The 50223-nt window shown below is 63.0% G+C and carries 43 protein-coding genes and 1 tRNA gene (1 of these 44 cut by a window edge); 22 read left to right on the forward strand and 22 right to left on the reverse strand.

Features of this window, described 5'->3' with window-relative positions:
- The 3 genes from aceA to NKG99_RS16825 all read left to right on the forward strand — a co-directional run.
- On the forward strand, positions 1-185 hold the end of the coding sequence (gene aceA / locus NKG99_RS16815) for an isocitrate lyase (protein WP_352869636.1). The gene continues 1105 nt to the left of window position 1, outside the view; 185 of the gene's 1290 nt are visible here — the last part of the coding sequence; its start codon lies beyond the left edge, outside the window; the stop codon is at positions 183-185.
- A gap of 58 nt (positions 186-243) precedes the next feature.
- Positions 244-486, forward strand: coding sequence for an SMc00767 family acetate metabolism repressor (locus NKG99_RS16820; protein ID WP_352629639.1), 243 nt, complete (start codon positions 244-246; stop codon positions 484-486).
- A gap of 277 nt (positions 487-763) precedes the next feature.
- A complete protein-coding gene (locus NKG99_RS16825; RefSeq protein ID WP_502913077.1) occupies positions 764-1168 on the forward strand; it encodes a response regulator in 405 nt (134 codons plus the stop codon).
- A gap of 21 nt (positions 1169-1189) precedes the next feature.
- On the opposite strand, the gene NKG99_RS16830 is transcribed toward NKG99_RS16825, so the two are convergent.
- Positions 1190-1906, reverse strand: coding sequence for an HAD family hydrolase (locus NKG99_RS16830; RefSeq protein ID WP_352869638.1), 717 nt, complete (start codon positions 1904-1906; stop codon positions 1190-1192).
- A gap of 143 nt (positions 1907-2049) precedes the next feature.
- Between NKG99_RS16830 and NKG99_RS16835 the strand changes: the two genes are divergently transcribed.
- The 3 genes from NKG99_RS16835 to NKG99_RS16845 all read left to right on the forward strand — a co-directional run bounded on the left by NKG99_RS16835 (position 2050) and on the right by NKG99_RS16845 (position 6180).
- Positions 2050-3486: a glutamine synthetase family protein gene (locus tag NKG99_RS16835; protein ID WP_352869640.1), complete on the forward strand. Its 1437-nt coding sequence runs from the start codon at positions 2050-2052 to the stop codon at positions 3484-3486.
- A 187-nt stretch (positions 3487-3673) separates the two neighbouring features.
- On the forward strand, positions 3674-4960 hold the full coding sequence (locus tag NKG99_RS16840; protein ID WP_352869642.1) for an NAD(P)/FAD-dependent oxidoreductase: 1287 nt from the start codon (positions 3674-3676) through the stop codon (positions 4958-4960).
- 356 nt (positions 4961-5316) lie between these two features.
- Positions 5317-6180, forward strand: coding sequence for an SH3 domain-containing protein (locus NKG99_RS16845; protein WP_352869644.1), 864 nt, complete (start codon positions 5317-5319; stop codon positions 6178-6180).
- Positions 6181-6273: 93 nt separating this feature from the next.
- Here NKG99_RS16845 and NKG99_RS16850 read toward each other — a convergent pair whose 3' ends face one another.
- Positions 6274-7020, reverse strand: coding sequence for an SDR family oxidoreductase (locus tag NKG99_RS16850; RefSeq protein ID WP_352869710.1), 747 nt, complete (start codon positions 7018-7020; stop codon positions 6274-6276).
- A 315-nt stretch (positions 7021-7335) separates the two neighbouring features.
- On the opposite strand from NKG99_RS16850, the gene zwf reads away from it, so the two are divergent.
- From zwf to edd, 3 genes are all read left to right on the forward strand, one after another.
- On the forward strand, positions 7336-8805 hold the full coding sequence (zwf, locus tag NKG99_RS16855) for a glucose-6-phosphate dehydrogenase (RefSeq protein WP_352869646.1): 1470 nt from the start codon (positions 7336-7338) through the stop codon (positions 8803-8805).
- Positions 8787-9503 carry a 6-phosphogluconolactonase gene (gene pgl, locus NKG99_RS16860; protein WP_352869647.1) on the forward strand — a complete coding sequence of 239 codons (717 nt, stop codon included), beginning with the start codon at positions 8787-8789 and terminating at the stop codon, positions 9501-9503. The genes zwf and pgl overlap by 19 nt, the downstream gene beginning before the upstream one ends.
- Before the next feature lie 71 nt (positions 9504-9574).
- The gene (edd, locus tag NKG99_RS16865) at positions 9575-11398 is read left to right on the forward strand and encodes a phosphogluconate dehydratase (protein ID WP_352869649.1); all 1824 of its coding nucleotides are present in this window, start codon (positions 9575-9577) and stop codon (positions 11396-11398) included.
- A gap of 84 nt (positions 11399-11482) precedes the next feature.
- Here edd and NKG99_RS16870 read toward each other — a convergent pair whose 3' ends face one another.
- The 8 genes from NKG99_RS16870 to NKG99_RS16905 all read right to left on the reverse strand — a co-directional run bounded on the left by NKG99_RS16870 (position 11483) and on the right by NKG99_RS16905 (position 23083).
- Complete coding sequence (locus NKG99_RS16870; protein WP_352869651.1) at positions 11483-13147, reverse strand: vWA domain-containing protein; 1665 nt, start codon at positions 13145-13147, stop codon at positions 11483-11485.
- 376 nt (positions 13148-13523) lie between these two features.
- A complete protein-coding gene (locus tag NKG99_RS16875; protein ID WP_013530232.1) occupies positions 13524-14486 on the reverse strand; it encodes a GlxA family transcriptional regulator in 963 nt (320 codons plus the stop codon).
- Between the two features lie 56 nt (positions 14487-14542).
- The gene (gene folD / locus NKG99_RS16880; RefSeq protein ID WP_352869653.1) at positions 14543-15442 is read right to left on the reverse strand and encodes a bifunctional methylenetetrahydrofolate dehydrogenase/methenyltetrahydrofolate cyclohydrolase FolD; all 900 of its coding nucleotides are present in this window, start codon (positions 15440-15442) and stop codon (positions 14543-14545) included.
- A gap of 180 nt (positions 15443-15622) precedes the next feature.
- On the reverse strand, positions 15623-18178 hold the full coding sequence (locus tag NKG99_RS16885; RefSeq protein WP_352869712.1) for a GumC family protein: 2556 nt from the start codon (positions 18176-18178) through the stop codon (positions 15623-15625).
- 318 nt (positions 18179-18496) lie between these two features.
- Positions 18497-19438 carry a Csu type fimbrial protein gene (locus NKG99_RS16890; protein WP_352869655.1) on the reverse strand — a complete coding sequence of 314 codons (942 nt, stop codon included), beginning with the start codon at positions 19436-19438 and terminating at the stop codon, positions 18497-18499.
- A 14-nt stretch (positions 19439-19452) separates the two neighbouring features.
- On the reverse strand, positions 19453-21873 hold the full coding sequence (locus NKG99_RS16895; RefSeq protein ID WP_352869657.1) for a fimbria/pilus outer membrane usher protein: 2421 nt from the start codon (positions 21871-21873) through the stop codon (positions 19453-19455).
- The gene (locus NKG99_RS16900) at positions 21845-22564 is read right to left on the reverse strand and encodes a fimbrial biogenesis chaperone (RefSeq protein WP_352869659.1); all 720 of its coding nucleotides are present in this window, start codon (positions 22562-22564) and stop codon (positions 21845-21847) included. The genes NKG99_RS16895 and NKG99_RS16900 overlap by 29 nt, the downstream gene beginning before the upstream one ends.
- 21 nt (positions 22565-22585) lie before the next feature.
- A complete protein-coding gene (locus tag NKG99_RS16905) occupies positions 22586-23083 on the reverse strand; it encodes a Csu type fimbrial protein (RefSeq protein WP_352869661.1) in 498 nt (165 codons plus the stop codon).
- 548 nt (positions 23084-23631) lie between these two features.
- Between NKG99_RS16905 and NKG99_RS16910 the strand changes: the two genes are divergently transcribed.
- A complete protein-coding gene (locus NKG99_RS16910; protein WP_352869663.1) occupies positions 23632-24927 on the forward strand; it encodes a lipopolysaccharide biosynthesis protein in 1296 nt (431 codons plus the stop codon).
- Between the two features lie 25 nt (positions 24928-24952).
- Here NKG99_RS16910 and NKG99_RS16915 read toward each other — a convergent pair whose 3' ends face one another.
- From NKG99_RS16915 to NKG99_RS16925, 3 genes are read right to left on the reverse strand one after another with little or no spacing between them, the layout of a single operon-like run.
- Positions 24953-25882 (reverse strand): DUF6492 family protein, encoded by a 930-nt coding sequence (locus NKG99_RS16915; protein WP_352869665.1) that lies wholly within the window; start codon positions 25880-25882, stop codon positions 24953-24955.
- On the reverse strand, positions 25879-26673 hold the full coding sequence (locus tag NKG99_RS16920; protein ID WP_352869667.1) for a WecB/TagA/CpsF family glycosyltransferase: 795 nt from the start codon (positions 26671-26673) through the stop codon (positions 25879-25881). The genes NKG99_RS16915 and NKG99_RS16920 overlap by 4 nt, the downstream gene beginning before the upstream one ends.
- Positions 26670-27842, reverse strand: a complete 1173-nt coding sequence (locus tag NKG99_RS16925) for a glycosyltransferase family 4 protein (protein ID WP_352869669.1) — start codon at positions 27840-27842, stop codon at positions 26670-26672. The genes NKG99_RS16920 and NKG99_RS16925 overlap by 4 nt, the downstream gene beginning before the upstream one ends.
- Positions 27843-28014: 172 nt before the next feature.
- Between NKG99_RS16925 and NKG99_RS16930 the strand changes: the two genes are divergently transcribed.
- The 3 genes from NKG99_RS16930 to proC are packed head-to-tail and all read left to right on the forward strand — an operon-like array spanning position 28015 to position 31192.
- Positions 28015-29013, forward strand: a complete 999-nt coding sequence (locus NKG99_RS16930) for a glycosyltransferase family 2 protein (RefSeq protein WP_352869671.1) — start codon at positions 28015-28017, stop codon at positions 29011-29013.
- On the forward strand, positions 28982-30316 hold the full coding sequence (locus NKG99_RS16935; RefSeq protein ID WP_352869673.1) for an O-antigen ligase family protein: 1335 nt from the start codon (positions 28982-28984) through the stop codon (positions 30314-30316). The genes NKG99_RS16930 and NKG99_RS16935 overlap by 32 nt, the downstream gene beginning before the upstream one ends.
- Before the next feature lie 60 nt (positions 30317-30376).
- Complete coding sequence (proC, locus tag NKG99_RS16940; protein ID WP_352869675.1) at positions 30377-31192, forward strand: pyrroline-5-carboxylate reductase; 816 nt, start codon at positions 30377-30379, stop codon at positions 31190-31192.
- A gap of 343 nt (positions 31193-31535) precedes the next feature.
- Here proC and NKG99_RS16945 read toward each other — a convergent pair whose 3' ends face one another.
- From NKG99_RS16945 to NKG99_RS16965, 5 genes are all read right to left on the reverse strand, one after another.
- Entirely contained in the window at positions 31536-31790 is a 255-nt protein-coding gene (locus NKG99_RS16945; protein ID WP_352869677.1) for a type II toxin-antitoxin system VapB family antitoxin, read from the reverse strand.
- Positions 31791-31858: 68 nt separating this feature from the next.
- Positions 31859-33172, reverse strand: coding sequence for an NAD(P)H-dependent oxidoreductase (locus tag NKG99_RS16950; RefSeq protein WP_352869679.1), 1314 nt, complete (start codon positions 33170-33172; stop codon positions 31859-31861).
- A gap of 85 nt (positions 33173-33257) precedes the next feature.
- Positions 33258-34652, reverse strand: a complete 1395-nt coding sequence (locus NKG99_RS16955; protein ID WP_352869681.1) for a multicopper oxidase family protein — start codon at positions 34650-34652, stop codon at positions 33258-33260.
- Positions 34653-34812: 160 nt separating this feature from the next.
- The gene (metH, locus tag NKG99_RS16960) at positions 34813-38622 is read right to left on the reverse strand and encodes a methionine synthase (RefSeq protein ID WP_352869683.1); all 3810 of its coding nucleotides are present in this window, start codon (positions 38620-38622) and stop codon (positions 34813-34815) included.
- 330 nt (positions 38623-38952) lie between these two features.
- Positions 38953-39027, reverse strand: a tRNA-Thr gene (locus tag NKG99_RS16965).
- Positions 39028-39188: 161 nt separating this feature from the next.
- On the opposite strand from NKG99_RS16965, the gene NKG99_RS16970 reads away from it, so the two are divergent.
- From NKG99_RS16970 to yacG, 9 genes are all read left to right on the forward strand, one after another.
- Complete coding sequence (locus tag NKG99_RS16970; RefSeq protein ID WP_352869684.1) at positions 39189-39383, forward strand: hypothetical protein; 195 nt, start codon at positions 39189-39191, stop codon at positions 39381-39383.
- A 147-nt stretch (positions 39384-39530) separates the two neighbouring features.
- Positions 39531-40823: a UDP-N-acetylglucosamine 1-carboxyvinyltransferase gene (murA, locus tag NKG99_RS16975; protein ID WP_352869686.1), complete on the forward strand. Its 1293-nt coding sequence runs from the start codon at positions 39531-39533 to the stop codon at positions 40821-40823.
- Between the two features lie 91 nt (positions 40824-40914).
- Positions 40915-41349 (forward strand): DUF2948 family protein, encoded by a 435-nt coding sequence (locus NKG99_RS16980; RefSeq protein WP_352869688.1) that lies wholly within the window; start codon positions 40915-40917, stop codon positions 41347-41349.
- 7 nt (positions 41350-41356) lie between these two features.
- A complete protein-coding gene (gene hisD / locus NKG99_RS16985; RefSeq protein WP_352869690.1) occupies positions 41357-42649 on the forward strand; it encodes a histidinol dehydrogenase in 1293 nt (430 codons plus the stop codon).
- A gap of 6 nt (positions 42650-42655) precedes the next feature.
- On the forward strand, positions 42656-43141 hold the full coding sequence (locus NKG99_RS16990) for a UPF0262 family protein (RefSeq protein ID WP_352869692.1): 486 nt from the start codon (positions 42656-42658) through the stop codon (positions 43139-43141).
- Positions 43129-43599 (forward strand): arsenate-mycothiol transferase ArsC, encoded by a 471-nt coding sequence (locus NKG99_RS16995; RefSeq protein ID WP_352869713.1) that lies wholly within the window; start codon positions 43129-43131, stop codon positions 43597-43599. The genes NKG99_RS16990 and NKG99_RS16995 overlap by 13 nt, the downstream gene beginning before the upstream one ends.
- Positions 43600-43797: 198 nt before the next feature.
- Positions 43798-44016 carry a translation initiation factor IF-1 gene (gene infA / locus NKG99_RS17000; protein ID WP_006200926.1) on the forward strand — a complete coding sequence of 73 codons (219 nt, stop codon included), beginning with the start codon at positions 43798-43800 and terminating at the stop codon, positions 44014-44016.
- Positions 44017-44037: 21 nt separating this feature from the next.
- The gene (locus tag NKG99_RS17005; RefSeq protein ID WP_127296630.1) at positions 44038-44667 is read left to right on the forward strand and encodes a Maf-like protein; all 630 of its coding nucleotides are present in this window, start codon (positions 44038-44040) and stop codon (positions 44665-44667) included.
- Positions 44664-44861, forward strand: a complete 198-nt coding sequence (yacG, locus tag NKG99_RS17010) for a DNA gyrase inhibitor YacG (protein ID WP_352628423.1) — start codon at positions 44664-44666, stop codon at positions 44859-44861. Before NKG99_RS17005 ends, yacG begins: the two co-directional genes overlap by 4 nt.
- Positions 44862-44865: 4 nt before the next feature.
- Here yacG and NKG99_RS17015 read toward each other — a convergent pair whose 3' ends face one another.
- From NKG99_RS17015 to NKG99_RS17030, 4 genes are read right to left on the reverse strand one after another with little or no spacing between them, the layout of a single operon-like run.
- A complete protein-coding gene (locus NKG99_RS17015) occupies positions 44866-46236 on the reverse strand; it encodes an alpha-glucosidase/alpha-galactosidase (RefSeq protein WP_352869695.1) in 1371 nt (456 codons plus the stop codon).
- A 19-nt stretch (positions 46237-46255) separates the two neighbouring features.
- Entirely contained in the window at positions 46256-47923 is a 1668-nt protein-coding gene (locus NKG99_RS17020) for an ABC transporter ATP-binding protein (RefSeq protein WP_352869697.1), read from the reverse strand.
- Positions 47924-47933: 10 nt separating this feature from the next.
- Entirely contained in the window at positions 47934-49070 is a 1137-nt protein-coding gene (locus NKG99_RS17025; RefSeq protein WP_352869699.1) for an ABC transporter permease, read from the reverse strand.
- Positions 49071-50078 (reverse strand): ABC transporter permease, encoded by a 1008-nt coding sequence (locus tag NKG99_RS17030; protein ID WP_352869701.1) that lies wholly within the window; start codon positions 50076-50078, stop codon positions 49071-49073.
- Positions 50079-50223: the final 145 nt, after the last annotated feature.

Here is a 50223-nt window from a genome sequence, read left to right on the forward strand (position 1 = left end):
ATTCCGAGTTGCAGGAAGCGGAGTTCGCGGCCGAGGCCAACGGCTACACCGCGACCAAGCACCAGCGCGAGGTCGGCACCGGCTATTTCGACGCCGTGTCGATGGCGATCACCGGCGGCCAGTCGTCGACCACCGCCATGCATGAATCGACCGAGCACGCGCAGTTCAAGCCGGCCGCCGAATAGCGAACAGAAGAACGCAGAGGAAACGCCCGACAGGGCTTGGGACACAAGGAGAAGAGCAATGGCATCGATAAGCCGTGTCAAGGAACGCGCCGAGGAACAGTCCACGACGATGAGCGTCGACCAGCAAGCGACGATCCGCATGCTGGCCAACGATCTGCACCGCCTCAACCAGTCGGTGATGAAGGCGGTCGAGGCAGGCGTCTCGGTGGAGCTCGTGCGCTCGGCACGCCATCACGGCGGCGACGGCAACTGGGGCGATCTGCTGATCCCGGTGATCGTCACGCAGCAGGGCCACGGCTGATCGCAATCCGTGCAACCGTCCTCTTCACCTGCGCGTTTCTGCGCAGGTGAATTTTCTTTTTATGAAACGCACTATGGACAGTTCAGTACAGTAGCGTTGCTTGAAATTCACTGCTCCAAGCATGATTTTGGGGTCTTTTATTTCAACTTGACATGGACCACGATCTCACGCCAATTGCTCGCCAGATTCAACTCTGCATTGAAATAGGGGCGAGCTTCTTGGTCGACTTGTGTGCCCAGTGAATCGTGAAGACGAGACTCCAAGACATCTGAATTGGGTGGCCCGCGACGCAAGCACCGAGGCGATCCGTGATCCGTCGCAGGTGCTTGTCGTCGGCAAGTCGTCAATCAATCGCGTGGTGATTTCGAAGATCGTCGAGCGATCCGGGCTCAAGCCAATCTCAGAATCTCCCGACACCGCGGCAAGGATCTTGCGGTCCCTCATTCCCGGCGCGGTTGTCCTTGACGGCGGCGCCGACAACAAGGACTGCGACAATCTGATGTCCAGCATCGGCGCGTTGCGGCGCGCCTCGGGCAAATCGCTGCCACCAGTGATCCTGCTTTCGACCAAGAATGGCACTACGGAAAGCCTGGGCCTGTCTGACATCATCGACGTGGTGGTCGCCAAGCCGATCACGCCCGAACGGCTGCAACCGGTGATTGATCGCTTGGTCGGCCGCTAGAGCGTAGGCGGTTTCCTGGGATCAGCCTGCGTTCACGATGCTTTCTACCAGTTCCGGCAGTTGTCCGAGATCGGATATCTGGCGGAATCTCGATTCGGCCACCGGGGCCTCGACATGCTCGAGCACCCAGGTCAGTTCATGCGGCACATGGACACCCCAACCGCCGGCCTCGATGGCCGGCACCACATCCGACTTCAGCGAATTGCCGACCATCATGCTTTTTGCCGGACCATCGCCATGCCGGCTGAAGATCCTGCCATAGGTGGCGGCATTCTTGTCGCTGACGATCTCGATCGCGTCGAACAATTCGCCCAGGCCCGACCCGGCCAGCTTGCGCTCCTGGTCGAAGAGGTCGCCCTTGGTGATCAGCACAAGGCGGAATGCGCCGGCAAGCTTCTCGACCGTCTCGCGCGCATGCGGCAAGACCTCGATCGGATGGCTCAGCATCTCGCGGCCGGCATCGAGGATCTCCGATATGACCGCCGCAGGCACGCGACCTTGCGTGACCTCGATTGCCGTTTCGATCATCGACAGGGTAAATCCCTTGATGCCGAAGCCATAGACGGCAAGGTTGCGCCTTTCGGCTTCCAGCAATCGTGCCGAGATGTGCTCCGCTTCGGCATGATCGGCAAGCATGGCGGCAAAGCGCTTCTCCGTCAGGCGGAAGAACTGCTCGTTCTGCCAGAGTGTGTCGTCGGCGTCGAAGCCGATCGTCGTCAGTTTGCCGTCGTACCTCATGCAATTTCTCGATTGGGATTGAAGGCCGAAACTAAGCCGATCGGCGTGATTTTCAACCGTGTCAGCCAAAGCCCGACGCGGCTCCCCTTCCCTTCCATGGGAGGGCACGGCTATACTCCACAATCCGCAACCCAATCTGGTGAATGATGCCGCCTGCAAAAAAGGAAGTCCGTCCGTCGAGCCGCGGAGGACGTGCCCGCACGCCTGCCTTCGTGAAAAACCAACGGGGCGTCAAGAACTGGAAGGAAGTCAGCGCCTGGCTGGAATGGCGCGGCATCGAGGACATCGAGTGCATCACGCCTGATCAGGCTGGCGTCGCGCGCGGCAAGATGATGCCATCGAAGAAATTCACCTCCAACACCTCGCTGGCACTGCCGTCGGCTGTGTTCATGACGACGATTTCCGGCGGCTACCCCGAGGATGGCAACGGCTTCCATTACCCGGAAGACGACGGCGACCTCAAACTGATGCCGGATCTGTCGACACTGACGGTAGTGCCCTGGGAAGAAGACCCGACGGCCGCGGTCATCTGCGACCTCGTCCACCAGGATGGCCGCTCGGTCGAGTTCACGCCGCGCAACGTGCTGAAGCGCGTGGTTGCCGCCTATGACAAGCTCGGCCTGAAGCCGGTGGTGGCGCCCGAGATCGAATTCTATCTCGTGCGCAAGAACCCCGATCCGGACTATCCGCTGACCCCGCCGGTCGGCCGGTCCGGACGCGCGATCGGCGGCGGCGCCGGTTATTCGATCGCCGGCGTCAACGAATTCGACGAACTGATCGACGACATCTACCATTTCTCCGAAAGCCAGGGCCTGGAGATCGATACGCTGATCCATGAGGAGGGTGCCGGCCAGTTGGAGATCAATCTGCGCCATGGCGACCCGATCGAACTGGCTGACCAAGTGTTCATGTTCAAGCGCACCATTCGCGAGGCGGCGCTGAAGCACGAGATCTATGCCACCTTCATGGCCAAGCCCATCCAGGGGCAGCCTGGCTCCGCCATGCATATCCATCAGTCGATCATCGACAAGAAGACCGGACAGAACATCTTTTCGGCCGCCGACGGTTCGGAAACCGACGATTTTTTCCACTTCATCGGCGGCATGCAGAAGCATGTGCCGAACGCGCTGGTGATGTTCGCGCCCTATGTCAATTCCTACCGCCGGCTGACACAGGCGGCGTCGGCGCCGGTCAACAACAAATGGGGCTACGACAACCGCACCACGGCGTTTCGTGTGCCACGTTCGGATCCGGCGGCACGGCGCGTCGAAAACCGCATCCCCTCCTCTGACGCCAACCCCTATCTGGCGCTGGCGGCATCGCTTGCCTGCGGGCTGATCGGCATAACCAACAAGGTCAAGGCCGAGCCTCCCGTCCTGACCACCGCCAACGCGGACGAGATCGACCTGCCACGCGGCCTGCTCGAAGCCGTCGACCTGTTCGAGGGCGACGAGGAACTCTGCGCGCATCTGGGCAAGTCCTTCGCCGCGACCTATGCGGCCATTAAGCGCGCGGAATTCGAGACGTTCATGGAAGTGATCAGCCCGTGGGAGCGGGAGTATCTGCTGCTGAATGTTTAGAGGAATAGCGAATAGCGAATAGCGAATAGCGAATAGCGAATAGCGAATAGCGAATAGCGAATAGAAATGATGAGACAGGCGACACAAGTCTCGATCAACCCTCACTCCTCAATTCTCCCTATTCGCTACTCCCTACTCGCTATTCGCTTTCTCACTCCCTTCCAAATCTCCGAGTCTTCACCGCATCATGGCCTACCAATCCCCAATTTCTCCCGGCCGCTCCTGGTATGAGGACAGCGCCGGACCAAGACCCGAATACCCAAGCCTCGATGGCGACCGGACTTGCGACGTCGTTATCATCGGCGGCGGCTTTACCGGTTTGTCGGCGGCAGCGCATCTGGCCAAGGCTGGCACCAATGTCGTGCTGATCGAGGCGCATCGCTTCGGTGATGGCGCTTCCGGGCGCAATGGTGGCCAACTTGGCACCGGCCAGCGTTCGTGGCTGGAGGATCTGGAGGCCGAGTACGGTTTTTCCCGGGCCAAGGCGCTGTTCGATCTCGCCGAAGAGGCGAAGGCCCATCTCCTCGAATTCGCTGCTGCCAACCAGATCGACATCGACTATATGCCGGGCCAGCTCTCGGTGGCGCACAAGCCGCGCTATGTCGACGGTTACAAGGCGCATGCCGAGATCATGGCGAGCCGTTTTTCCTACCCGCATATCTCGTTCATGGATGCCAGGGAGACGGCGGAGCGGCTGGGATCGACCGCCTATTTTGGCGGGACGCGCGACACCGGCACTGGCCACATCCACCCGATGAAGCTGGTGATCGGTACGGCGCGGGTGGCGGCGCTTGCCGGCGCCCAGTTGTTCGAGGGGACGCCATCGACCGGCATCATTTCCAGTGGCGGCAAGGTCAAGGTTTCGACGCCGAGAGGCACGGTGACAGCGCAGAAGTGCCTGATCGCGGTCAACGCCCATGGCGGCACACTCGAGCCGGTGAGTGCGGCGCACATCATGCCGATCGGGTCGTTCATCGGCGCAACCGTTCCTCTGGGAGCGGACTCGAACGTGTTGCCAGGCGGCGAGGCGGTCGACGATTCCCGCTTCGTCGTGCGCTATTTCCGCAGATCGAAAGACGGGCGGCTGCTGTTTGGCGGGCGCGAGATCTATGGCGTCAACGATCCGAAGGATATCCACATCCATATCCGCCGCCAGATCGCGGAACTCTACCCAACGCTCAGGGATGTCGAGATCACGCATGGCTGGGGCGGCTATGTCGGCATCACGGTTCCGAGAAAGCCGTTCGTGCGCGAAGTGATGCCCAATGTCATCTCCGCCGGCGGCTATTCCGGCCACGGCGTCATGCTGTCGAACTTCTTTGGCAAGCTCTATGCCGAAACCGTTGGCGGCAACCGCGACCGGCTAAAGCTGATCGAGGACCTGAAAATCCCGCCGTTCCCCGGCGGCCGGCGCTTCCGCACGCCGCTGCTGTTCCTGGCGCTCAACTGGTTTGCTCTGCGCGACAGGATCTAGCGCCTTCTCCGTTCCAATGGAATCGGGACCGGTTCCATCTGTCGGCTGAAGCGTGATCTCTGACGAAGCTGAATGCCATTGCGCTCCGGGCTGGATAGGATCGCTCTGAATTCATGTAATATTCCTGTAATATTTGTTGCCGTGGCGGCACATTGCGGAATCCCCGGCAAAGGTGCAGAATCGGGTGGGAAGGCGTAGTGATGCCACAATCGCCGGCAAAAGATGCCGGTTGTGGGCGACTGACGGGGAATTCCGCGGGCTTTCCCGCTTTGGTTTCTTGGGACCGATGCAGATCTGGCGCCAGATTCTTGGCATTCGATCGAAAGAACATCGGCCCGCTTATGGAGGTGGCAAGAGTGAGAGAGCCCTTCAGTTTCGGTACGCCGGAACGTCGGCGCTTTGCCATGCAGTTCGGATACGACATGCGGCCGTCCTTCTGGCAGGAGGTCCGTTCGAACTCGCATCTGGTGATCGCCGCGATCGGCACCGCCGCACTGCTTGGCGTCGCCGCCGTGGCGTTATGGCTGACATTGCCGGCCAGCGACAGGCAAGCGGCAGCGAGCTCCGAGCAGACCATTCCAACCATTCCGGTGAAGACGACGAAAATAGCCCCGGTGGGGGCCGCGGTCGCCGCGGCAGCCGTGCCCCAGGCGCGCAAGTCCGACACGGTTTCACCGACCGTCACGGCCGCGGAAGCCAACGTACAAGCGCTCGCGGCCAATGATCCGCGCTGGACCGGTTCGCAGCCGAAGGCTGCATCCGCTTCCGACTCGACTGCTCCGAGCCAGGTTGCGAACCAGGCTGAACAGGCACCGGACAAGCCGGCGGCGGCATTCGCGCAGCCGGCAGCCGATACCGATGCCACCGCTGAACTTGCCAAGGTTGCCGCGCCCTCCGCGGCGGCGGGCAGCCATCCCGATGGCGCACAAACCGCCGCCATCCCCGCGGTGAAGCCGCCAGTGCCGGCTCAGCAGCCAGCGGCAACAGAAGGCGACGGCAGCCAGGCCAAGGCGAAGCCTGGGAAGGTCGCAGCCGCCGGAACGGGGCGCATCCTGAGGGCCGTGACCATGCGGAGCGGCCCGAAGAAGAATGCCGCCGCCATCGGCACGGTGCCCGCCAGAACCTCGGTGCAGGTGATGAACTGCACGCAATGGTGCCAGATCACCTACAACGGCAAGACCGGCTGGGTCTACAAGAGCTACATCAAGACCGGCGCCTGACGCCCCACCGCTCCGCGCGGGGCATGTCCGTTGTTCTGGTGCATGTCATTCTCCCAAAACCGGGGCCACTTTCGGGCCACATACACCAGGCTTTCAGATGCAACGGCCGCCGTCGACCTCCAGCGCCACACCGGTGATGAAGGCGGCTTCGTCAGAGGCCAGCCAGAGTGCGGCGTTGGCGATGTCGAGTGGCGTCGAAAGCCGCCCGAGCGGGATCGATGCCCGGAACTTCTCACGGATTTCGGGTGTGTCGGCGCCCATGAATTTCTCCAGCATGCCGGTCTCGCCGGCAACGGGGCAGAGGCAGTTGACGCGGATGTTCTTCGGCGCCAGTTCCACCGCCATCGACTTAGTGGCGGTGATCGCCCAGCCCTTCGACGCATTGTACCAAGTGAGGCCGGGCCGCGGCCGCAGACCCGCGGTGGAGGCCGTGGTCAGGATGACGCCGCCGCCTTGCCGCTCCATGATCGGCACCACGGCAAGCGCCGCGTGATAGATCGCCTTCATGTTGACTGATGTGATCAGGTCGAAGGTTTCCTCGTCGACATCGAGCATGTCGCCGTTACGGTGGGTGTAGCCGGCATTGTTGACCATGATGTCAATGCGGCCGAAGGCGCTTTTGGCGGCATAGACCATCTCGTCGAATTCGGAGCGCAGCGAAACATCTGTCTGGGTCCAGATCGCCGCTTCACCGATCTCGCCGGCGACGCGCTCCGCCCCCTTGGCATTGAGATCGGCGACGACGACCCTGGCGCCCTCCTCGGCAAAGCGCCTGGCGATGCCCTCGCCAAACCCCGACGCAGCACCGGTGATGACAGCAACCTTGTTTTCCAGACGCATGTTTTTCCCGCTCATGATTGGTGACGATCGACCGGCACGCCAATAATGCACATCCACGCAATGCCGCGGCTACTGAACAGCATGGCTGAAAGATGTGCGGCCATCGCCGATTTCTCCTTTGGCTTTCGCCTCGATCCCGCTCTATGCTGCAACTGCGAAGGCTTCCGGAGCCGCGCCTGTCGACAAGCCTCCAGGTCATCGGACTGTCAAGGGGCAGGCGCATACACCCAGATGTGACACCATGGCACTGGAAAATTTAAATCGATTAGATTATATCAGCCGCGTCACAGCGACCGGCGTCAGAGCGGACAGACCATGACCAGCCAGATCATCCCCGTCGACCCTTTCGACTTCATCATTTTCGGCGGCACCGGCGATCTGTCCGAGCGCAAGCTTCTGCCGTCGCTCTACTATCGCCAGCGCGACCATCAGTTCTCCGAGCCGACGCGCATCATCGGCACGTCGCGCTCGAAAATGAGCGACGAGGAATTCCAGGCCTTCGCCAGCCAAGCGATCTCCGAGCACGTCAAACCGGCCGATATCGACGCCAAGGAACTGAAGACCTTCCTGGCGAGGCTATCCTACGTCTCGGCCGATGCAACGACCGGCGCCGGATTCGACAAACTGAAGAAGGCGATAGGCGACAGCGACCGTATCCGTGCCTTCTACCTGGCGGTGGCGCCGGCGCTGTTCGGGGATATCTCGCACAAGCTGAAAGAGTACAATCTGGTCACGCCGAACTCCCGCATCGTGCTGGAAAAGCCGATCGGCCGCGACCTTGCCTCGGCGCGAGCGCTAAACGATCTGGTCGGCGACGATTTCCACGAAAGCCAGATCTTCCGCATCGATCACTATCTCGGCAAGGAGACGGTGCAGAACCTGATGGCGCTGCGCTTTGCCAACGCGCTCTACGAGCCGCTGTGGAACTCCGCCCATATCGACCACGTGCAGATCACCGTGGCCGAGACCGTGGGACTGGAAGACCGCGTCACCTATTACGACAAGGCCGGTGCGCTGCGCGACATGGTGCAGAACCATATGCTGCAGCTGTTGTGCCTCGTCGCCATGGAAGCGCCGTCGTCGATGGATGCCGACGCGGTGCGCGACGAGAAGCTGAAGGTGCTGCGGGCGCTGAAGCGCATCAACGGCAACGAGGCGCCGAAGCAGACCGTGCGTGGGCAGTACCGCGCCGGTGCCTCGTCCGGCGGAGCTGTAAAGGGCTATGTCGAGGAGCTTTCCCACGACAGCAACACCGAGACCTTCGTCGCCATCAAGGCCGAGATCGGCACCTGGCGCTGGGCGGGCGTTCCGTTCTACCTCAGGACCGGCAAGCGGCTGGCAACCCGGGTTTCGGAAATCGTCATCGAATTCAAGCCGATCCCGCATTCGATCTTCGGCGACAGCGCCGGTCCGATCTTCGCCAACCAGCTGGTCATCCGGCTGCAGCCGGACGAAGGCGTCAAGCAGTTCATCATGATCAAGGATCCGGGTCCGGGCGGCATGCGGCTGCGCCAGATCTCGCTCGACATGAGTTTCGCACAATCCTTCGATGGCCGCGCGCCGGACGCCTATGAGCGGCTGATCATGGATGTCATCCGTGGCAACCAGACGCTGTTCATGCGCCGCGACGAAGTCGAGGCGGCGTGGAAATGGATCGACCCGATCCAGAACGCCTGGGAAAGCGCCAGACAAGAGGCGCAGGGCTATACGGCAGGCACCTGGGGACCCTCGGCCTCCATCGCACTGATCGAACGTGACGGGCGGACATGGCACGAGAGCAATTGAACAGCGCCGCTTACAGCTGGAACGGCTTCGCCGGGCGCCAGGAATTGGCGGCTGCCCTTGCCGGACATGTCGCCGGCCGCCTGACCAAGGCAATCGCCGAGCGCGGCACGGGGCTGCTCGCCGTCTCCGGCGGCACCACGCCGGCAAAATTCTTCTCCGCCCTTTCGGCGATACCGATTGCCTGGGATAAGGTGATCGTGACGCTGGTCGACGAGCGCTTCGTGCCGGCCTCCTCGCCACGTTCCAACGCCGGGCTGGTGGCCGCCAATCTCTTGCAGAACGCGGCCAAGGCGGCGCGTTTCGTGCCGCTCTATCACGAGGCCACCAGCATCGAGGATGCGGCTTCCTCCGACAACGCGGCGCTCCAGTCACTGCCCTGGCCGCTCGACGTCGTCGTGCTCGGCATGGGGCCGGACGGCCACACCGCCTCGTTCTTTCCCGATGCCGACGACCTGGAAAAATTGCTCGATCCGTCCTGCGACAGGATCGTGCTGCCGGTTCATGCGTTGAGTGCGGGAGAGCCGCGGCTGACCCTGTCGCTGGCGCGCATCGTCGATGCCGGCTTCATCGCGGTGCACATTGAAGGCGAGGACAAGCGCACCGCCTTCGACGGCGCGATGGCATCCGGACCGCGGAAACCAATCCGCGCCGTGCTCGACGCCGCGCAGAAGCCCGTAGAGGTTTTCTGGGCTCCCTGATTTGAACTTGCTGAGGGTCCCGGCGGACAGCCGGATTGTGTTCCGGGACCTCGCCTGAAAGGACCGACACCATGACCGCCAGACGCGACATCGAAGCCATCACCGAGCGCATCCGCGAGCGTTCAAAGCCAGGCCGGGAGCGGTATCTTAGCCGCATAGCCGAGGCGTCGAACCGCACCGCCAACCGGGCCGTGCTGTCGTGCGGCAATCTCGCCCACGGCTTTGCGGTGTGCAGCCCCTCGGAAAAGCTGGCGCTGGGTGCGGATAAGGTCCCAAACCTCGGCATCATCACCTCCTATAACGACATGCTGTCGGCGCATCAGCCCTTCGAGACTTTTCCGGCGCTGATCAAGGACGCGGCGCGCGAAGCCGGCGGCATCGCGCAGGTGGCCGGCGGCGTGCCGGCGATGTGCGATGGCGTGACGCAAGGCCAGCCCGGCATGGAGCTGTCGCTGTTTTCGCGCGACGTCATCGCCATGGCCGCGGCGATCGGCCTGTCGCACAACATGTTCGACGCCGCCGTCTATCTCGGCGTCTGCGACAAGATCGTGCCGGGGCTGGTGATCGCCGCCCTCACCTTCGGCCATCTGCCGGCGGTGTTCATTCCGGCCGGACCGATGACCACCGGCCTGCCGAACGACGAAAAGGCCAAGGTCCGCCAGCTCTATGCTGAGGGCAAGGCCGGACGCGCCGAACTGCTGGAGGCCGAGTCCAAGTCCTACCATGGGCCGGGTACCTGCACCTTCTACGGCACGGCGAATTCCAACCAGATGCTGATGGAGATCATGGGCCTGCACACGCCGGGCGCTTCCTTCGTCAATCCAGGCACGCCGCTGCGCGAGGCCTTGACGCGCGAGGCGACGAAGCGGGCGCTGGCGATCACCGCGCTCGGCAATGCCTATACGCCGGTCGGCCGGATGATCGACGAGCGCTCGATCGTCAACGGTGTCGTCGGCCTGCATGCCACCGGCGGCTCGACCAATCACACCATCCACCTGATCGCCATGGCGGCGGCGGCCGGCATCGCCATCACCTGGCAGGATATTTCCGACCTTTCGGAAGCGGTGCCGCTGCTGGCGCGGGTCTATCCCAACGGTCTCGCCGACGTGAACCATTTCCACGCCGCAGGCGGGCTCGGCTTCCTGATCCGCGAACTGCTCGACGAAGGCATCCTGCATGAGGATGTGCAGACGGTCTGGGGCGAAGGCCTGCGGCCCTATGCGGTCGAAGCAAAGCTCGGTGCCGACGGCAGCGTCGTGCGCGAAGCCTCGCCACGCCAAAGCGGCGACGAGAAAGTGCTGGCGCCGTTCAGCAAGGCGTTCCAGGCGACCGGCGGTCTTAAAGTGCTGTCGGGCAATCTCGGCCACGCCGTCATCAAGACTTCCGCGGTGAAGCCGGAGCGGCGCATCATCGAGGCGCCGGCCAAGGTTTTCGACAGCCAGCAAGGGCTGAACGAGGCGTTTAAGACCGGCACGCTGACCGGCGATTTCATCGCCGTCATCCGCTTCCAGGGGCCGAAGGCCAACGGCATGCCGGAACTGCACAAGCTGACTACCGTGCTCGGCATCCTGCAGGATCGCGGCCAGCGCGTGGCGCTGGTCACCGACGGGCGCATGTCTGGAGCCTCCGGCAAGGTGCCGGCGGCGATCCATGTGACGCCGGAAGCAGTCGAGGACGGGCCGATCGCCAGGATCCACGAAGGCGACATCATCCGGCTCGACGCCGAGGCCGGGACACTCGAGGTGCTGGTGCCGGCCGGGGACTTTGCACTGCGCCGGACGGCCGATGCCGACCTGATCGGCAATGAATTCGGTTTCGGCCGTGAGCTGTTTGCCGGCTTCCGGCAATTGGTCGGCCGCGCCGACCATGGCGCCAGCGCCTTCGGCACGGCTTGACGGAATCACCATCCTGTCCATGAAAAAGGGCGGCTCATGGCCTCGGCTCATGGCCGCCCTTTTTTGCTGCCGGTCAAATGGCGGTCACGGCGTAACGGTGATTTCGCTCCGTTCGCCGGCCTTGACCGTCACCGGCATTTCCTTCTCATGCCCCGCATCGGACATGTGTCGGACAACCACATAGTCGCCGGCCGGAACGGTCTGCTGCCAGGTATCGCCATAGTTCAGGCCAAGCGCCTTGCGCTTGCCCTCAATGTCCTTTTTCGGCGACAGGATCTCGATCGAGTAGGCACCGGGGGCCGACATGGCCAGAACGCCGGCATCGAGCGGCACCTTGATATCCATGACATCACCGACCTTGATGCTGAACGGCTGCTCGACGACCGCCAGGTCAAGCGTGGTCAGCGCGACATAATCGTCCGGCGGCAGCCAGAACTTGCTGTCCGGTCCATAGGAATGCTCGACGCTGTCACGCGTGCCATCGATTTTCTTCTTCGCCTTGACGATCTCGAAACCGAGGCCGGGACTGTCGGCCTTGTCACCGCCGGCGATATAGACGGCGTTGAGCATGACATGGCCGACACCAACGATGACGTCCTTCTCGATCTTCTGCCCGGCGGCGAGCTGGATGGTTTCGGTGACGCTGCCGGCGCCAATCTGGACCGTGACCTTCTGTTCGCCCGCCGGCACGATGATTTTGGTGTCGCCATAGTGGGTGGTGCTGCCGCCCGGATAAGCGAAATTGAGGCTGGCCGCGTCACTGATGTCGGCGCCCTGGCTCGGCCGCGGATGAATGAGCATGGTGCCCGCGTTCAAGGTGAACAGCGGCTTGTAGACCTGACCGGCCTCGATCTTGACCTTCTGCTCCACCTTGGCCTCGTCGTCGCGTGCGACGACGATGTAGTCGCCCGGTTCGAGATTGCCATTGTAGGTGCCATATTCGGTGGTGACGGAACCGCCACGCGAGCCATCGGCGTCCGCCTTGTAGATCTCCCAGGCGTTGCCGTCGGTGATAGGCTCGCCACCTTCGGCCATCACCACCGTCGGCTGGAAATTGAATTCAGGCTTGGCCGGTTCCGGTGCGGGCGCAGGAGCGGGAGCCGGTTCTGGAGCGGGTGCCGGCGCTGGTGCCGCCACGGTCTCGACAAGCGCCTCCTGCAACGCCTTCTCGTCGGAGGCCTGGATGTATTTGCCGCCGGTGTTGTCGGCGAGGCAGGCGATCTGCTTGCCTTCGTCGGCGGTGAGGCCGAAGCCGACGACATCGGCGGTGAAGTCGACGCCGGATGCCTCAAGCTCCTTGCCAAGCGCGCAGGGGTCGCCACCGCATGTTTCGAGACCATCGGTGATCAGCACGACGGTGGCCTTGTCCTCGGTGTATTTCAACGCCTCGGCTGCTTGCTTGACGGCAGAGGTCAGTGGCGTCTTGCCGAGGAATTTCAGGCTGTCGGCGGCGGCCGAAATGGCACTTGCCGAACCTGCCTGTGGCGGCACGATCAACTGGATATCGTCGCAGCTGCCCTTTTCGCGATGGCCATAGGCCATGAAGCCGATTTCGTCGTCGGTGGGGACCGATTGAAGCACGGTTCGCAGCGACTCGCGGGCGATTTCGAGCTTGGGCTTGCCGTCGATCTGGGCCCACATCGAGCCGGAGGCATCGAGAATGACGATGACCTTGTTCGCGGCAAAGCCGAATGTCGTCATCGACAAAAGGAGGATCGCCGCAGCGACGCTCCGTGCAAGTCCCGCCATCGATATCTCCTCAAATCCGCCCTGATCCGGGCGGCAAAGCTATTTGACGCCGCGCCGGGACACAAGCCCGCGCACCTATGCGTAGGGCTCCGAACTCAGGTTGACAAAGGACCTGACGACAGCCAGTTCGGCGGTGTTGGCAGCTTTTGTGCCGGATAGGAATTTTTTCTTGATTCCGTGACCTCAGCTGTGGTACATGTTCGTCCATGGTGCTGATTTGCGCCAGCGACCCGCCGCACAGGCGGGTTTTTCGTTTGATGCTCCGTCAGCCAATGCGCCGGCGAAGGCTGGGAGGGAACCCGTTAACCCGGGTTCGTTGCCCTGGCCCGGTGCGCCGGGGCCGAATGCCAAACTTTTCAACGGAGCGAAAACCCGCTCAGTAGGTCGTGCGGCGCTCTTCCGAGGGCGGCCTGCCGAATTGCAGCCGGTAGCTCTGGGCAAAGTAAGAATGCGAGGTGAAGCCGGTCGCGATCGCCACGTCGAGGATCGGCATGTTGGTCTGGCGCAGCAGTTCGCGCGCCCGTTCCAGCCGCAGCCGCATATAATAACGGCCGGGCGTGACGCTGAGATGGCGCAGGAACAGGCGCTCCACCTGGCGCACCGACAGGCCGGCGGATTTTGCCAGCTGCACCGCCGACAGCGGCTCGTCGAGGTGGTCGGCCATCAGTTCGACAATGCGCCTGAGCTTCTCCGACTTGCCGGTCAGGTCGCGTTCCGGGCCGACACGCTGGCGGTCTCCGGCCGAGCGGATGCGTTCGTGCTGAAACTGGTTGGCGACGCCATTGGCGAGGTTCGAGCCGAAATCGCCGCGCACGATCTCCAGCATCAGGTCGATCGAGGTGGTGCCGCCGGCGCAGGTGTAGCGCTTGCGATCGATCTCGAAGACATTGCCCGTGCAGTTGATGTCGGGGAAGCGCTCGACGAAGCCGGCGCGGTTTTCCCAATGGATGGTGCAGCGATAGCCTTCGAGCTGGCCGGCCTCGGCAAGCAGGTAGGAGCCGACCGACAAGGCACCCAGCGCATTGCCGCGCCGGCCCCAGCTGCGCAGCGCCGCCAGCACCTTGCTCTTGCCGGGAAATTCCGTCGTCAGCCCGACGGAAACGAAGAGGATATCGACCGGCGGCAGGTCGGCGACGGCGTAGTCGATCTTGAGCGGCAGGCCATTGGAGGCCATCACCGGATCGCCGTCGGCCGACACCGTGGTCCAGCCGTAGAAGTCGCGGCCGAGCAACCGGTTCGCCGACCGGAACGTATCGATCGCCGCGGCCAGCGAGAACATGGAGAACTTGTCGACCAGCAGGAAAGCGAACTGCCTGCCGCCTTGAACGGGATCAGTCATGACCGGCCGTTCTGAGGGAACACTGGGGTTCGGCAAAGTTGCGGCTTTCTGGCGGGTCAGAAGGACGGCCGTTTCAATCCGGCCGCAAGGTAGGCCGAGGCTAACGTATTGGCCATCAGCATGGCAATGGTCATCGGCCCGACGCCGCCGGGCACCGGCGTGATGGCGCCGGCGGCCTTGGCCGCTTCGGCATAGGCGACGTCGCCGACGAGGCGCGACTTGCCCTCGCCCTTTTCGGGTGCGGGAATGCGATTGATGCCGACATCGATGACGGTGGCGCCGGGCTTCACCCAATCGCCCCTGATCATCTCCGGCCGGCCGACGGCGGCGACAAGAATGTCTGCGGTGCGGGCAAGTGCCGGCAGGTCTTTGGTGCGGCTGTGGGCGACTGTGACGGTGCAGTTGGCGGCAAGCAAGAGGTTGGCCATCGGCTTGCCGACGATGTTGGAGCGGCCGACGACGACGGCATTGAGGCCGGACAAATCCTTGCCGCGCACCCGCTCGATCAGAAGCATCGAGCCGGCCGGCGTGCAGGGCACGAAGGCAGTCTCGAGTTCACCGGTGCCGAGCTTGCCGACATTGATGAAATGGAAGCCGTCGACATCCTTTTCCGGCGCGATGGTCTGGATGATCTTGCCGGCGTCGATATGGGCCGGCAGCGGAAGCTGCACCAGGATGCCGTTGATGGCCGGATCGGCGTTGAGGTCGCCGATGATGTTCAGCAATGCCGGTTCGGAGGTTTCGGCCGGCAGCGTGTGCTGCACGGAATGAAAGCCGCATTCCTTGGCGGTGCGCGATTTGGAGGCGACATAGACTTGGCTCGCCGGATCCTCGCCGACGATGACCACGGCAAGACCGGGTTTGGCCTTGCCTTTGGCGACAAGTTCGGCCGTCAGGGTCTTGACCGTCCGCACAACGTCTTCGGCAACGCTCTTACCATCAATCACTTCGGCCATGGACCACCCTCAACACCAAAATGCCCAAGCGCGCCGCTTCCGGAAGCGACGCGCTTTTTGATCTTTCACAGCGTGGCATCTTCACGAAAATTCCAACACGCAATCCCGCCAAAGCGCCGTCCCATGCCGTTTACGCGAAACCGGCATGTTTTTGTACGACAGCGCGAAGAATTTTGTGGCTCAGAAGTACCGGCGGCGCGCTCGGCTCTCGGTGAGTTCGCGGACCGCTTCGCGGAATTCGCGCAGGCTGGCGCGGATTTCCTCGATTGGCGCTTGCGGTTCGACGTCCTGCTCGGCCTGCCGCGCCTCCACAGATGGCTCGCGAGGCTGGGTCTCCTGCTGCGGCGAGGTGGGATGTTGCGGATAGAGCGCGGAAGCAGGCTGAGGCGGATAGGGCAGCTGCCCGGCATTGGGGGCCGACATGGACTGCGGGTAGCCCGGCTGCTGCGTGTAGGCCAAAGGCTGCGCGTAGGGATAGAGTTGCGGGCCCGAATACGCTCGCGGCGGCACCATGTGCGCAGGCTGAGGCGGCTGCGCCATCTGCTGGGCATAGGGAACAGGATTACCGGACCGGACGGGCGGCGGCGGCGGGTAGGCCGCCGCGACCTGCTGCCGAGGCGTAAAGGCCGGCGCCGACTGGGGATAGGGGGAGTACGCCGGATCTTGCGTTGGCTTCCCGTTTTCAGCGGAGACCCACTCGGTATCGAAGGGCTCTTCCGGGGACGGCTTGCGGGACACGGCCTTGCGCAGCCTCGACAGCAGCGCGCTGACTCTGCCGGGGCCTTCGTCCGGCGTGATCTCGGTCTGCTGGACAGGCGGTGGTGTTACGGGCGGTGGCGGCGCAGGTGGTGGTGTCGATGGTTGCGGAGCAGGTGGTTGCGGCGCCGGCGGGGGTGCTGCCCGATATGGCTTGTCCTCGTAGGGCGTCCGGCGCTGGTCCGCGCCGCGGTCGCGGCGCGAGCGCGAATTGGCGGTGTCACGCAGGCTCTCATAGGCGCCACGCATGGCGCCGAGGCCAATGCCGGAGGCAAAGCCCAGCAACAGGCCGGCAAGCGCCACCACGACCCGCGACGGCCCGTTCGCCTCGAGCGGCGCGAAGGCCTTCGAGATCACGTTGATGTTGGCGGTGTTGATGTCCTTCTGCTCGCCGGTCTCCTTGGCGCGCAGCAGGTACTGTTCGTAGACGGAACGCTTGGCGGTAGCCTCGCGCTCCAGTTCGCGCATCGACACCAGATCGCCGTTGACGTCGCCGCTGCGAACCTTGAGCTGCGCCAGACGAGAGGCGAGATCCTGTTCGAGCTGGACCGCGCGCTTGAGGTCGACCTGCAGCGACGAGCCGATGCGGCGCAGCTCGGCTGCGATGCGGTCGCGTGCACCGGCAAGCTGGGCATTGAGCGCCTGGAGTTCGGGGTGGCGCGGGCCGAACCGGATGGCGGCGCGATCAGCCTCCTGCTTGAGCGACGCATATTGCGAACGCAGATCGCTCATCGTGTTGGAGTTGATCTCCTCCGGCAAGGTGCCGGTGAGAACAGAGTTGACGTCGACCGAACGCGCCGAAGCGGCCCGGGCATTCAGTTCCAGCGTGCGGGCGCGGGCAACCGATAGCTGCTCGTTGAGCTTCAGCATCTCGTCGTCGCTGATGAGGTGGCCCTGCGCGTCGACAAGGTCGTGCGAGGCCCTGAAATCCTCGACCTTGCGCTCGGCCGCCTCGACGCCCTTGCGCAGTTCGTCCAGCCTGGCCGTCAGTTCGTCGGTGGCGCGGCCTGCGGTATCCGACTGGATCTGGCCGAAAGTCTGCAGGAAGACATCCGTCATCGTGTTGGCGATCAGTGCCGATTTCTCGCCATTCTGCGTGGTGGCGCTGACGGTGATGACGAAGGTCTTGCCGCCGCGTTCCACCGAAAGGCTCTCGGCCAGATTGCCGACGGCAAGCGCCCGGCGACGGGTGTCGTCGACACCACCTGGCCCGTCATTGCGTGACAGGACGGAGCGGATGAGCGACATGACGCCGAGGCCGCCGCTGCCCTGCCCATTGAATTCCGGGTCGTTGACGAGATTGAGCTTGTCGACGACCTTGTTGAGAACAGTGCCTGATGTCAGCACCCGGACCTGGTTTTCGACGATGGCCAGCGTCGCGTCGGAAGCGACGACCGACTGGGTGAGGTCGCGATCGGTGAGCTTCAGGTCGCGCGGATCGACGATCAGTTCGGTGGTGGCTTCGTATTTCTTCGGCGTCGACAGAGCGATGGCAATGCCGAGGGCGGCACCCAGTATCGTCGTCGTCACGATCAGCGCCTTCGACTTGCCAACACCACGGACGACCTGCATCGGATCGATCAGCGGCTTCCACTGCTGGCTGTCGGCGCCGTCGTTGTGGGATGCCGGCGCATTGCCTGAACGATAAGGTTCGGATGCAGGATCGGGGCTATAGGCGCCCGCGGTTTCCGCCGATTGTGTCCGTGGCGTGGTTTGCGCAGGGGTCACCGACGAGGCCGTCTCATAGCCAGCCTGATACCCGTCCGTTGCGGCCGGATCCGACAGCTTCAGGTTCGTCCGCGTTTCGCGTTGTGAACGGGCGAGACGATGACGCGTGGCGGCATCCTCGCGCCATGACGGGTCTGCCCGGTCCCCGATCGAGACCAGGGACGCGTCGGGTTCGTCGCCGCGCACAGCCTGGCCTAGCGCCAGCAACGAGCGCTCGCGCTTCCAGTCTTCGCGGTTTTCCCTGTCGACCATCGTCCGGAACTTTCCCTTGGCGACCTGCGAACGGCGATTGGCCATTCGTTAGCCCACGCTAAACTTACAAGCCCAGAATTCCGCGAAGTGGGAACTTCTTTTGGCGTCAAATGGGCAGAAATAGGCGAACTGGGCAGTTCGTTTGGCCATGGACTCGTTGGTTTGGAACTTGGCACTGGTATGGTTAAGGGGCCGTTAAGCCAGGCCACCCAGAATGCTGTCCCGCTGCGAAGTCAGAGGTCGGCTGGCGTATTCTCTTCCCAGAAGGCGGGCGTGAGTAAAATTGGATATCTTGGCGTGCCGTCATGCAACCAACGATCAGTATGTGATCGTCACGACCACCGTATCCGTATAGACGCCGGCCGAGGGCGTCGTCTGCGGCGGCACCCGGCCATACACCGTCAATGCTTGGACGAGACCGTTTCCGGTACCGGGCACCGTGCTTCCGGGCGTCGCCGCATCGCCCCATGGTTGCGAGCGTGCCGTGTCCTTGTAGAGGCCATAGGTAACGGTCTCGGCACCCTTCGACATTTTGCGCGCCGTCGGGGCCGAATTTGTGGTGCCACCATTGAGGGATACGGTGTAGGCCGTGCCCGAGGTACAGGTGACGGAAACCCCGCCGGTGGCGTCGACATTGGCGCTTAGCACCCCTTTGGCGCCGAAGTCGATGTTCTGGACCGTGACGAGACAGTTCGCTGCCACGGACGCGTTCACCGTAAAATTGGTGGTGGTTGCGGTGCCCGCCGACGTCGTACAGTCACTGCCGAGACTATAGCGATAACGAAACGGTGTGTTCGCACCGGAAAACGTCGAAAGATAGCTTCCGGGAACAGCCGTCGACTGTCCGCCCAGAACAGCGCCGTAGATGGTAATTGCCCCCGATCCTGATCCCAGAGCGTTCAGCGTCAGGGCATAGGCCGGCGAACGGGCGGCATAGGGCCAGCTGTACGAACCCCAGATAACGCTGCGCGTCGAATCCGAATAGATCTGATAGTTGAGTGGATTGGCTCCGCTCAGCATCTGACGCGCCGCAGCGGACGTTGCTCCGCCGCTGCCCTCAGCGAGATTGGGACAGATCAGGATGCGCTGCAGGCCAATCCCGGTGCAGTCTACGCTGATCGAAGCTGTTGAGTTAGTCTGGCTGCCAGATAGGGTGTCGACGCTTCCGAAATTCAGGTTGGAACTGCTGAAACTGCAACTTTGCGCAAAAGACAGCGAGGGCAACACCAAGAAGAGGACAAAACCGACGGCACGAAGCATGGTTGATCCTTGTCTCACAAGCATTTCAGATCGTTGATCACGACCTGTTTTCCCGGCACTGGCTTGTAAGGAAACTCGGCGCGACAGGTCTTTCCGTCACTCAGATCGATGACGATTGCGTTGTGCGCCCTCAGCCCGCGAATGTAGGCTTGGCCGTCATAACCGACGAAGAAGTCTTCAGAGCTGCCCTCAAGCTTGCCGGAAAGGCCGGCTTGCAATGGCGCCCCGCCCTTGTCCGCAATGGTAACCAGCGCGGCCCGCGGCGTTTCCGAGACTCCGAATTTCACAACCACGCCGCTACGGTCGGCGGGCACGACCGTTTCCCTAGTGGCCGGAACATCGGCGTCGACCGGCAGATTCTTCGGATCGATCGAAATCGTGTTCAGTTCGTAGGAATTGAGATCAGGCACAAGAATACGGCCACGACGGTCGGTCTTGCCGACAGGTCTGTTCTGACGTTCAACCTCCACTCCCGGCGTGCCAACATCCACGACGGCAAAGGCGTCGTCGATCCGGTTGGCTGCGAATACGCTGCCGCCGGCCACCGCGATTGCGCCATCCATCCGCGCCGTCGCCCGAACATCGTGATCATACTGCTGGACGCCGGCCTCGAAGCGCGCGAACGGAGCGCGATAGCTGACCGCCGCCGAGCGGTTGGGAACGTCTCCTTCCGATGTCCGCGCACGCCAGCCGATGCTTCCGTTCTCAAGCCGCTCTGCCTTGGCGACGTCGGCCACGACGTTCACACCATTGGGGCCTTGCTCTACTCCCGTGGAGGCGGTGATACCTTCGCCGAAGGGGATCGAAACGCCGGCAAAAACACCAAAACTTTTGCGATCCTCAAGATCAGTGAACGCCGTAGCGTAGAGCGTGCTCCGCTTGAATATCTGCTGGCTGTAGGAGAGCCCGACAATCTGGCTCTGCTCGCCTTCGGCATCCTCCAGGTGGGTGTAGGAAAGGTTGAGACTCGACAGATCGAGCGGCATCGGCACGCTCAGCGTTACCTGATCGATCGCACGCGGAACGCCGGGACTGAAGATCGGAAGACCATCCGGTCCCGAGAATTCTGGTTCGGCCGTCACCGAGGCGATGTCCTCATAGTCTCCGAACGCCCTTTGAACCCTGCCGTACAGCGACCATCCCTCGTAGGTGAGTTCCAGCGACGCGTTCACCAACGAGCCGGTGTCTCCGTCGTGGTGGCTTCCCGCAACCGCAACCGAAGCAGCGCCATACGGTCCGAGCGGAAAGGCAACACCCAATCCCCCGTTGAGCAGCTCTTGACCGCCCTCGAAATGGCCCTCGAGCGTCAGCCAGTTGGTAAGCCCGTAGCGGGCGGTGGCGACGCCCATGACGCGCTGGTCGTAGTCGTTGGATTCGACGCCGAAATTTCGGCGCGGAAGTCCGGCCTCGGCCGAAAAATCAAGCAGGCCCTGTCGCAGGAGCATACTGGATGCGTAGAACGGAAGCGTTGCCGTGGTTTCCCTTCCAAGACTGTCTCGCAGCACCACGCGTGCCTCTCCGGCTCCCGTGAACACCGGCACGTTGATGACCTGGAATGGCCCTGCCGCCACGTCGCCAGCGTAGGTGCGCACGTTTTGGGTATAGACCTCTAGGGTCGAAGGCACGGCTGCCGTGCCTTCAAACGAGGGGAGTGGAAGGGTGACCAAATCCGAACGAAGGGAAAAATTGCGCTGTGCCTGGATGCCGCCGAGAAAAACAGGTCGGGTCCATGACAGGCCACCGGAAACGAAATCTCCCGCCCTGTAGGTGACCATGCGGTCAGGGTCCGAATAACTCCAGGTGGTGTTCAGCCGGGTGAAGTCCTGGAGCTCGCCGTCGGAATAACCGGTGATGAATGACTGGGCCAGCGTTCCGTACGGGCTGAAGGCGCGTGCATCGAAGGCGCCGGAGACGCCCTGAAACAACTCGACGTTATCATCGAACAGCGTGTTGGAGCTTGCAAAGAGGGAATAGTTGAGGACGGCCCCGTAGTCCGATTGCGGCTTCAGCCGATCCTGCTTTTCGGCCGGGCCGACATCGATCGTGCGGGCGGCGCGACCGTCATTGGTGGTGGTGACATAAAGCCGCTGCGCCGTCTCATCGACGCGAAAGGAGATGCCCGGCAAGCGATCAAGCCTGGCGAGGCCATCGGCGTCGATCGCCTCCTCGCGTGGTTTGAGGCCGACCTCCTGCAGTTCCCCTGGGGCGGCCGCAAGGCCGCCATCGGGCAGTTCCTTGAAGTTGCCGATCATCTTGGATGAAATGTCGTTGATGAACACTTCCAAATAGAGATCGCGCCCAGCGGGCCGAGCCGAATTGGAGATGTCTTGTGCCGGTGCGTCCGGAATCTCTTGCGAGTTCACCTGCGACGAAGAGCAAATCACAAGAACGCCGGCAGCCGCCGTGCTAGCGACCCTGAACGGCGACTGTGGCATCGAATGGTCCAAAATCGCTCTGCGCCTTAAGCGTCACGGAGCTTCCGGACAGCGATTTGCCGCTGCCGATCGGCCATTGCATTGATGCCCCACCCAAAACGTAGCCAACAAGTCCGCTGCGGCTCGCTAGTTTTTTACCTCCCTGGTTGAGAGTGATGTTTGACAGTCTCAGTCGGCTATCACCGTCGTTGCGTGCCTTGAGGATCAGCCCACCGCCGGCGCGCGAAAGACTGAACGACACGTTCGGCGTCGAAGCGTCGGGACTGCGGAAGAAGACCGGGATCGAATACCGCAGGACCAGGGTCACGGTCCCGGCCTGTCGGCGCGAAGGGTCCGGCAGCTCATCGACGACAACGCGATAGCTTTCCTCGGTTCGAACCGGCGCCTTGCCGACCCGCAGGACCCGGACCACGTAGTCGGCGTCGGGGCCGAGTTTGGTTGAAGGCGGGCTGGCCACCACGTCCGACGTCGGCTCCAGCCGTTCAACGCCATCCACCTGCGTCCATCTGAAGACGCGGACTTGTACGTTGATCGGCCGCTTCGCGTCATTGTGGAGGTTGAGAACCGCAGCACTGTCTGGTGCAATCAGTTCGAGATTGGTCGGGGCTACCCTCAGCGAGGCGGCTTGTGAAAATCCGGCGCACAGCAGAACAAGGGCCGCCGCGCCAATGCTTGAAAGCATGGTTCGCATGTCGTTCTCGCTTCGCTGTTGTCAGTAGGTAACGGTGATCGCGACGGTGTCGGTATAAACGCCGGCCGCCGGTGTGGATTGCGGCGGCACCCGTCCGTAAACGGTCAAGTTCTGGACACTGCCGTTGCCGGTTCCCGCGACTGTGTCGGTGCCGACCGTAATACCCCAATTTTGTGTGCGAGCCGTGTCCCGGTAAAGCGCGTAACTGATTGTCGCCGCCGCCGGGCCGGTCATTTTGCGAGTTGTAACGGTCGCGCCGGCGCCGCCACCGGCACTCAACCCGACATTGTAGGTTTGTCCGGTCGTGCATTGCACGCCTATCGTGCTGGTCAGATCGACATTGGCATCGATGACGCCCCTCGTGCCGAAATCCAAATCGCTGGCGGTCTGAACTTTGCATTCGGCCTGGATGGTGATGCGAACGGTCATGTTGCCGGTCGCCGTCGCGGCGAACGCCGGGCCCGGCGGCACGATCGCGGCAAGCGCCGCAATACTCGATGCGAGAGATCTCCTAAGCATGCACGGTTCCCTTCTTCAGAGTGCCCTTAACGCATGCCACTACGCCCCTTTCACCTGTCGCGGGTGCCCCCCAACGTGATGACCAAGCGTTGGTCAAAGCATATCGGAAGGGCTTTTCAATACAACCGCTTATTGAGACGCTGACTTTTTGACTTCCTTTGCATTAGCAATACCTAAATTATTAACAAATGAAACTTTCAAAGCGGAAATTAGGAACTTGATTCCGCGCCGCTAGCGTTGGATGAGCCGCAACGGAGGCGTCGAACCAGCCTATTAACTGATTGGTCTAATCAAGCTGAAGGGCGGGACAATGCGTGGTCACTGGTACCCGCGCCCGAGCCTGGGAGATCGCGCTTTGGATCCTCGACCGGAAGTACGAGGAGAAACGCGACGGATAATCTTCACGGCCGGGCCGATCAAGTCCGAAACCGATTTTGCCAGATCAGCGGGCGCGGATAGACCGGCAAAAAGCCCGCCGCTTGCCAACAACACAGCCTTAAGCTCCAGAACGGCACGTTAAGCTTTCCGGCCTAGGCTCTGTTTGAGACATGACGCAGGCCAGTGACATACCGCAAAGGCGGCCCCTCGCCCGGATCGGCAGCTTTTTGGCCGAACGACGGGGGCTGCTTCGCGACTATTTCTCGGCGATCAGCGGCGCCGGTGGGCGACTGGTGTTTTCACTCGCCTATTTCATCGCGCTGGCCAACACGCTGTCCATTTCCGAGTTCGGCATGTTCGCCACGGCGTCGGCGGCCGGCGTCATGCTGTCGCGCATCCTCGCCTTCGGTTTCATCTCGGCACTCTACCGCACCGCCACTATCCGCCCCAGTCTGATCGGCACCTTCACCGCCGGCTTCCTGCTGCTCGGCCTGCTGTCGTTGCCGCTCCTGGCGGCCGCCTCGTTCGGCGTCTATCTGATCTTCTTCGCCAGCACCGTGCCGCTGGCGGTGTTTGCGGCAATCGTCTTTGCCGAAGCGCTGTTGTGGCGGCCGGTGGAGGTGGCGCTGATCGTCAACAACGGTCTGGGCAAATTCGGCCGCGCCGCGGTGCTGGCCATCCTGGCGACGGCGCTGCGGGCGCTCGGCGCGGTGCTGTTCATGTTCTCCGCGCAACACAGCGTCTGGATATGGTCGTGGTTCTACATCGGCTCCAATGCCGCCTCCTTGATACTGGCATTCGGCTGGTTCTATCCGCGACAGCGGCTGCGGCTGCGCATCGAGCCGTATCTCCGGCGGCTGGCCGATTCCATCTATGTCGCCGGTGCAGAAGTGCTGTTCTACCTGCAGATGGAGTTCGACAAGCTGCTGGTTCTGGCGATCGGCGGCCCGCATCTGGCCGGTATCTACGCCATCATCATGCGGCTGGTCGACTTGACCGCCATTCCGATCCGAACCTTCTCGATGATGCTGGTGCAGCGCATGATGCGCGCGCCGGAAATGCTGTCACGGCTGGCGGTCAAGAGCGGCATCGAAGGCGGCGTGTTCGCGGTCTCGACGCTGGCGCTGCTGGCGCTCGGCATCGTGCTGCACTTCTTCCCCAATGCGCTTGGCAAGAATGTCGCCGAGGCCGCGCCGCTGGTGCTGCTGGCGATCTGCGTGCCGGGGTTGCGCAATCTGGTCGAATACCAGGCCGAGCTTTTGTTTGCACGCGGCCAGACCTTGGTGCGGGCGCTCAATCTCGGCCTGCTTGCCGCACTGAAGGCGCTGTTGCTGACCTATGTGCTGACGACCATCCTCGACACGCCGAACCTGGTGCTGTCGCTCAATGTCGTCTTCCTGCTTCTGTACCTCGCCTCGACGCTGCTCACCTATTCGGCGATGCGCAAGCCGGCGAAGCCGGTCTAAGACTTCCGGTTCCCACTTTTCGGGATCATGCTTCGTTAAGCCCAATCAAACGGCGGATGCGGCCGATATCGGTGCCGATAAAGGACTGCATGCCGATCGCCACCTGCTCCGGCGCCATGGCGGCGACGAAGTTGCGGAACTCGTCGTCCGATAGCGCCTCGCCGGTCCAGTGCACCCGGCAGAACTCTTCCGAACCGTGGAAGTGGCCGGCGCCCTCCAGCAGATCGTCGACGTAGCGGCCGTAGATCATGCATTCGGAGAATTTGCGCGCCGAGCCGACGACCTCGACCCAGTTTCGGCCATGGACCTTTTCGATCTGGCCGCACATGGCCAGCACGGTGTCGCGCCGCCAGGCGATCAGCGTCGAGATGTAGTCGTGGTTCGATGTCCGGGATGGGTCGATGCCAAGCGCCGCACCCGCGTTGCGCGACCAAATGCGATGCTCTTCATGACCTTCGTGCGCCAGCGCACCGTCGCGGCGGAACAGCCGCGCCTTGCCATCATGCCAGAAAGTGCCGCAGTCGAAAGGTTTGAGGAAAGCGACGTCGGAATCGCAGAAGATCAGCACATCCTCGGATGCATGCGCCGATATCGCGATGCGGCGCAGCTGCTGCACATGCCAGCCGCGCAGCCGCTGGGTCTTCAGGCTGAGCCAGATGCGCCGACGAAACAGGCTGAGCGGGTCGTCGAAGGCGTGCAGCCAGCGCGGCAGCAATTCCCGCTCGTCGACGATGGTACGCCAGCTGGTCTCCAACTGACGGAAAAGCGAGATATCGCGATGTTCGACCAGGATATAGTGGTGCGCCGCGCCGGAAACATGGCGATCGAGTGTCTCGCACAACAGGCGGCAGCGCTCGAAATCGGGCGCGTAGCTTGCCGTCACCAGTGCCGCCGTCGGCATCCGCCGAAGCGGGCTAGGCTCGACAGCGGCACCCGGAACGAACCTGCTGTTCAACGGATGTCTCCCGCAGCTTCGGGTGCATGCGAGAATCTCTGCCTGACGACGCGCAGCAGGAACAGAGGATTGCCGACCACATAGCGGCGCCACAGGCGGCCCGGTTCGACAGCCAGCCGGAACAGCCATTCGAGCCGCAGCCGGCGCATCCACAAGGGTGCCCGGGGCACCGAGCCGCTCAGGAAGTCAAGCAGCGCGCCGACGGCGATCGGCAGCGTGCAGTGGCGTGCGTCGATGTGGCGTTCGATCCACAATTCCTGGCGCGGCACACCCATGGCGACGAGCAGCACGTCGGGCCGCAGGGTTGCAATCCGTTCGACGATCTCCGGCTCCTGCGCGGCGGAGAAAAAGCCGTCATGGATGACGACGAAACGATGTTGGACGGCAATCGCCGCCAGTTTCTTCGACGCCGCTTCGGCATTGACGCGGGTGGCCCCGAGCAGAGCCACAGTCAGCGGCTGGGGCGAGGCCTGCAGGAAGGCCGGCACGAAATCGGTACCATTGAGATTGTCCGGGAAAGGCGCGCCGTAGAGGACTTTCGCCGCGAGATCGACACCGATGCCGTCGGGCAGGATGAGAAAGTCATCCAGCGCCTTGGCGAAGACCGGATCCGTGCAGGCCATGTTGGCATTATGGGCGTTGAGGAAAGTGACCTTGGTAAAACGACGCTCTCTGGTCAACCGCGTCAACAGGGCCATGGCCTCATCCCAGCGAATCGCGAGCACCGGGATGCCGAGGATCGTTCTCAAGGTGTCGCGCCCCGAGGCGGCGCGGGTGGAGTGCATGTTCATGCAAACGCCTCCTGCCTGACGGACCCGAGTTTTTCGAGGCCGAGCCGGATGGCGGCGTCGAGCGCCTGGACCTGCGAACGCCGGAATGTGCTGCCGTCGACGTCGCGGACGTCGGCCGCCGCGGCTTCGAGAGCCCTGGCGAAGGCGGCGGGATCGTCGGTGACGACGCAATTGGACGGGCGATGGTCGATGCCGCGCAGCGAGCGGCTGGTGGCGACGGACGGCAGGCCGAGCTCGAAGGTTTCGATGGTCTTCAACTGGACGCCGCTGCCCGCGGTGCTGATCAGCGGGATGACGGCAGCGCTACGCACGAAGGCCTGTGCGTCCGGCACGCGGCCGACAAATTCGACACCCGGATGCTTCGACGTGACGCCCGCGGGCATGCTGCCGGCGATGCGGATGCGGAAGTCGCGCCGAAGATGCGGCACCACCTTGCCCAGGAACCAGTCGAGGCCGATGCGGTTCGGCTGCCAGGTCCAGGTGCCGATCAGCGCCGCATCGCAGTCGATGTGACGCGACCCTTTCCGGGTCGGTGCCTCGACGCCGGTCACCAAAGGCAGCACCGCCGAGCGGTCGTCGGAGGCGACACCGAGTGCCGCGCGGTCTTCCTCGGCGAGCGTGAAGACGAAACGCGCACGGCGACAGAGGCGCTCTTCCACGATCTTGAGCAACCTCGCCTCACGGCGAAACAACTGGCGCTGAAAGGGGCCGCCGGCGGCAGCGGCGTTCTCCCGCGCCGATAGATGCTCGACATTGTGGGCGACGAAGATCGAAGGCCGGTCAGCGAACAGTTTTTCGAAGGCGCCGGCGAACTGCACGGAATTCAAGACATAGCCGTCAACCGGACCGGCGCTCTCGATGGCGGCGAGAACAGCGCCGTCGGACACGGCGCGCAACTTGGCCGACGCGAAGGTGAGGCCCGAAAGCAGTGCCTTGCCGACCCAGGCCAGCTTTTGCCGTGCGGAGGCATTGTCCGTGCGCACGTCGATCGCACCCAGCACCATGGTGTTGTCGGGATCGGCCGCGGGTTTCCCCGGCCAGGTGAAGCCGATGACCGTGACTCGCGCGCCAGCGCGCCGCAAGGCGGCGATGATCGCGGCGTTGGCGATCTCGTAGCCCGAGGCGAGAGCGCCGTCGGGCACGATCGATGTGGCGAACAGCAGATGCATCTCACCTATCCTGTGGTGCAGCCGGTAGCAAAGTGCGGTGAACCCTTGATTAAGCCAGCACATTCGACGACCGAAAGCCCCTGTCTGCGGGGCTTCTCCGTGCAAGGTGATTAACGAAACCTTATCACCGTGGTGCTACCCAGAACCCAACTCACCATGTGGCTGGACACGGATGATCCCTTTGCCATCGGACGGTTCGGTATCGATCGCGGGACGCTCGCCGCGGCTTGACGTCGAGGCCATCGAAGCGGTCGTCACTTTGCCAACTTTCAAGCGGCCCGAGCAGGTGCTGGAAACGCTGGCGTCGCTGCGCGCACAGCAGACCGGCAGGCGCTTTGCCGTCATCGTCATGGAAAACGAGGCCGAGGCGCGGGCCGGCGCCAAGGCGGCACTGCCGCTGTTCGAGCGCGGCGAGATACCGGGTCTGGTCATCATCGCGCATGAGCGCGGCAATTGCAGCGCCTACAATGCCGGCTGGCAGACAGCGATCCTGCAGTTCCCGAACTTCCGGCATCTGCTGGTCATCGACGACGACGAGATCGCCGATCCGCGGTGGCTGGAACGGATGTGCAAGGCGGCCGAGACGCTCGGCGCCGATATCGTCGGCGGCCCGCAGGTTCCCGTGTTTGCCGATCCCGCCCATGCGGGATGGGCAGACCACCCGGTGTTCGCGCCCCCCTACCGGGAGACGGGACGCGTGCCCGCGCTCTATTCCTCCGGCAATCTTCTGGTCGGACGCAACGTGCTGACCGCCATGGGGCCGCCCTTTCTCGACCTCAAATTCAATTTCATGGGCGGCGGTGATTCCGATTTTCTGAGCCGGGCGGCGCAAAGCGGCTTCGTGCTTGGCTGGTGCGCCGAAGCGGAAGTGCAAGAAACCGTTCCGGCCCGGCGTATCGAAGCCGACTGGATCCGCGCCCGCAGCCTGCGCAACGGCGTGATCTCGACACTGGTCGAAAAGAAGAAACGCGCCGGCAGGCCACTCGCCGGCGCCAAGGTGTTGCTGAAGAGCCTGGCGCTGCTTGCAGCCTCGCCGTTTCGTGGCCTGATCCGGCTGGCGCGAACCGGATCACCGGCGATCGCCATCTACCCCGTCCATGTGGCGCTGGGCCGCGTGCTGGCCGAATTCGGATATGCCAATGAGCAATACCGCCAGCCTGAGAAAAACTGAGCGCGCCGCGTTCACGCGCGAAGGCGTGGCCACCGCCATCGCGGCGCTGCTGTTCACCGTCATCATGGTGTCCTTCCGGCCATTCCAGCCGGCCGGCGCCGAACTCACGGACCAAGGCGGCGACATCGTCAACCAGCTTGGCTTCAGTTCGCTCGGCGCCATGTCGATCTTCTCGCTGATGGCCTTTGCCGATCCGCGCGTGGTGCGCTCGCTGCTCAGCTCGTCCTGGATGCTGATGCTGGGTTTCTTTTTCCTGTCGGTGATCCTGGCGACCGATCCGCCGTCTGCGATGCGCGCCGCCTCCTTCACGCTGATCGGCATCCTGACGGTGGCGACGATCCTGGTGCTGCCGCGCGACGCCGAAGGTTTTTCAAAAGTCATCATCTTCACCGCCGTCGTGGTCATGGTCCTTTCCTATCTCGGCCTCATCGTCTTTCCGCACGAGGCGATGCACACCGCCGACTCACAGGAGCCCGAACATGCCGGCCTGTGGCGCGGCGTGTTCACCCACAAGAACATCGCCGGCCCAATCATGGCCTGCCTCAGCTTCGCGGGCCTCTATCTCTACCGGCGCGGGCAACGGTACTGGGGTGCCGGGATCTTCTTCGCGGCGATGATCTTCATGCTGCACACCGGCTCAAAGACAACAGCCGGCCTGGTGCCGTTCTCGATCCTGATCGTGATGTTCCCGAGCCTGATAGGCATGCGGCTCGGCACGCCGATTCTGTTTGCCCTGGCGATCATCGCCACGGCGGTCGGCACGCTAGGCATCGTCTTCCTGCCGCCGGTGAAACATCTGGCGGCGATCTATTTCCCCGACATGACCTATACCGGCCGCACGACGCTGTGGGAGTTCGCCGGCAGCATGCTGGCGAAGAAGCCATGGACCGGCTACGGCTATGAAAGCTTCTGGGGCACGCCGCTCTTGCTCAACCAGGACCAGCCCTTCGACCGGCCGTGGGACATCAGAACCATCGTGCACGGCCATAACGGCTATCTCGATATTGCCGTGCTGATGGGCATTCCGGCCCTTTGCGTGGCGGTTTACACCTTCCTCATCGCGCCGCTGCGCGACTACATGCGCATACCGCTGCGCAGGGAGAATATCTTTCTCGGCGACTTCTTCATGATGGTGGTGCTGTTCACGGCGCTGAACGCTTTCCTCGAAAGCTTCTTCTTCCATCGCGGCGACCCGGTCTGGCTGTTCTTCGTGCTCGGCGTCCTTGGGCTGAGGCAAGTTTCGCTGCGGCCGATGGCCGTGCGTGACCCCGATCACGGTGCACGATCTTCCCGTTCCTCCTGACGGGGGCTTCCCCACGGAACAGCCAGCGTCTATGTGAAGGCCTTCCTTGGGAGGCTTTCGATGACGATCAGGCTTGTTCTCGCCGGCTGCGGCAATATGGGTTACGCCATGCTCTCGGGCTGGCTGAAATCCGGCAAGCTTGCGCCGTCGGCGGTTTTCGTGGTCGAGCCCAAAGCCGATCTGCGCAATCGCGCGGAAACGCTAGGCTGCGCGACATCAGCCGATGCCAGCGGCATTCCGGCAGATGCCGTGCCCGATCTCGTCGTCATCGCGGTGAAGCCGCAGGTGATCCGCGACGTCACCGCCGCCTACAAGCGCTTCGCCGATGGCCGCACCACCTTCGTCAGCATCGCCGCCGGCACGCCTGCCGCCACCTTCGAGGACATCCTGGGCAATCGCGCGCCAGTCGTGCGCTGCATGCCCAACACGCCGGCGGCGATCGGCAAGGGCATGATGGTGGTGTTCTCCAACAGACTGGTTTCCAACGACACCAAGCGTTTCGTCGCCGACCTTTTGTCGGCGAGCGGCGAAGTGGCCACCATCGACGACGAGGGTTTGATGGACGCGGTGACCGCCGTGTCGGGGTCGGGCCCGGCCTACATCTTCCATTTCATCGAAGCGCTGACCGTGGCCGCCGAGAAGGCCGGCCTGCCGACGGCAACCGCCAAGCTGCTCGCCAAGCAGACCGTCTACGGTGCTGCCTCGCTTGCCGCCGAAAGCGGCGAGGAGCCGGGAGTGTTGCGCCAGCAGGTCACCAGCCCCAATGGCACGACGGCCGCGGCGCTAGACGTGCTGATGGGCGAGGACCGGCTGACGCGCCTTCTCACAGAGGCGGTGGAGGCTGCGCGGCTGCGATCGATCGAACTGGGGAAGTAAGGCACTAGCTCCTTATGTTGACGGCTTGGCGGAAATGCACGTGGTTTTCGTCATCCTGGGGCGCAGCAAGGAGCGAAGCGAAGCAGCGCAGACCCCAGGATCCATGCCGCGACTTTAAACGCGTCACCACGGTGCAGAATTCTGCTCCGCTGCACCCTTCGGCCAAGGGCACGGAATGGATCCTCGGGTCTCCGCGACGTCGCTTCGCTCCTGCTCCGCCCGTGGATGACGAAGGAGGTAAGGCTTCGACCAATCCCGAATATTTATGCTGATCCATCCAAACGAACGACGAAATCCGGGCTGCCAGTAGGCCGTCCAACCGATCAACCCTGTGTGCACCTAGTCAGGCGTCATTCTGGCCGCCGCCCCACATGTCGCCGATCTCATCCTTGCTCACGGCCTGACCACCCTCGCCTGCTTTCGCCCTGAGATCGGCGGCGATGACAGCCAGCCGCTCCGCCAAGGGGGCGCGGCCTCTTTCCCATTTCAGTTCTGATTCAAGCGCTTCGATAACCGCTTTAGTCATGGAAGTGTTGCGTTTGGCCGCAAGCTCAAGAGCGAGTTCGCGTGCGCGCGGATCCCTTATCCGAAGGTTCATGTGACCGATCCTTGGCGATACCTGTCACAACAATCTAGACTTTTGTAATGACCGCGCCAGCGTGGTCATCACATCCCATACAGCATCTCGTCCTGCAGCCGGCGCAAGGCGAACAGCCTCGTCGTCTGGTCGGGTATGGCATTGTCGCCGGTCAGCAATTCGCCTTTCCGGACCGGCTTCAGCACCTTGCCGCCCTCGAGCAGGCCGACCGGCACGGCGCGCTGCGCACGGGCCTCGCCGACGGTCATGGTCCAGGAGCGGTAGCAGGTCTCGCCGATCGCATCGAAGGTCTCGCCGGCGGCAAGGTCGCGCTTGGCGACGGCGCACACTTCGGCCACCGGCCTTGGCAGCGGCACCATATCAGGCTTGCCGAACAGCACGATGCGGGCGGCGGTCAGCGGCACTTCCAGCGAGGTCAAATGATAAGGCCGGAACAGGCTGTAATAGGGGCCGTGGCCGATATGCAGATCGTCCATGCGTTCTATGATGCGCGGATGCGTCGCCTCGACGATGACGAAGACGCCGGGCGCGACGCCTTTGCCGACCGTGTAGTCGACGACGCCTTTCTTCGTGAGCAGGCCGCCATCCTCGCGCGGGATGAGCACCTTGGCGAGATCGTCGCGGTCGGCCTTTGGGCCGTGCATGCCGGGCACATCGGGCGCCAGCCCGGTTGCATTGGCGATGGCGCACATTTCGACCATGGTCTTGGAACCGTCCACGAACTCGACCAGCATGCGCGGGTTCATGTTGCGGCGGACCGCTTCCTCGCGATAGTCGTCCGGCACGGCGTCGTGGTTGAGCGGGTTGTTCTTGCCCTTGCCGGCCGAGACGATGGTTAGCCCAAGCGCCGACGCAAACTCGATCAGTTCCATGCAACTCGACGGCTCATCGCCCGCACCCACCGAATAGACGACGCCAAGCCGGTCGGCCTGCTGCTTAAGATAGCAGCCGATGGTGACGTCGGCCTCGACGTTCATCATCACCAGATGCTTGCCATGCTCCATCGCCATCAGGTCGAAATCGGCGGCAACGCCCGGCTTGCCGGTGGCGTCGATGACGACGTCGATCAGCGGGTTGGTGACCAGCATCTCGTTCGAAGTGATGGCGATCTTGCCGTTCTCGATCGCCGCGGTGACTTTCGACGCGGTGTCGGCTTCGACCGCCATGGCTTCATCGCCATAGGCGATGCGGATGGCCTCGCGCGCGGTGTGCGGACGGCGTGTCGAAACGGCGCAAACCGAAATGCCCTTCATCAGCATGCCTTGCGTCACCAGATCGGTGCCCATCTCGCCCGAGCCGATGACGCCGATGCGCACAGGGCGGCTCTCGGCGGCGCGCCTGGCAAGATCGCGGGCAAGCCCGGTCAGGGCGACATTGGTCATGCAGGAATGTCCCATGGTTCTTGAGTTGGAGGCGGCAATAGCAGGGAAACGCCCCCTTTTGCCAACGAAACCGTCCGGCGCGGCTTCAGACCACCCTGAGATAGCTCGTCATTCCCGATTTCTGGTGCTCGATGACGTGGCAGTGCAGAAGCCAGTCGCCGAGATTGTCGGCGACGAGGCCCAGGCTCACCTTCTCGTTGGGCTGGATGAGATAGGTATCCGAAATCATCGGCTCAACCTGGCGCGTCGAGGACGACAACACCTTGAAGCTCATGCCGTGCAGATGCATCGGATGGGATTGCGGCGTCAGGTTTTCCATGTCGATAACATAGCTCCGGCCGAGCTTCAGTTCGGCCAGCGGCGCGGTTGGATCCGGCGTATCGCCTGACCACGGCACCTTGTTGATCGCCCAGAAGCTGTAGCCAAGCGAACCACAGATGCCGTCACTCGGGACGTTTTCCGCCGTGGCGCTGAGCGCCAGGGAAATATGCTTGGCACTGGTGAGGTCCACTTCCGCCACCGGATTGACCTCCAGGGGTGCAACATCACGAATGGCACGCTTGAGCGAGCTTCCCGTCGCGCGAAGGGTCGCGAGCACTTTGGGCTTGGTGCCCCTGACGTCCCGCAGGCTGACGATCGCGCCCTCGTCGTCGGGCATGCGGATGGCCAGCTCCACGCGCTGGCCGGGTCCAAGCAGCAGGGCGTCGGGAGAAAAACGCCGCGGCACCGGATTGCCGTCGAGCGCCATCACTGTCGCCTCGGCGCCGTCGACGCGAAAGGCATAGATGCGTGTGACATCGGTGATGGCGACCCTGAGCCGCACCAGCCCGCCGGCCGGCGCGTCATATTGCGGCTGATCGAGCCAGTTGGCGGTGCGCACCGTGCCGTAAGTGCCGGTTCTCGCGGCATCGCGCGGGCGGAACAGGTCTATGAACTGACCGTCGTCGCCGAGGCGCCAGTCGCGCAGATTGAAGACAATCTCGGCATCGAATTCCGGATCACCGGGGTTCTCGACCACGATCACGCCCGTCAGGCCGTGGCCCATCTGGGTCAGCGTGTTGCAATGCGGGTGGTACCAGAAGGTGCCGGCGTCGGGCGGAGTGAAGGCGTAGTCGAAATGATCGCCGGTGTAGACATAAGGCTGGACCAGAAAGGGCACGCCGTCCATCTTGTTTGGAACGCGAATACCGTGCCAGTGGATGGTCGTCGGATCGTCGATGGCGTTGACAAGACGCGCGGCAAAGGGCTCGCCCTTTTTCATTCTGAGCACGGGCGGCATTCCGGCGTTGCCGTAGGTCAGTACATCCCTGGTCTGGCCGATATCCATCAGCTTTGCCTGGATCTTTGCCGTCTGCAAAACCACCGGCTCGGGCGTGGCAGAGGCCCAGCCGCCAAGCCGACCGATGGCCGAAAACCCTATCCCGCCCACGCCGGCAACCGCGGCCGTTTTCAAAAGCCCGCGGCGTGTGAGTAGGGTCATTCGGCGTTCCAACTGCAAAGACGACTGCTTGGGTCTATCGCTATCCTGGATCAGAGGCCAGTCACCGGCGCGGATGCCGATATTGGCACATTGCATCTCGACGATGCCATGGCGATGTGTGGTTGTCGCTTGGCTTGGCCGACAACAGAACCTGCCGCTGCTATTCAGCCGCCTTGGCATGGTGTGCCGGCACGTAGTTGAGGATGGGGCCAAGCCAGCGCTCGACCTCGGCCAACGGCATAGCCTTGCGGCGCGCATAATCCTCGACCTGGTCGCGTTCGACCTTGGCGACGCCGAAATAGTAGCTTTCGGGATGCGACAGATAGATGCCTGACACGGACGAGCCCGGCCACATCGCATAGCTCTCGGTCAGGCGGACCCCGGCATTGTTCTCGCCGTCGAGCAACCGGAACAGCGTCGCCTTCTCGGTGTGGTCGGGTTGCGCCGGATAGCCGGGGGCCGGGCGGATGCCGCGATAGGGTTCGCCGATCAGCTCGTCGGGCGCCAATGATTCCTCTGGCGCGTAGCCCCAGAACTCCTTGCGCACCTTCTCATGCATGCACTCGGCAAAGGCCTCGGCGAAACGGTCGGCCAGCGCCTTGACCATGATCGACGAATAATCGTCATTCGCCCGCTCGAAACGCTCCGCGATCGCCACCTCCTCGATTCCGGCGGTGACGATGAAGCCGCCGATATGGTCGGGCTTGCCGCTGTCCATTGGCGCGACGAAATCCGACAGCGCGACATTGGCCTTGCCGTCGCGCTTGGTCAGTTGCTGGCGCAGGGTGAAGAAGGTCGCCAGTTCCTTTGAGCGCTTGTCATCCGTGAACAGCCTGATGTCATCGCCGACGGTGTTGGCCGGCCAGAAGCCGATGACGCCGCGCGGCGCAAACCATTTTTCGGCGATGATCTGCTTCAGCATCGCCTGCGCATCCTCGAACAACTGGCGGGCGGCGGGTCCTTGCGCTTCGTCTTCGAGGATCCTGGGATAGCGCCCCTTCAGCTCCCAGGTCTGGAAGAACGGCGTCCAGTCGATGTAGCGCGCGATTTCGGTCAGGTCCCAATTCTCGAAGACCTTCACGCCTGTGAAGGACGGCTTCGGCGGCTCATATTCAGACCAGTCGAGCTGATGCGCATTTGCCCTCGCCTTGGCCAGCGGCAGCCGCTGCTTGTCGGCTTCGGAGCGGGCATGCGCGTCGGCGACCCTCTTGTATTCGGCGCGCACCGTGTCGACATAGCCGCCCTTGGTCTCGTTCGACAGCAAGGACGAGACCACGCCGACCGCACGGCTGGCGTCGGTGACGTAGACCGTCTGGCCCTTGGTGTAGCGCGGGTGGATTTTCACCGCCGTATGCACGCGGCTGGTCGTCGCGCCGCCGATCAGCAGCGGGATGTCGAAGCCTTCGCGCTCCATCTCGGCGGCCATATGCGCCATCTCATCGAGCGACGGCGTGATCAGGCCCGACAGTCCGATGATGTCGACATTTTGGTCGCGCGCCGTCCGCAGGATCCTTGCCGCCGGCACCATGACGCCGAGATCGATGATCTCGTAATTGTTGCAGGCCAGCACGACGCCGACGATGTTCTTGCCGATGTCGTGGACATCGCCCTTCACCGTTGCCATCAGGATCTTGCCCGCCGTCTGGCGCTCGCCATTGTCGATGCCGTTTGCGGCGTTGGCCAGCTTCTCGGCCTCCATGTGCGGCAGCAGTCCGGCCACTGCCTGTTTCATTACCCGCGCCGACTTCACCACTTGCGGCAGGAACATCTTTCCCGCGCCGAACAGGTCGCCGACGACGTTCATGCCGGCCATCAGCGGGCCTTCTATGACATGCAGCGGGCGCTCGGCGGCCAGACGCGCTTCCTCGGTGTCGGCGTCGATGAATTCGGTGATGCCGTTGACCAGTGCATGGCTGATCCGCTGTTCGACTGGCAATTCGCGCCAGGCGAGATCGCGCTCCTTGGCTTCTTGGCCCGCCGTGCCCTTGAAGCGTTCGGCGATCTCCAGCATGCGTTCGGTGGCGGTGCCGCCGGCCTTGGGCACGCGGTTGAGCACGACATCCTCGCAGGCCTCGCGCAGCGCCGGTTCGATCGTGTCGTAGACGGCGAGCTGACCGGCATTGACGATGCCCATGTCCATGCCGCGCTGGATGGCATGGTAGAGGAACACGGCATGCATGGCCTCGCGCACCGGCTCATTGCCGCGGAACGAGAAGGACAGGTTCGACACGCCGCCGGAAATGTGGACATGCGGCAGCGTCCCGGTGATCTCTCCCGTCGCCTCGATGAAGTCGACGCCGTAATTGTCGTGCTCCTCTATGCCGGTGGCGATGGCGAAGACATTGGGGTCGAAGACGATGTCCTCGGGCGGAAAGCCGGCCTGTTCGGTCAGGAGCTTGTAGGCGCGGGTGCAGATCTCGACTTTGCGCGCTTTGGTGTCGGCCTGGCCGTCTTCGTCGAAGGCCATGACCACCACCGCCGCGCCATAGGCGCGCACCAGCCTTGCATGATGCAGGAACGCCTCTTCGCCTTCCTTCATCGAGATGGAGTTGACCAGCGGCTTGCCCTGCACGCATTTCAGGCCGGCCTCGATGATCTCCCATTTGGAACTGTCGACCATGACGGGAACGCGGGCGATGTCCGGCTCGGCGGCGATCAGGTTGAGATATTCCACCATCGCCTTCTTCGAATCGATCAGTCCCTCGTCCATGTTGATGTCGATGATCTGGGCGCCATTGGCGACCTGGTCGCGCGCCACGTCGAGCGCGGCGACATAGTCTCCCGCCGTGATCAGCTTCCTGAACTTGGCCGATCCGGTGACATTGGTGCGTTCGCCGACATTGACGAAGGGAATCTCGTCGGTCAGCGTGAACGGCTCCAGCCCGGACAGGCGCATCTTGCGCTCGATGTCGGGAATGGCGCGCGGCGGATATTTCTTCACCGCTTCGGCGATGGCGCGGATGTGATCCGGGGTCGAGCCGCAGCAGCCGCCGACGACATTGACCAGCCCCTCGCGGGCGAAATCCTCGATCTGCGCGGCCATGAATTCCGGGCTCTCGTCATAACGGCCGAATTCATTGGGCAGGCCGGCGTTGGGATAGGCGCAGGTGAAGGCGTCGGCGACGCTTGATATCTCGGCCAGATGCGCGCGCATGGCGTTGGCGCCGAGCGCGCAGTTGAGGCCGATGGTGAAGGGGCTGGCATGGCGCACCGAATGCCAGAAGGCGGTCGGCGTCTGGCCGGACAGCGTGCGGCCAGAAAGGTCGGTGATGGTGCCCGAAATCATCACCGGCAGGTGCACGCCCTTCTCGTTGAAGATCTCTTCTGCCGCGAAGATAGCCGCCTTGGCGTTCAGCGTGTCGAAGATGGTCTCGATCAGGATGATGTCGGCGCCACCGTCGATCAGGCCGCGCAGCTGTTCGCCATAGGCCAGGCGCAGATCGTCGAAGGTCACCGCACGATAGCCGGGATTGTTGACGTCGGGCGACATCGAGGCGGTGCGATTGGTCGGCCCCAGCGCGCCGGCAACGAAACGGCGCTTGCCATCCTCCTGCTCGGCACGAACAGCGGCGCGCCGTACCAGCCGCGCGCCATCGCGGTTGAGCGCATAGACGGCGTCGCCCATGCCGTAATCGGCCTGGGCGATCGAAGTCGAGGAGAAGGTGTTGGTTTCCAGAATATCCGCGCCTGCGATGGCGTATTGATAGTGGATTTCCTCGATCGCCTGCGGCTGCGTCAGGATCAGAAGATCGTTGTTGCCTTGCTGGTGGCAGGCGCAGCCGGCGAAGGCTTCGCCGCGGAACTGGTCTTCATCGAAACCCAGGCCTTGGATCTGTGTGCCCATGGCGCCGTCAAGGATGAGGATGCGTTCGCGCGCCGCCGCCGTCAGCGCCGCAAGCACTTCCGACCCGTCGGGCCTTGCCGCGACGGGGCCGAACAATGCGTCCAGCGATGCAGAATCCTGCGACATTTTTTATCCCTTTGGCGACAAGCCTTTTCATGTCACATAAGGATATCTTTATGTCAATATACGGCAAGCGCTCGTCATTGTCACGCGTCATTGCTTTCGCCTGGCTCACGAGCGCAATCCTTCTGTCAGCGCAGGTGGCTGGACGAGGAGAAGGTCGGACAAGCATTCCGTTAGGGCAATGGATTGGGTTGGCACGACCATGGCATCTGCCTGTTCCGCGGCACGAACGAGTATCACGGAAGCCGTTTCGGGCCGGTCGTTGCGGACGGTCGCGCCCGCTTTCACCGTTCTGATGGTGCCCGGTAGTTGTTTCCAAACAAGGGCTTGGAATGGTGCTGCGAGAGAGGATTGAACTCTCGACCTCTCCCTTACCAAGGGAGTGCTCTACCACTGAGCTACCGCAGCCGCTGATGGCGGGGCTTCTGCCATATCGAACCGGCAAGCGCAAGGCCAAGTGCAACGCTTCTGTGAAAGCCTTTGCCGGATAGCTTTTATCGACATGGCGGCGCCACAATGTTGGCTATCCCTGATTGACGGGTTGGCTGGTCGCCGGCCGGGACGGGACGATGAACGACAAGACAATTCCACTGAAAAGGGCTGGTCCAGCTAAAAAGAGCGGCGCCAACCGCAAGGACCGGCTGGCCGAGCAATTGCGCGCCAATTTGCAGAAACGCAAGGCGCAGTCGCGCTCGCGGCGCGCCGGCGATGCGGATCAGCGGCCGGACGGGCTCGGCGCGGCAAAGGAAATACAAAAAGATTAACTCAAATCGGCCACTCTTGGCCCGGGATGGGGCGAAATCCTATTTCTTCAACCAGCCAATTCCTTGAACCAGATTGGCCAATGGTCTAGACGGGCCGCTACTCAAACGATTGAACCGGCTTTTTCGAGCCGAGAGGGACGTTCTTCCATGGATCGCATCAGAATTGTCGGGGGCAACAAGCTCTCCGGAAGCATTCCGATCTCGGGCGCGAAAAACGCGGCCCTGCCCCTGATGATCGCCTCACTTTTGACCGACGACACGCTGACGCTGGAAAACGTGCCGCATCTGGCCGATGTCGAACAGTTGATCCGCATCCTGGGCAATCACGGCGTCGACTATTCGGTCAATGGCCGCCGCGAGAAGCAGAATGAGGGCTATTCGCGCACCATCAATTTCTCCGCCCGCAACATCGTCGACACGACGGCGCCCTATGAGCTGGTGTCGAAGATGCGAGCGTCGTTCTGGGTCATCGGGCCGCTGCTGGCCCGCATGGGCGAGGCCAAGGTGTCGCTGCCTGGCGGTTGCGCCATCGGCACGCGCCCGGTCGATCTGTTCCTCGAAGGCTTGCAGGCGCTGGGCGCCGATATCGACGTCGACACCGGCTATGTCATCGCTAAAACCCGAAATGGCCGCCTTGTCGGCAACCGCTATGTGTTCCCGAAGGTCTCTGTCGGCGCCACCCATGTGCTGATGATGGCCGCGGCCCTGGCCAAGGGCGAGACGGTGCTGGAAAATGCCGCCTGCGAACCCGAAATCGTCAACCTCGCCGAGTGCCTCAATGCCATGGGCGCCAAGATTTCCGGCGCCGGCACGCCTGTTATCACCATCGATGGCGTCGAATCGCTGTCGGGTGCCCGCGTGCGCGTCATTCCCGACCGTATCGAGACCGGCACCTACGCAATGGCGGTGGCAATGACCGGCGGCGACGTCGTGCTCGAGGGCGCACGCCCCGAACTGCTGCAGACCGCGCTCGACGTGATCTCGCAGACGGGTGCGGAGATCACGCAAACCAATTCCGGCATTCGGGTGAAGCGCAACGGCGCGGGCATTTTGCCGGTCGACGTGACGACAGCGCCGTTCCCGGCCTTCCCGACCGATTTGCAGGCGCAGTTCATGGGCCTGATGACGATGGCCAAGGGCAAGTCGCGCATCACCGAGACGATTTTCGAAAACCGCTTCATGCATGTGCAGGAACTGGCCCGGCTCGGCGCCCACATCACGCTTTCGGGCCAGACGGCAATCGTCGACGGCGTGCCGAAGTTGAAGGGCGCGCCGGTCATGGCGACCGATCTTCGCGCCTCGGTCTCACTGGTCATCGCCGGCCTGGCGGCCGAAGGCGAGACGACGGTCAACCGCGTCTACCATCTCGACCGCGGCTTCGAGCGGCTGGAAGAAAAGCTGTCCAACTGCGGCGCGGTGATCGAGCGGATTTCCGCATAGGCCAATCGCAAGGCCTTGCGGTGTGGTTGCGCGGACGGGAAAGACCGCCTAACAGAAGGTTCAGTTATCAACCTTCAGGTGCGAAATCCGCATGACTGCCCTTAAGCTTATCGCGCTCGACGACCAGGATCTGAGCATCGTTTCGGCCCATGTCCAGGATGCCGTGATGAAGGTCAGTGACCTCGAATTCCTGCCCGCGGCCAAGCGTTTCCTGCTGACCATGAACCGTTTCGTCTGGGAGGCCAAATCCGGCCTGTTTCGCCAGCACAATGAGCGGCGGCAGGCGGTGCTGCATTTCGACCGGGTGCTTGGTGCCAAGACCAACGGCATCGCCCGCGACAAGCCGGCTGAGGTCCTGTCCCTGCTGGCGATCAGCTTCATCGAGATCAGCAAGCCGGCCGGTATCGTCGAGCTGATCTTTGCGGGCGGCGGCACCATCATGCTCGATGTCGAGTGCATCGAGGCCCGCCTTGCCGACATCGGCGGCGCGTGGGAAGCCAGCTCGCGCCCGATCCACAAGGCCTGAACATCCGATGGCCATCACGCTTCGTCAGTCCGACGCCGATTTCGAGCAGCGTTTCGCCGCCTTCCTCCTGACCAAGCGGGAAGTGTCCGCCGATGTCGATGCCGCGGTGCGCGACATCATCGCGCGCGTGCGCGCAGAGGGCGACGCGGCGTTGATCGACTATTCGCAGAAATTCGATCGCGCCGATCTGGCTGGATTAGGCATCGCCGTCTCGAAGGACGACATCGCCCAGGCTTACAAGGCCGCTGACCCAAAAACGATCGAGGCACTGGAATTCGCGCGCGACCGCATCCGCTCGCATCACGAACGGCAGCGGCCGAAGGACGATCGCTATACCGATGCCGCCGGTGTCGAGCTCGGCTGGCGCTGGACGGCTATCGAGGCGGTCGGGCTCTATGTGCCGGGCGGCACGGCGAGCTATCCAAGCTCGGTGCTGATGAACGCCGTCCCGGCCAGGGTGGCCGGCGTCGAGCGCATCGTCATGGTCGTGCCGGCGCCAGGCGGCATCATCAACCCGCTGGTGCTGGTGGCCGCGGATATATCAGGCGTGTCCGAAATCTACCGCGTCGGCGGCGCCCAGGCGATCGCAGCGCTTGCCTATGGCACCGAGACTATAAAGCCGGTCGCCAAGATCGTCGGTCCGGGCAATGCCTATGTCGCAGCGGCCAAGCGCCAGGTGTTCGGCACCGTCGGCATCGACATGATCGCCGGGCCGTCGGAAGTGCTCGTCGTGGCCGACGGCAGCAACGACCCGGACTGGATTGCCGCCGATTTGCTGGCCCAGGCCGAGCACGATGCGTCGGCGCAGTCGATCCTGGTCACCGACGACCCGGCCTTCGGCATCGCCGTCGAACAGGCGGTCGAACGCCAGTTGCAGAACCTGCCGCGCGCCGAAACGGCAGCGGCAAGCTGGCGCGATTTCGGCGCTGTGATCCTGGTGCCGACGATCGAGGCAGCGCTGCCGCTGGTCGACCGTATCGCCGCCGAACACGTCGAATTGGCAATCGACGATGCCGAGGGTTTCCTGTCGCGGATGCGCAATGCGGGTGCCGTCTTTCTCGGCCGCCACACGCCGGAAGCCATCGGCGACTATGTCGGCGGCTCCAACCATGTGCTGCCAACGGCACGTTCGGCTCGTTTCTCGTCCGGGCTGTCCGTGCTCGATTTCGTCAAGCGCACCTCGATCCTCAAGCTTGGGCCGGAGCAGTTGCGGATCTTGGCGCCGGCGGCGATCGCGCTGGCCAAGGCGGAAGGCCTTGAAGCACATGCACGTTCCGTCGCCATACGGCTGAACATGTAGGCCGCCATGTCCGACTCCGATCAAACCCGCGCCAGGCTGATCGATGTCGAACTCGATGAATCGATCGGCCGTTCGACACCCGATGTCGAGCATGAACGCGCGGTGGCGATCTTCGACCTGATCGAGGAAAACAGTTTTCAACCCGTCAATGACGGCGGCGCCGGCCCTTATCGGCTGAAACTGTCGCTGGCCGAGAAGCGCCTGGTCTTTGCCGTGGCGCGAGAGGATGGGGCCCCCGTCGTCACCCATATCTTGTCGTTGACGCCGCTCAGGCGCATCGTCAAGGACTACTACATGATCTGCGAAAGCTACTATGACGCCATCCGCTCCTCGACGCCAAGCCACATCGAGGCGATCGACATGGGCCGCCGCGGCCTGCACAATGAAGGCTCGCGGACGCTGATGGACCGGCTTTCCGGCAAGATCGACATCGACTTCGATACGGCGCGCCGGCTGTTCACGCTGGTCTGCGTGCTTCACTGGCGGGGCTAGCCCTGGCACCCGGCGTCCTTCCCCGTTCGATCCTGTTCCTGTGCGGCATGAATGCCGTGCGCTCGCCGATGGCGGAGCAACTGGCGAGGCGGATGCTGCCTGCCACCATCTTCGTCGCCTCGGCCGGCGTTCGCGCGGGCGAGCGCGATCCGTTCGTCGATGCGGTCCTTGCCGAGGAGGGTCTCACACTGGGCGAGCGTCACCCAAGGACGATGGACGATCTCGAGGACGACTATTTCGACCTCATCGTCACGCTGTCTCCGGAAGCGCACCACGCGGCTCTCGAACTCACCCGCTCGCTCGCCGTCGAGGTCGAATACTGGCCGATGCCGGACCCTACCGATGCCGGCGGCACGCGCGAACAGATCATGGCCAGTTATCGCGACGTGCGCGAGCGGCTGAAGTTGCGCATAGGCCGACGTTTTTTGCTTCCGGAAGAAAAAAACGCGACGGATTAAGCGTGTTCACAAGCGGGCGATTATCATATAGGTTCCGCCGAAATTCCGGCAGAGTCGGATGATTTCAGGTCTGTTCGACCTGAAATCTGAATCCGCCTCTAAATCAAGAAGTAGAGCATGATGTCGTCCGAAAACCGCTCCACACTTTTCGGCATCATGCTCTAAGCGCCGGAACTGCCATCCAAGCAAAGGTATCGAATGCCGAAGGAAGAAGTCCTCGAGTTTCCGGGTGTCGTGACGGAATTGTTGCCCAACGCGATGTTCCGGGTAAAACTCGAAAACGAACATGAGATCATTGCCCATACGGCCGGCCGCATGCGCAAGAACCGCATCCGCGTGCTGACCGGCGACAAGGTTCTGGTCGAGATGACGCCATACGACCTGACCAAGGGCCGCATCACCTATCGTTTCAAGTAAGCCAAGCCCGACTGGTCCGCGATGAGCATTTTGCAGAAGCTGGTGCTTGCCTCGGGTTCGCCGCGCCGGATCGAGCTCTTGCAGCAGGCCGGCATCGAGCCGGACCGCGTGCTGCCGGCCGATGTCGACGAAACGCCGCTGCGTGCAGAGCATCCGCGCTCGCTGGCCAAGCGGCTGTCGAAGGAAAAGGCCGAGAAGGCGTTCGCGTCGCTGAAGACCGAAGCCGACTACGCGCCGGGCTTCGTGCTGGCCGCGGACACGGTGGTCGCCGTCGGGCGGCGCATCCTGCCCAAGGCAGAAACCCTCGACGACGCCGCCAACTGCCTCGGGCTGTTGTCCGGCCGTTCGCACCGGGTCTATTCCGGCATCTGCCTGATCACGCCGGGCGGCAAACTGCGCCAGCGGCTGGTCGAGACGCGGGTGCGCTTCAAGCGGCTGCCGCGCGAGGAAATCGACGCCTATGTCGCCTCGGGCGAATGGCGCGGCAAGGCCGGCGGCTACGCCGTCCAGGGTCTCGCCGGCGCGTTCGTCGTCAAGCTGGTCGGTTCCTACACCAACGTCGTCGGGCTGCCGCTCTATGAGACGGTGGCGCTGTTGAGCGGCGAAGGCTTCAAGGTGCATGGCGGCTGGCTGTCAGGCGCACGGCTATGAGTTCCGACCCCAAAGTCACGCCCTTGCGCCCCAAGCGCCCCTGCCCCGAATGCGGCAAGCCATCGGCGCGCGACACTTTTCCGTTCTGCTCGACGCGCTGCAAGGACATCGACCTCAACCGCTGGCTGAAGGGCGCCTATGTCATCAAGGCCCGCGACGACGAGGAAGAGACCGACCCCGACGCTCCTAAATAAGGCGTCAGGCGGCCTCGGTCTTGCGCGCCACGCGCGCCCAGGCCGGCAGCCAGTCGCCGTGAGCGGCGAGAAGGTCGTCGACCAGTGACCAGATCTGGTCGAGATCAAGCTCGGCGGCGGTATGCGGGTCCATCATCGCCGCATGGTAGATGTGCTCGCGGTTCTCCGTCATCAGCGCCCGCACCGTCAGTTCCTGCACGTTGATGTTGGTGCGGATCAGCGCGGTCAATTGCGGCGGCAGCTCGCCGATATAGGTCGGCTGGATGCCGGAGGCATCGACCAGGCACGGCACTTCGGCGGCGCAATCCCGGGGCAGCGAGGTGATGCAGCCATTGTTGCGGACGTTGCCGTAGATCACCGACGGTTCGCCCGTCCAGACCGAATTCATGATCGAGGAGGCATATTCCTTCGACTGCTCGACTTCGATGCGATCGGCCGAACGATAGGCTTCCGCCTGCCCCTTCCAGCGCTCGATCTGCTCGATGCAGCGCTTGGGATATTCATCCAGCGGGATGCCGTACTTCTCGATCAGGTCCGGGCGGCCGTCCTTGATGAAATAGGGCGTGTATTCGGCGAAATGTTCCGAGCTTTCGGTGACGAAATAGCCGAGCCTGGTCAGCATCTCGTAGCGCACCTTGTTAGGGCAGCGCGGGTTCCAGCCAGGCTTGGGCGCACGGCCTTCGCGATAGGCGCGCACCAGATCTGGATAGAGATTGCGGTAGGAACCGTCCGGCTGGCGATGCTCGAAGCTGAGATAAAAGGCCATGTGGTTGATGCCGGCCGAGCGATAGCGGATTTCTTCGTAAGGAATGTCGAGATCGTGCGCCAGCTCCATTGCCGTGCCCTGCACCGAATGGCAGAGGCCGACCTGCCTGATCTCGGGATATTTCTCTGATATCGCCCAGGTGTTGATCGCCATCGGATTGACATATTGCAGCATGATCGCCTGCGGGCAGACGGCGAGCATGTCCTCGCAGACCTTCCACAGATGCGGCACGGTCCGGAGGCCCCGCATGATGCCGCCGACGCCGAGCGTGTCGGCGATCGTCTGGCGCAGGCCGTATTTCTTCGGCACTTCGAAATCGGTGATCGTGCAGGGCTCATAGCCGCCAATCTGGAAGGCGACGACGACGAAGTCGGCGCCGGCCAGCGCCGTGCGCTGGTCCGAATGGGTCTCGGTCTTTGCCTTGACGCCGAGTGTCGCGATCAGCTTGTTGACGACGATGGCGCTCTCTTCCAGCCGCTGCGGATTGACGTCCATCAGCGCGATCGTCGCGCCCGAAAGCGACGGGCGCTGCAGCACGTCGCCGACAATGTTCTTCATGAACACCGTCGAGCCGGCGCCGATGAAAGTGATCTTGGGATTTCTTGCCATGCTAACCTCCGGCATATGTTCAGGCCACGTCGAAAGCGGCCCTGACGAGCCGTTCGGTGTAGGCGGTCTTGGGATTGGACAGGACGTCGTCGACGGGGCCCTGCTCGACGATCTTGCCGTTCTGCATGACGATGACGCGATGGCACAGTGCACGCACCACCTTGAGGTCGTGCGAGATGAAGAGGTAGCTGAGGCCGCGCTCGTCCTGCAGCTTGCGCAGCAGGTCGATGATCTGCGCCTGAACGGACAGGTCCAGCGCCGATGTCGGCTCGTCGAGCAGGATGAATTCAGGTTCCAATGCGATGGCGCGGGCGATCGCGACGCGTTGCCGCTGGCCGCCGGAGAATTCGTGCGGAAACCGCGACAGTATATCGCCGGGCATGCCGGCGCTGACCAGCGCCTCGCGCACCCGATCGACCCGCTCGCGCCGTGTCGCCCCTATGCTGTTGACGATCAGCCCTTCCTCGATGATCTGGCCGATCGTCATGCGCGGGTTGAGCGAGGAGAACGGATCCTGGAAGACGATCTGCATGCGCGAGCGCAGCGGCCGCATCTCGGCCCGCGACAGGCCGTGGATCGGCCTGCCATCGAAGCGTATCTCGCCGCGCTTGGTATCTATCAACCGGAGCAGGGCCTGGCCGAAGGTGGTCTTGCCGGAACCGGACTCGCCGACCAGCCCCAGCGTCTCATGGCGGCACAGGCTAAGGCTGAGATCGTCGACGGCGACCAGTTCGCGCCAGTCCGGTTTCAGGAAGGTGCCGTGGCGCAGCATGAAGGAGACACGCACGCCGCTGGCCTCGAGAATGGTGCCGCAGCCCTCAGGCAGCGGTTTCGGCTGTCCGCGCGGCTCGGAAGCCAGCAGCCGCCTCGTGTAAGGATGCCGCGGATCGGCGAAGAGCCGTTCGGTGACGTTGTGCTCGCACATTTCGCCATGCTGCATGACATAGACGTAGTCGGAGAACTGACGCACGACGGTCAGGTCGTGGGTAATCAGGATCACCGCCATGCGCAGCTCTTTCTGCAGGCTGCGGATCAGGTTCAGGATCTGCGCCTGGACGGTGACATCGAGCGCCGTGGTCGGCTCATCGGCGATCAGCACATCGGGATTGTTGGCCAGTGCCATGGCGATCATCACGCGCTGGCGTTGTCCGCCCGATAGCTGGTGCGGATACTGCTTGAGCCGCGCGACAGGATCGGGAATCTGCACGTGCTGCAGAAGTTCCAGTGCTCGCGCCCAGGCCCGCTTGCGGCTAACCTTGCGATGCACCCTGATCGCCTCGACGATCTGGCTGCCGACCGTATAGATCGGGTTGAGGGAGCTCATCGGCTCCTGGAAGATCATCGAGATGCGGTTGCCGCGCAGCTTGCGCCGGGCGCTCTCGGGAAACTTCAGGATGTTTTGCCCGTCGTAACAGACGCTCGACCCGGGCGACACCGTGGCGCGCCGCGACAGCAGGCCCATGACGGTGCGCGCCGTCACCGACTTTCCGGAACCGGATTCGCCGACGATCGCGATCGTCTCGCCGCGATAGAGCTGGAATGAGATGTCCTTGACCGCGTCGACGACGCCATGCTCGACCTTGAAGGCCACGGCGACGTTGCGGGCGTCGATGATGGGCTGGTCCCGACGTCCGTCATGGTCGTGACGGACGGTTGGTGCAAAGGTTTCGGCGAGCGCGACTGTCATCTGTTCCACCTCAATAGGGATCGACGGCGTCGCGCAGGCCGTCGCCGAGCGCGTTGAAGGCAAAGACGGTGACGAGCACGAAACCGACCGGCGACAGGATCCAGGGATAGGTGCCGATGACGGAATAGGTCGCGGTGTCCTGCAGCATCAGGCCCCACGAGATCAGCGGCGGCTTGACGGCGAAGCCGAGGAAACCGAGGAAGGATTCAAGCAGCACCACCGTCGGGATCGCCAGCGTTACGGCGACGATCACATGGCTCATCACATTGGGGAAGATGTGCTGCATGATGATGCGCCGGTCGGTGGCGCCGACCGCCATGGCGGCGCGCACATACTCGATCCGTGCCAGCGCCAAAGTCTTGCCGCGCACCTCGCGCGACATCTGCGCCCAGCCCAATGCCGACATGACGATGATGACGAAAGCGAGGAAGACGTTGGTAGGCGCGGTAACCGGGATCAACGTCGTCAGCGCCAAATAGAGCGGCAGTTGCGGGAAGGCGAGCACCAGTTCGACGAAACGCTGCATCCAGACATCGAACCTGCCGCCGAAATAGCCGGAGACCATGCCGACGGTGGTGCCGATGACGGTGATGATGAAGACGACCGTCAGCGCGATCATAAGCGAGACGCGCGAGCCATGGATGGCGCGCGACAGCACGTCGCGGCCGAACTTGTCGGTGCCGAGGAAATGCACCGGCTGGCCGTCCAGCGAGCCGAACAGATGCCGGTCCGCCGGCAAAAGCCCGAACAGCTTGTAGGGCGCGCCATGCACGAAGAAACCAAGCAGCCTTGGATGGTCATAGTCGGGGCCGACGACGGGCTGGAAGGTGACCGGATCGAGATCCGCCGAATCGGCCAGCGCATAGACCCTCGGCCGCGCGGTGAAACCGCCGTCCTTGTCATGGAAAACAGGCACCTGCGGCGGAGCGAAGCCGACATCCGTGACCTTCGGGTCCATCGGCGCGATGAACTCCGCGAACACGGCCATCACCAACAGGAGCACGACAAGCCAAAGTCCGGCCATGCCGGTCCAGGAGCGCTTCAACCGGCGCCAGACAAGGGCGATATAGCTCTCATTGCCGCGCTGCGGCTTCTCGATGACGCCTTCGGCGGGCAGCGGTGGTGTTAGATTGTCGAAAGCCAGCATCTAACCCTCCCCGAACTGGCGCACGCGCGGATCGAGCAGCACGAGCAGCATGTCGGCGATGATGTTGCCGACGATCAGCGTCGCCGACAGCACCATCATGAACGTGGCGGTGACATAGACGTCGCCGACAGCCATGGAACCGACGATCGCCGGGCCAACGGTCGGGAGCGCGAAAATGATCGCGGTCTCGATCTCGCCGGTTAGCATGTAGGGCAGCACCACGCCCTGATACATGACGAGCGGGTGCAGCGCGTTGGGCACGGCGTGGCGCATGACGACGGCGGCACCGGTCAGCCCCTTGGCCCTGGCCGTCTCGACATATTGCGCGTTCAGCGTGTCGAGCAGATTGCCGCGCATGATGCGCATGTTGTAGGCGAGGCCGCCGAAGGTGGCGATCGCAACGACCGGCCAGACATGCTTGACCAGGTCGACGAATTTGGCCCACGACCACGGCGCGCCGCCATATTGCGGCGAGAAGAAGCTGCCGATCTCCGACACGTTGAACTGGAAGACCAGGAGATAGACGATGATCAGCGCCATCAGGAAGCGCGGCACCGTCATGCCGAGGAAAGAGATCGCGGAAAGTGTCGAGTCGATCCAGGTGTATTGCCGGGTCGCCGCCCATATGCCGAATGTGATGCCGAGCACCGAGGCGAGCAGATGGCAGACCAATGCCAGAATGAGCGTGCGCGGCAGGCGCTCGCCGACCACATCGGCGACCGGCTTGTTGTAGTAGAGGCTGTAGCCGAAATCACCGCGGGTGATGATGCCGCCGATCCAGTTGAGATACTGGACGGGCAGCGGCTTATCGAGGCCATGCTCGATGCGATAGGCGTTGGCCTGCGCGTCGGCCTCGGCGAAGGAAGCTCCACCCTGGTTGATCGCCTGCGAGCGGATGTAGTCGGCATAATCGCCGGGCGGCGCCTGGATGATGGCAAAGGTGACCAGGCTCAAAATGGCTAGGACCGGTATTGCCGACGCTATGCGCGTGAGCAGGAATCGCAACATGGACGGTCCGTTTCTTGTCTCGCCGATCGCGCCTTTGGTTGCGTCCGGAGGTTGACTTTGTCGGGGCCCCCCCCCCGCGCGGACCCCAAAAAAACGGGGAGGGGGAGGTATAAAAAATAATGATGCAAATATAAAACCGCGGGCG

Source organism: Mesorhizobium sp. M1409 (assembly GCF_040317535.1).
In the GTDB taxonomy this organism is placed as follows: Bacteria; Pseudomonadota; Alphaproteobacteria; order Rhizobiales; family Rhizobiaceae; genus Mesorhizobium.

Excerpts from the sequence above, each read along its gene's own strand:
- NKG99_RS16820 (WP_352629639.1), top strand. The coding sequence starts at position 244 with ATGGCATCGATAAGCCGTGTCAAGGAACGCGCCGAGGAACAGTCCACG.
- NKG99_RS16830 (WP_352869638.1), bottom strand. The coding sequence starts at position 1,906 with ATGAGGTACGACGGCAAACTGACGACGATCGGCTTCGACGCCGACGAC.
- NKG99_RS16835 (WP_352869640.1), top strand. The coding sequence starts at position 2,050 with ATGATGCCGCCTGCAAAAAAGGAAGTCCGTCCGTCGAGCCGCGGAGGA.
- NKG99_RS16840 (WP_352869642.1), top strand. The coding sequence starts at position 3,674 with ATGGCCTACCAATCCCCAATTTCTCCCGGCCGCTCCTGGTATGAGGAC.
- NKG99_RS16850 (WP_352869710.1), bottom strand. The coding sequence starts at position 7,020 with ATGCGTCTGGAAAACAAGGTTGCTGTCATCACCGGTGCTGCGTCGGGG.
- zwf (WP_352869646.1), top strand. The coding sequence starts at position 7,336 with ATGACCAGCCAGATCATCCCCGTCGACCCTTTCGACTTCATCATTTTC.
- pgl (WP_352869647.1), top strand. The coding sequence starts at position 8,787 with ATGGCACGAGAGCAATTGAACAGCGCCGCTTACAGCTGGAACGGCTTC.
- edd (WP_352869649.1), top strand. The coding sequence starts at position 9,575 with ATGACCGCCAGACGCGACATCGAAGCCATCACCGAGCGCATCCGCGAG.
- NKG99_RS16870 (WP_352869651.1), bottom strand. The coding sequence starts at position 13,147 with ATGGCGGGACTTGCACGGAGCGTCGCTGCGGCGATCCTCCTTTTGTCG.
- NKG99_RS16875 (WP_013530232.1), bottom strand. The coding sequence starts at position 14,486 with ATGACTGATCCCGTTCAAGGCGGCAGGCAGTTCGCTTTCCTGCTGGTC.
- folD (WP_352869653.1), bottom strand. The coding sequence starts at position 15,442 with ATGGCCGAAGTGATTGATGGTAAGAGCGTTGCCGAAGACGTTGTGCGG.
- NKG99_RS16885 (WP_352869712.1), bottom strand. The coding sequence starts at position 18,178 with ATGGTCGACAGGGAAAACCGCGAAGACTGGAAGCGCGAGCGCTCGTTG.
- NKG99_RS16890 (WP_352869655.1), bottom strand. The coding sequence starts at position 19,438 with ATGCTTCGTGCCGTCGGTTTTGTCCTCTTCTTGGTGTTGCCCTCGCTG.
- NKG99_RS16895 (WP_352869657.1), bottom strand. The coding sequence starts at position 21,873 with ATGCCACAGTCGCCGTTCAGGGTCGCTAGCACGGCGGCTGCCGGCGTT.
- NKG99_RS16900 (WP_352869659.1), bottom strand. The coding sequence starts at position 22,564 with ATGCGAACCATGCTTTCAAGCATTGGCGCGGCGGCCCTTGTTCTGCTG.
- NKG99_RS16905 (WP_352869661.1), bottom strand. The coding sequence starts at position 23,083 with ATGCTTAGGAGATCTCTCGCATCGAGTATTGCGGCGCTTGCCGCGATC.
- NKG99_RS16910 (WP_352869663.1), top strand. The coding sequence starts at position 23,632 with ATGACGCAGGCCAGTGACATACCGCAAAGGCGGCCCCTCGCCCGGATC.
- NKG99_RS16920 (WP_352869667.1), bottom strand. The coding sequence starts at position 26,673 with ATGAACATGCACTCCACCCGCGCCGCCTCGGGGCGCGACACCTTGAGA.
- NKG99_RS16925 (WP_352869669.1), bottom strand. The coding sequence starts at position 27,842 with ATGCATCTGCTGTTCGCCACATCGATCGTGCCCGACGGCGCTCTCGCC.
- NKG99_RS16930 (WP_352869671.1), top strand. The coding sequence starts at position 28,015 with ATGATCCCTTTGCCATCGGACGGTTCGGTATCGATCGCGGGACGCTCG.
- NKG99_RS16935 (WP_352869673.1), top strand. The coding sequence starts at position 28,982 with ATGAGCAATACCGCCAGCCTGAGAAAAACTGAGCGCGCCGCGTTCACG.
- proC (WP_352869675.1), top strand. The coding sequence starts at position 30,377 with ATGACGATCAGGCTTGTTCTCGCCGGCTGCGGCAATATGGGTTACGCC.
- NKG99_RS16945 (WP_352869677.1), bottom strand. The coding sequence starts at position 31,790 with ATGAACCTTCGGATAAGGGATCCGCGCGCACGCGAACTCGCTCTTGAG.
- NKG99_RS16950 (WP_352869679.1), bottom strand. The coding sequence starts at position 33,172 with ATGACCAATGTCGCCCTGACCGGGCTTGCCCGCGATCTTGCCAGGCGC.
- NKG99_RS16955 (WP_352869681.1), bottom strand. The coding sequence starts at position 34,652 with ATGACCCTACTCACACGCCGCGGGCTTTTGAAAACGGCCGCGGTTGCC.
- metH (WP_352869683.1), bottom strand. The coding sequence starts at position 38,622 with ATGTCGCAGGATTCTGCATCGCTGGACGCATTGTTCGGCCCCGTCGCG.
- NKG99_RS16970 (WP_352869684.1), top strand. The coding sequence starts at position 39,189 with ATGAACGACAAGACAATTCCACTGAAAAGGGCTGGTCCAGCTAAAAAG.
- murA (WP_352869686.1), top strand. The coding sequence starts at position 39,531 with ATGGATCGCATCAGAATTGTCGGGGGCAACAAGCTCTCCGGAAGCATT.
- NKG99_RS16980 (WP_352869688.1), top strand. The coding sequence starts at position 40,915 with ATGACTGCCCTTAAGCTTATCGCGCTCGACGACCAGGATCTGAGCATC.
- hisD (WP_352869690.1), top strand. The coding sequence starts at position 41,357 with ATGGCCATCACGCTTCGTCAGTCCGACGCCGATTTCGAGCAGCGTTTC.
- NKG99_RS16990 (WP_352869692.1), top strand. The coding sequence starts at position 42,656 with ATGTCCGACTCCGATCAAACCCGCGCCAGGCTGATCGATGTCGAACTC.
- infA (WP_006200926.1), top strand. The coding sequence starts at position 43,798 with ATGCCGAAGGAAGAAGTCCTCGAGTTTCCGGGTGTCGTGACGGAATTG.
- NKG99_RS17005 (WP_127296630.1), top strand. The coding sequence starts at position 44,038 with ATGAGCATTTTGCAGAAGCTGGTGCTTGCCTCGGGTTCGCCGCGCCGG.
- yacG (WP_352628423.1), top strand. The coding sequence starts at position 44,664 with ATGAGTTCCGACCCCAAAGTCACGCCCTTGCGCCCCAAGCGCCCCTGC.
- NKG99_RS17015 (WP_352869695.1), bottom strand. The coding sequence starts at position 46,236 with ATGGCAAGAAATCCCAAGATCACTTTCATCGGCGCCGGCTCGACGGTG.
- NKG99_RS17020 (WP_352869697.1), bottom strand. The coding sequence starts at position 47,923 with ATGACAGTCGCGCTCGCCGAAACCTTTGCACCAACCGTCCGTCACGAC.
- NKG99_RS17025 (WP_352869699.1), bottom strand. The coding sequence starts at position 49,070 with ATGCTGGCTTTCGACAATCTAACACCACCGCTGCCCGCCGAAGGCGTC.
- NKG99_RS17030 (WP_352869701.1), bottom strand. The coding sequence starts at position 50,078 with ATGTTGCGATTCCTGCTCACGCGCATAGCGTCGGCAATACCGGTCCTA.